The organism is Staphylococcus sp. EG-SA-18 (assembly GCF_017151825.1).
In the GTDB taxonomy this organism is placed as follows: domain Bacteria; phylum Bacillota; class Bacilli; order Staphylococcales; family Staphylococcaceae; genus Staphylococcus; species Staphylococcus aureus.
Genome location: NZ_JACYVY010000007.1, coordinates 1 through 57,671, shown reverse-complemented (window position 1 = coordinate 57,671; position 57,671 = coordinate 1). Strand labels below are relative to the sequence as shown.

Below are 57,671 nucleotides of genomic sequence, written 5' to 3'. Positions count from 1 at the left end.
TTACAACAAATTACAACGCCAATGTTAGATACTATTCGAATGGCTATCGTAAGTACAGTATTAGGTAGCATCGTTTCAATACCAATTGCGTTATTATGTGCTAGCAATATCGTTCATCAAAAGTGGATTTCAATACCCTCGCGTTTTATTTTAAATATAGTTCGTACTATACCGGATTTGCTATTAGCAGCAATCTTTGTGGCTGTATTTGGAATCGGTCAAATTCCAGGGATATTAGCACTGTTTATTTTAACTATCTGTATTATTGGAAAATTATTATATGAATCATTGGAAACGATAGATCCAGGTCCAATGGAAGCAATGACGGCTGTTGGCGCTAATAAAATAAAATGGATTGTTTTCGGTGTTGTACCACAAGCCATATCGTCATTTATGTCATACGTATTATATGCATTTGAAGTAAATATACGTGCTTCAGCTGTGCTTGGATTAGTCGGCGCTGGCGGTATTGGATTGTTTTATGATCAAACACTTGGTTTATTTCAATATCCAAAAACAGCAACGATTATTTTATTTACTTTAGTTATTGTCGTCGTCATTGATTACATCAGTACGAAAGTGAGGGCACATCTCGCATGACACAGGAAATAGCAAAATATAATGTTCACACAAAAGCACACAAACGAAAATTGATTAAAAGATGGCTTATTGCAATTGTTGTCTTAGCTATTATCATCTGGGCATTTGCAGGTGTACCAAGTTTAGAACTTAAAAGTAAATCATTAGAAATCTTAAAATCCATATTCAGCGGATTATTCCATCCTGACATCAGCTATATCTATATACCAGATGGCGAAGACTTATTACGTGGTTTACTTGAAACCTTTGCGATAGCCGTTGTAGGTACTTTCATCGCCGCAATTATCTGTATTCCATTAGCATTTCTAGGTGCAAATAATATGGTAAAGTTACGCCCGGTTTCAGGTGTTAGCAAATTTATTTTAAGTGTTATACGTGTCTTCCCAGAAATTGTAATGGCACTTATATTTATCAAAGCTGTTGGCCCAGGTTCATTTTCAGGTGTATTAGCTTTAGGTATCCATTCTGTAGGTATGCTTGGGAAACTTTTAGCTGAAGATATTGAAGGTCTAGATTTCAGTGCTATAGAATCATTAAAGGCCAGTGGTGCGAATAAGATTAAAACACTCGTATTTGCAGTCATACCACAAATTATGCCTGCCTTTCTATCTCTCATACTTTATCGCTTTGAACTAAACTTACGTTCAGCTTCTATACTGGGGCTAATTGGGGCTGGTGGTATCGGGACACCACTCATATTTGCCATTCAAACACGTTCTTGGGACCGTGTAGGTATTATATTAATCGGTTTAGTACTAATGGTCGCAATTGTAGATTTAATTTCCGGTTCAATCCGAAAACGTATTGTTTAACATTAAATCAGGATACTCCTAAATAAGAGGTCCTACCGTCTTACGTTTCTCTATTATAATAAAAACAGCAGTGAAGAAAACTATTGTTATAGTTAACTTCACTGCTGTTTTTATTATATCTAAATTTATTCTATTTCAATTCCTTTAAATAACTTTTACCGAACTCTGGTAATGTTACGTTGAAATTATCTGCTATAGTTGCACCGATAGAACTGAATGTAGTATCACTTTCTAGTGCATGACCACCTTTAAATTTCGGACTGTACATAATTACTGGGATATATTCTCTCGTATGGTCCGTACCTGGCGCTGTCGGGTCATTACCATGGTCTGCTGTAATAATTACTAAATCGTCTTCTTTTAAGTTGCTAAACAGTTCTGGCAAGCGATCATCGAAATCTTTAATTGCTTGTGCATAACCTGGTTTATCACGACGATGACCGTATAATGCATCAAAGTCTACTAAGTTTAAGAAGCTAATACCTGTGAAATCTTTCTTAACAATTTTCATCAATTGATCCATACCGTCCATGTTACTCTTCGTACGAACCGCTTCTGTTACACCTTCACCATCATAAATGTCATTAATTTTACCGATGGCAATAACATCATAACCACCGTCTTTCAAATGATCTAAGACAGTTTTACCAAAAGGTTTTAACGCATAGTCATGTCGATTAGATGTACGTGTAAAGTTTCCTGGTTCACCAACATATGGACGTGCGATAATACGACCAATTAAATATTTAGGGTCTTTTGTCAACTCACGAACCTTTTCACAAATATCATATAACTCTTCTAATGGGATAATGTCTTCATGTGCAGCAATTTGCAATACTGGGTCTGCACTTGTATAAACAATTAAGTCACCAGTTTTCATTTGGTGCTCGCCCCACTCATCGATAATTTGCGTACCCGATGCCGGTTTGTTAGCAACAACTTTACGACCTGTCATTTCTTCAATTTGTTGAATTAACTCTTCAGGGAATCCATTAGGGTATACTTTAAAAGGTTGCATAATATTTAAACCCATAATTTCCCAGTGACCAGTCATTGTATCTTTACCAACTGAAGCTTCACTCAATTTAGTATAGTATGCTTCTGGTTGTTCAACTGCATTTACTACTGGTAATTTATCGATGTTCCCTAGACCTAACTTTTCAAGGTTTGGTAAAGTTTGATCGAAACCTTCTAAGGTATGTCTTAAAGTATGTGAACCTTCATCTTTAAAATCAGCTGCGTCTGGCGCTTCACCAATACCTACTGAATCCATTACGATTAAATGTACACGATTAAATGGTCTTGTCATAGCTATCACTCCCAAAATTTATATATATTAGTAATCTGAATCTGCTTCTAAACCTTGCATAATTTGAACACCTGCGCTCGCACCAATACGTGTCGCACCTGCTTCAACCATTTTATTGAAATCTTCTAAATTACGTACGCCACCTGATGCTTTTACTTCTACATCAGCACCTACTGTATCTTTCATTAATTTAACGTCTTCTGCAGTCGCACCGCCACCTGCAAAACCTGTTGAAGTTTTAACGAAGTCCGCACCAGCCGCTTTTGTTAATTCACTCGCTTTTACAATTTCGTCATGGTCCAACAATACCGTCTCAATAATCACTTTTACTGTGTGACCTTTCGCAACTTTAACCACTGCTTCAATGTCTTGTTGTACATCATCAAAACGTCCATCTTTTAATGCGCCGATGTTGATGACCATGTCAATTTCATCTGCACCATTTTGAATTGCATCTTCTGTTTCAAATGCTTTCGTTGCAGTTGTCGACGCACCTAATGGGAATCCTATTACCGTACAAACGAGCACCTCTGAATCAGCTAGTCGCTCTGCTGCATATTTAACATGTGTTGGATTCACACATACAGATTTAAAATTGTATGCTTTCGCTTCATCGATGATTTGATCGATTTGCGTACGTGTTGACTCAGGCTTCAATAAAGTGTGATCTATATATTTCTCAAATTTCATACTTACTACTCCTCGTGTTATATAATCTCTTTATTTAATTTTACTATAAATACGAATATATCTCGCGAATTTATATCTATTTATTTTTCAGATTGTGTCCAACGATTTAAGCTGACGAATAAAACTAATCCGACAATACTCATTAAACCTAAAATAATTAAAATAATACCGAAATGTGAACTTAATGCATCATTGCCTGGGAAATTTAATGCTTTAAAATCGATTAGAGCCGCAGCAATCGCAATACCTACAGATACCGCCACATTAATAATTAAATTATAAAAACCAATAGCCACACCTGTCATATTAAGATCTATTGTTTTAATGGCTTCGTTAAGTAAAGGTGCATACATTAAAGCAAAGCTACCTGCAAAGAATATCATAGAAATGACGAAGATTGAAATGTGATTACCTACTGCAAATGCAGGTAAAATCAAGCTCAGTGCGATTAAAATAATTGCTGTGATAATCGCTTGTTTTGAATTCAGATATTCGCCGATTTTACCACTTAGTGCACCAACGATGACTGCTACTATATAACCCGGTACTAATAACAGTGATGTTGTGTCTAGTTGCAGATGATAAATTTGCTCCATTATGAATGGGAACGTAAAAATATAACCCAATTGGATAGCATACATTACAAATACTATAAATAAAAATGAAGCATAACGTTTATTTTGGAAAAATGATTTATTTACTAATGGACGTTGCGCATTTTTAATATATAGCGCAAAAACGATAATCGCAATTAAGGCACCAATCATATATAACCAATTAAAGTTCGTAATAAACAGCATGACTGTTGTAGCAATAGTTGCCACTAGAATTAAGCCAACAAAATCTAAATGAGCTTTATTCGTATTATTTTCTTTTGGTAATAATTTAAATAGGAATGGCAACGTAAATACTACGATTAATGCAATTAAAAACATATTTGTCCAGTGTAAATACGTAGAAATAAATCCACCTGATAATGTACCGATAACTAATGACAAGGAATAACTGCTCGTACTTAAGCCAAGGTAAGTCTTCTGGTCCTCTTTAGAAAGATACTTTGCAACATATATCACATATAATGTCTCTGCAGCGGCTAAACCGGCAGTTTGAATAATACGTCCAACTAAAAGTAATGCGAATTGATGTTGGAAAATGTAACCAATAATTGATCCGATAATGATTAATATCACGCCATAAATAAATAGTGTGCGTATACTAATGGCATCAGATAATGAAGCGTATACTACAGCGCCAATACCAATTACTAAACCGGCTAATGTCGCTTGCCAACTTACTGTCGTTACAGAAATGTTTAAGTCATCAGCAATGGCTACAGAAATCAATTTAAATGAGTTGTCTATAACCAAACTGAATACAAATAAGAATAATAAAATAGGTACTGCTTTCTTTATTTTAGAATATTCAACATTCATAATTATCTAAACCAATGACAGTGCAATTTCAATCATATCTGTAAATGCACGTTCCCTTTCCTCAGGTGTTGTTGACGTTTCATGAATTAAATGATCGCTCACTGTGAACACACCTAATGCTTCGACACCAGCGTAAATTGCATTCATGTATAATGCAGCTGATTCCATTTCTACACCTAAAATACCCATACGCATCCAACGTTCACTCGCTGTTGTATCCGCGTTATAGAAAATATCACTTGATAACACATTACCTACATGATGACGTACACCTTTGTCACGTGCTGTTCCAACTGCTTTTTCTAATAATTGATAAGAAGCAATTGGCGCAAAATGACCTGGTAATTGATATTGTTGAACGTAATTTGAATCAGTAGAGGCACCTTGTGCAATAATCACATCATATAAATCAATGTTTTCTTGCATCGCGCCACAAGAACCAACGCGAATTAATTTTTTACAACCAAATGTATGAATTAATTCATAAGAGTAAATGCCAATAGATGGCATACCCATACCTGAACCCATGACAGAAACTTTTTTACCTTTATATGTTCCGGTAAAACCAAACATGTTTCGCACTGTATTGAACTGTTCCACATCATCCAAATAAGTTTCTGCAATGAACTTAGCTCTTAACGGATCTCCTGGCAATAGAACCGTTTCTGCAATTTCGACGTCATTCATTGGTTTAATGTGTGGTGTTGATTTCATAAAATATTCCTCCCAATATTTGTATAGTGATTTGTCTATTTGTCTAACCATGTATATAATAATATTTTTTAAAAGCGCTTTCAAGCATTACATTTTGACAATATTAAGAACATTTTACAGTTACAGCTACTAACCTTGTATAAAACTAATTTTCAAAGCCTATCTATATTTAATTTTTATAATTTTTCCAATTCGAGTAAAAATTATTGTATGATGAGAGTGATTAAGTAACTTTATGGAGGTTGTCTACGTGACGCAAACACAACCAAAATTTTTAACGATTTATAATACGTTATATAAAGAAATTCAAATAGGAAAATATCCGAGTGGCCATGCATTACCTACTGAAAAGGAACTTTGTGCGCGCTTTGATGTCAGTCGTATGACTTTGCGCCAAGCTATAAAATTGTTAGCCGAAGATGGCATCGTAGAGAGTACAAGAGGGAAGGGACACTTTGTTATTCCACAAACAAATGCCCAACACGCTTCAAGTATGGATCAATTTAAGCATCCACTTGATCAAATATTGCTAGCTCGCGTATCTATGTCATCAATTAATTATCGTGTTGATTTAGAAAGTGAATATACAAATCATTTGTTTGCAAACCATCCTTCTGCCGTCATTGCAATGGAACGCTATTATCAAAAAAAGGACAATCATTCTAAGCAAGCTGATGCATTTTGCTTTACCTTTATACCGTTAAATGTCATTGACACATTTAAAGTGAATACACAAAACGAAGACGACATGAAGACATTCGTTGAGCAAACGATTTATAGCAATGCATATCAATCAGATTTAAAAATGTCTATTACCAAAGCGCCCCACTTCAAAAATCATAGTCACGTGTTTGATGGTGATACACATTGTTGGCTGATTATTGAAACATTGTACGCACAAACACCTTATCCAATTATGATTAATAAGTGGTATATTCCACAGGAAATCTCTGAATTAACACTGACACGTATAAGACAATCGGATTATTAAAATTATTAAAATATAAGAAATTTTTTGATGACTATTTAGGGAGTTGGTAAGAAATGGAAAAGCTTGTTACAAGCGCAATTTCATTCAGTCAACTACTGCCAATATAACATTAGCGAGCCTAGGACATTGATTTATGTCCTAGGCTCGCTCAGATAATCACACGATTTTTCTATTATTAATCGTATTATGTTTATTTATTTGTTGAACGTCGTCTAAATGCTAAGAATAACCCAGATACTAATAGTAGTGCGGCAATACTTGCAGTAAGAATACTTGATGTCATACTTTCACCAGCAGCTGGTAAAACTTTTTTGTTACTTTGGTTCATTTGATGATTTGATGAATGCATATTTGCTTTTGGACTCATCATTTGATGGTTTGATGATTGCATATGACCTTGTTGCATGTGTGGCTGTTGGTTCATGTGTGTGTTCTGATTCATATGGCCTTGTTGACTCATATGACCTGTTTTATTTTGCACCATTTCACTACCACCATGATTAATACCATTTGCATCTACATTCGTTTGATAAAAATTGCCATCTTTTGTTAAAGGTAACGCATGGCCATTCATATCTCTAACAGCATGTGGTTTAAATACCCCTACATTAGTTGTAATTATCACATTGTATTTATCAGCAATATTTTGCGTCGCATCATACAATTTCATATTATAGTCTTGCATATTACTGCCAGCGCTTAATTGGGATAAAGCTTTCTCTAATTCAGTATATTGTGCTTGCGTCATTCCTTGTGGTACTACTCCGCCATAAGGACGATGATTTTGTACATTTTGGCTTTGTTTATTCGACACATTCATTGAAGTTGTGTCGGCATGCGCATTTTGAAAAGGCATACTTGAGAATACTAAAGTGCTTGTTACAATTAAAGAACCTACTGTTGCTAATTTTTTCATTGTCTTGTCCCCTTATATTACAATTTGATTACATTTACATTATCATACGATTACAAAAGAAATGCAACAAAATTTTTGAATCATTACATTTTTTTATAAAAATTTCACTTTAGATTCACAATAATTACTTATTTTGTCAATTTATTTAATGTCAATATGTTGATTAATTAATAGTATTGTCTGATGTGTATAACATTTAGGTCATCATTATAGTCAACAATAATAAGGTATTTCGAGTTGAAATTTATCTTATTATTTTGCCACTTTTACGTGCTATCCCATTACACAAAAACAAATAAGTAAAGATATTAAGTACAAAAAAGTGGAACACCTTGTAGATGCTCCACCTCAATTATATTAAGTTATATTATTTTGCTGCTTGGTATAATTCATCAACTTTTTTCCAGTTAACAATATTCCAAAATGCAGTCATATAGTCTGGACGTTTATTTTGATATTTCAGATAGTAGGCATGCTCCCAAACATCAAATAGTAAGATTGGTGTTTTGCCTTCTGTTAATGGATTATCTTGGTTTGGCGTTGTCACAATTTCTAATTTGCCATCATTAACAACTAACCAAGTCCAACCTGATCCAAATAATGTTGTTGCTTTATTTGCAAATTCATTTTTAAATTCATCTAAAGTGCCCCACTGCGCTTTGATGTCATCTATTACGCCACCTTTTTCTTCAGAATTAGGTGATAGTATTTCCCAGAATAATGAATGGTTAAAATGACCACCGCCATTATTACGGACTGACATCCTCATCGCTTCCGGTACCTTGTCTAAGTTAGCAATCATATCCGCTAATGATTGATGCTCTAACTCTGTTCCTTCAACTGTTGCGTTTAATTTCGTCACGTACGTATTGTGATGTTTGTCGTGATGAAACTCCATTGTTCTTTGATCTATATATGGTTCCAATGCATCATATGCATATGGTAAATTTGGTAATTTAAATGCCATAAGTATATTCCTCCTTTTATGAATATACTTTTATAATAATTAATTTCGGGTGTGTTTTGCAATAATTATTATTTATTTGTTATATCCAATTATATAAAATTTAAATATTCGAAATTGATATAATATTTAATATTGAATGCAAAAAGGCATTTAACTGCTTTTGTTTCCCGCTTTTAAAGAGAATTAAAAAAGACAACTTCCATTTTTCAATAAGAAATTGCCTTTTCTTCTTAATCTTAAATTTCTAAAGTATAGCGTTACCGATACTTAAATTGTTTTATGTCGAAGAAGCCTCAATATTTGCCATACGTATTGATTTTTCATAGTCATCATTAATAAAAGATAAACTACTATACCAATCGCAATTAATAGCAGCGTAGCGTACATTGTAGGGGGCAAATAATGATTGACCACACCAAGCACAATAAACATCATAACGGCAGCAATGACACATTGAATCGTACTTACAATATTCAACTTCACATTGATTTTAGTAATATCAACAAATCGCCAAATAAGTAAGATAAACTCTGTAATTAAACGTGCAATAGCCGCACCGTAAATTCCATAAAAATATATCAAAACAAGACATAATACTAAATTCATTACCGCACCAATAGTAATTGACGCATTATATAACCTTATTTTATTCACTATTAATAAATATTGCCTGCTTATCAACATATTTAAAGGAATGATTAATACAAGTATCGCTAAAATGGTCATCAATGGGACAGTTGATGCGAATTCCTCACCAAAGAACCATAAATAAAATGATGGCATAATTGCAATTAAACCAAAGACCATAGGTATTGTTAATATCAATTGAATATTCATATTATTAGATAACGTTTTAGTTAAACTATGTGATTGCTGGATAGACATTTTGGTAATACGCGGAATCATTACAAGATCAAATGTATTAATCATTATGATTGCGACCGTTAAAATATTAAATGCGTTAGAAAAGATACCAACTTGTTGGTATGTGCCTACTAAACCAAGAACAACGCAAGAAATACTAGTATATAAGTTGAGCTGTCCATTTGGTAATAAGTATGCTAATGACGAACGAAACAATTGCCAGACGTGTATCCAATTAACCGAAACAAAGCTAATGTATCGTTTTAAATAGATAAACAAAGGTAATTGGTTTAATACCGTCACAATAGCAATAGTAAATACATACAATGATAAATCTGATTGATCTTTGACAAAGATAACAACTACACTTAATACAATACCAGACGCAACAATATTACTGAGGCTAGGAATTTTAAACTTTTCAGTTCCAGCATAAAACCATGAAATATCGAGTGCTGCACCTATAATATAGATTCCTTGTAGTAGGAAAATAAGATAGTAATCATCAATAAATATAGTAATTACGACCATATACATCGCAAAAACTGTTAACGCTAAAAATAATTTACTGACAAAGATATCCCAAAACTGCTGTGACAATTGCCGTTTGTCGTTAACGGACTTCGCGATAACTCTATTAAAATATAACTGAACGCCAACACTTGCAATCATCAAAAAGTATTGCACGATATTGAAAGAAAATGAAACAATACCCACACCACTGGGACCAAATGCACGTGAAATAATGGGTATTGTAATCAGTGGTGTCATCGTTCTAATCAATTGGTATAGCCCTTGATAAATAATATTTTCTTTTAGTGAATCACTCTTCATTACGATCCCTTTCCATCTTTTCATATTGAACAATAAAGACGATAATTCCTAAAATAAAAGCGACATATCTTGAGTTATTAAATGATACTGTTAAAAAGTAAATCAGCATCGTCAACATTACAACAATTGCTGTTACATTTTTCCCAGAAATGTTAAATCTAAATAATTCAAACAGTAAATAAAGCATAAATATGATAAATAACGCACCGAATAAAATGCCCCATTCCACAAAAATTTGCAAATATGTATTATGGGCAACAAGTAAAATACCATTAATTTGCGAGCCAATATGTACATAATCCACTAAGCCAACACCAAAACCTAATGTATATTTAATTACTGAAATGGCATTTATCCATACAACACTTCGCTCAGATCCACTATCATTTAATGATGCAAACCCCTCTTCAAAAATAGACGCCATTCGATCTAATGACGGTAAGGCATCAAGGTCGCTTAATTGGAATAAATAGTAGTTGATATTATAAAAAGTAAAACAAAGTAATATCAGCATAATCACTAACATACTCACAACACTTACCGCATTTCTGCTAAATAACTTTTTAATAAAGAAATAAATGGCTAAGACGATTAATATGATAAACGCAGTCTTAGACCCCGTTGTAGTTAAAGACCATAGTAAAATACCACATGCAAGGACCTTGAATATGTAATTATGAATATACTTGTAAGCAAGTACCAATGTAATAATCTGTGTCATCGCGAAATAGTTAGGGTCATTCATTAATCCTTTTGAACGTATTTCATCAAAATATAACAATTTCATTAGTAAAGGGGACTTGTTCAAACCAGCTATAATACAAAATAGACCTATAGTCACACTGCTTATAATATAAGAGGTAACGATCACTTTTTTGCTATTACCTAACTTAAAGATGATCATCCCTAAATAGAAATAAATGACTACAAATGCATATTTAACTGTAGATGCAAGAACTTCCTTAACCGTAATAAATATCAAATCATCAAAAAATAGCAAACAAAGCGTAATAATCATACGATATGTATACAAAATAATGAAAAACTGTAAAAAATGATTTGCCTTTAATAAATGGTTAGCGAAAAACAGTAAATAAACTAATATTAGTAATGTGATAAAGTCAGCTATAGAAACATTCACACCGGCAATAACCGAAGATTGCTGAATAAAAACCGCTAAACCGATAAGTAACAATGTTAGTAATTTACTATTGTGTTGATTTTCCATTATAAACGTCTTCCACTTCTTTAATCATTTTCTCCTCAGTAAAACATTCTAAATAACGTTTTCTAGATTGATTACTCATTTTGATGTAATCACTGTCTATTAAATATTTTTCCAAGACTTTGGCAATAGTTTCTGGTTGATTGTTCATCATACATATACCATTATCAGCTACTAATTCTGAAATACCGCCAACATGACTGGCTATAACAGGCAAACCTGTAGCCATAGCTTCTATAATGCTAATTGGCAAACCTTCATGCTTACTTATTAAAATAAACGTATCGTATTGTGATAATAAATGACTCGCATTAATGACATTGCCCAAAAATGTGACATCATTTTCTAACCCAGCTTGTGCAACTTGTTGCTGACAATCATTTAATGTAGGTCCATCGCCTATAAATGTAAAATGCGCATGATTACTGTTATGTAATTTCAATATCTCTATTGCCGCGATTAGATTTTGTGGCAATTTTGGATAAGCAAATCTTGCAATCATAACAAATTGATGCTTTGTCGGGGCATTAATCTGTAAATCTTGTTTATTAGGCAACATTCCAACTACTTTGCCAATATTGTTATGTGATTGGCTTTTTAGCGTTTGCTTAACAGCGGGAACATCTGCAATACCATTATGTATTGTGGTTAATTTCAATCGATTAAATCGATATTTTAACGCTAACTGTTTATCGAAATCTGAAACACAAATAATGCTATCTGTAATAAGTGACATTAATTTTTCGATAACTAAATATAGAAATTTTTTAGCTGGTTTAACACCCTCTGTAAAAGCCCATCCATGTGCAGTAAAAACTATACGTGTGTCTTTCGATTTCGAAATGAACTTCGCAATTCGTCCGACCGTTCCAGCTTTGGAAGAATGTAAATGGATAACATCAGGTTTAATTTTCGAGAATAACTGCGCTAACACTTTGACAGCTAAAATATCTTGTTTAAAGTCAATTGGACCTACTAAATGTTCGATAATAATTACATTAACTCTTGCATCTAGTTGTTCAATCATTGGTCCATGATTGCCTACAATGACATAAACATCATGGTGTACGCAAAAATGGTTGGCAAGTTGAATGAGATGTGTTTGTGCACCACCATTGTCTGCTTTAGTAATACAATATATAATTTTCAACTGTTACAAACCCCTTTAATGCTATACTTTCAATTTCTTAACATGGCTATCTCATCAGATGAATAGTATTTATAGCCATGCAAATCAATGATGGCACATATTTCTTAATGCCATTTGATACTGTCTCAAGGGATTCCTCGTTATACTGTAACAATTGGTCACAATCTTTAAAATATAACTTTTATTTGAACTTATTAAGTAAATTAAGACTACCTTGAGCCTTCCCCTGTAATAACAACCATCAATGTTCTAATTGATATATATAGTTCCATCATTAAACTACCTTTATGTATATATTTCATGTCATATTTCAGTTTTTGTTGCGGTGTTAAGTCATATCCACCTTGAATTTGCGCAAGTCCTGTTAACCCTGGTGTAACAAGACATCTTTGCTCGAAACCTATCACTTCTGAACTAAATAATTCTACAAATTCCGGACGTTCCGGGCGTGGTCCAATAAAACTCATTTCCCCTTTAACAACATTAATTAGTTGTGGTAATTCATCAATGCGTGTTTTACGAATAAACTTCCCGACATTTGTTATACGATCATCATCTTTATCAGCCCATTGCGCACCGTTTTTCTCTGCGTTTTTGCACATCGAACGTAATTTGTATATTTTAATTAATTTACCCATCTTCCCAACTCTAACCTGACTATAAATAGGGTTTCCTGGCGAATCTATGACGATAGCAATGGCGAATATAACCATAATCGGTAAAGTTAAAAATAATAAAACAATGCTTAAAATTAAGTCAATCGCACGTTTAATTGGGTAATAGCTTTTTCTCACTTCTTCTAGTTTGTCTAATTTTCTTTGATAGGCATAACCCTTATTATTATGGACAGCTTCAATGTCATTTTCACGACATTTCCACTTCTTTAGCTGTAACTTCTTCAATATTATCTACCTCAAAATTAAAGTAATCCTTTAAACCTGTTTCTACTGTATATTTAGGAACAAATCCTAATGCCTTTAAGTTAGAAATATCTGCATAAGAATGCTTAATATCTCCTTTTCGTGCTTCTTTAAATTCATGCTCGACTGATTTTCCATATAATTCACCAATAATACGATAAACCTCTAATAAATTAGTAAAAGTGCCTGTACCAATGTTATAACCGTGTCCAATTGCATCTTTGTGTTCCATAATTAAGCGTACAGATTGAACAACATCATATACATATACAAAATCTCTAGTTTGCAGTCCGTCACCAAAAAATGTAAATGGCTTGTTATGCTCAAATGAATCGAACATCTTTGAAATCACACCTGAATATTGTGACTTAGGATCCTGTCTTGGCCCAAATACATTAAAAAATTTAACAACCGCTGTTGGTATGTTATATAACGAACAATAATTTAATGTCGTCCGTTCGCCGTAATATTTATCTATTGCATATGGTGATAATGGTAAGATTAATGATTGATCACTTTTAGGCAAATCAGGAAGATCACCATAAACAGCTGCTGACGAAGCAAAGATAAAACGTTTTATATGACTATTATATTTTTTAATGATTTCTAACAATCTTAATGTTGCTACGACGTTTATTTCTTGAGATAAGATAGGTTTCTCAACCGACTCAGCAACACTAACTAATGCTGCTAAATGAATAACATAATCAAATTGATATGTCTTCATGATTTGTTCAACTGCATCATATTCACGAATATCTAATTCAAACACATGATCGTCAGCCAAACTTTTAATATTTTCTCGTTTACCTGTTCTATAGTTATCTAGAACATAAACATCATAATCTTGTTGTAAATCATCTACTAAATGCGACCCAATAAAACCAGCCCCACCAGTTATCAAAACTCTTTCCAAATCTTCCACCTCATTTATACATTAAAAATATATCATAAAAACATAAAGTATTGTAAGCTTTTTATCGATATTTTTTATTTATAAAAATAAAATGAGATAACTTTGTGAATTTTTATTGAGATAAATTAGATAGTGGTGTTTTTGTGATGTTTTATAATATCTTGGGTGTGTTAATACTAGTAATGCTTTCAACTGATGCATTAGACAGTGACATCATAACTCATTTAAGAACTTCGCTTATTAATTTTCTACCAATACACTCCCTTCTAAGTGCACTAAAAAATCCTTACTGCTAAGTGATTAAACTTAACAATAAGGATTTATTTATCGCTAATGCATGATTATTAACGGAATCTCATACCACCATCTACAATAATTGTTTGTCCAGTAATGTAATCAGAGTCTTTACCAGCTAAGAAGCTCACTACATTTGAAACATCTTCTGGTTGAGAAACTCTGCCCAAAGCAATCTGACTTGTAAATTGTTCCCAACCCCATGCTTCAGGTTTACCTGCTTCTTCGGCTGTTGCCACTGCGATACTTTCCATCATTGGTGTCTGAACGATACCAGGTGCGAATGCATTCACAGTAATACCTTCAGACGCTAAATCTTGTGCGGCTACTTGTGTTAAACCTCGCACTGCGAATTTTGTACTGCAATATAAAGACAAGCCTGGGTTACCCTCAACGCCTGCTTGAGATGTTGCATTGATAATTTTACCGCCATGATTGAATTTTTTAAATTGTTCATGTGCGGCTTGAATACCCCATAGCACACCTGCAACGTTCACGCCATATACTGTTTTAAACTGTTCTTCAGTAATTGTATCGATTGGTGTTGTTGGTCCAAGGCCGGCATTGTTAACCATGACATGGAAATCGCCAAATTGAGCTGCAGTTTGTCTTACTGCATTAAATACATCATCACGGTTTGATACATCTGCTTTGATAGCAATAGCTTTTGTACCATCACTTGATAACTTAAGTGCAGCTGCTTTTGCCCCTTCTTCATTGAAATCAACAACTGCTACTTTGAAACCATCTTCCACTAAACGTTCTGCAATTTTAAAACCAATCCCTTGTGCTCCGCCAGTTACTAACGCTACTTTGTTGTTTGTCATAAAGATCACTCCTCAAATTACTTTCCTTTAATTACATTTTACTCCTCTTCATTTGAATAGTACAACAAAGGTAGCTCCATTTAACAAAATATTCAGATATTTAAGGTATAGTTAAACGCACTACCATTAGTGATTGGCAATGTGTTTAAATGTCGTTTTAAAAGTTCTTATGTTGAATATTATTTTTTTAAGTCTCTCGATTAGTTTGTCATCAATCTTTTTTCGAGACATGGTCTTTTGATTCAATCGGCGGTTGCGTGTTATCACTGTCAACTTTAGTTGTAGCTTCATCTTTATGTATTTCTTCGTTTAATCCTTCTAGGTTTTTAGTCGTGGGATTTTTAAACTCAGGATGTTCCATCATGTCTTGACTATCAAGTTCCTTTTTACACGTGTCTTTATGTGATGCTTGATTTGCGTTCCCTTTACTTTTTTGAATAGTGGTAGTATCTGCTGTAGATACTAATTTTTTTCTACCTAAAATAGATATGGCTGAAACAAACCAGAGTATTGCAGATACAAAGTTGCATAATACTAAAGCGATAATAGCCAATACAATTAATATGACACCTTTTGAAATCCTTTCTTTAAATAAGTCAGATGCCAATACGATGACAGGTACGATTGAAAGTATAATTACAAATATAGAAATTATTGCCGATATAACTATTGTTACTATTGAATAATCAGCTGTGCTACCTGATAATAAATAGAAAAGGCCGAAAATTAGTCCATAGCAAATTACAAACCCACATAAAGTTATAGCCATGAGTACTATATAAGCTATTTGAAAATATAAACCTATCTTTATGAATGATTTTTCTACATTTTTTTCCATGTCTATTCCCCATTTATTTAATATTTATACTCCGCCTTAAATATTCTCTTTATTCTTTAGTGATTTTATCTTTAGATTCAAATTGATTCTCTGTACTTTCAATATCAACTTTTTCATTTTCGTCTGTCGATTCATCTTTTGAGTATTTATTCCAAATCAGCAAAATACCACCAATCAGCCATAAAATTGACGAAAAGAAATTATATAAACACAGTGCAATAATAGCATAAACAATAAAAAGTGCACCTCCGATTACAGAGTAACTTTCCATATAAATCGCAGTAAAGATGGTTGGTAAAACAGTGAAAAGAGCCAATATTAATCCTAATAAAAAAATTGTTTCGTAATCAGATCCTCCAGCAATATTAATAGATATCATCCTAACAAAAACGACACTAAAATATATTTGAGCTACGATGCCTATCCAAATTGCTATTTTTCCTATAATTGAGCTCATACTCATTCCCCATTTATTTAAAATTTATACTTTACCTTAATATACCTTATTTTATTTAATTTTTATATGCAAAATACAAAAATGGAGAACTTCAATATTTATAAAATATCAAAAGTTCTCCACACTATATTGTTTTATTATATTTTCGCTATCAATACGCTAAATCATCATATTTCCCTCAACATCACAGTAAAACTATTGCTCCACCAAGTATACTTTTTCAGTATAGCATCTCATATTGGCAAACTTATCTGCTAAAAACTGCTTCCAATTGCGCAGTTGTTCAACATCATCATCTTGTTTAAGTAATGCCAGTGGTACTTGAAGATTAAGACATCGTCCTGAAATATTAAAGCGTGTCACACCTGCTGGCACAGTTTCCCCTTTATGAACAACCGCTTCAATTTCCTTATAACTCAATGGCTGATACTTCATGAGTACATCTTGTTGAGAAAGACAAGGATATGTACCTTGTGCAATTCTCTCTACAGAACAACAACCACTATAACTTGCGACAACCTTTTCCCATACTTGAAAATGTGCTTCGCCTAAATCTTTCGTATACAAATATTGTTCTGTATCACCATGACACATCGTAATAAATGGCGCTTCTTGTCTTGTCTCAGTAGTCCATGGCAAGCGATGTTCTTGTTGTAACGTTTCCCACCACACACCAAATGGAACTTTATGTTGCCACGTACTAATTGAATATTGTGTTTCATGGATTTCTTGCACTGGAACTTTCTTACATCCTAACGCTTTCAAACTTGTATACCGATGCACACCATCTATAACCATATATCTACCATGTTGCATCGCTGTCACTAAAATAGGATGACGTATAAAATCATCTGCTTCAATACTACTTTTCGTCTTTTCCAATCTTAAAGGTTCGAATGTTTCGTGAAGATCAATCTTATCTACTGGTACCAATTTTAAATGTTCATGAATATGATTCAATAGTTATTCATCCTCCTTTGTTTGCGTTAAATAAATAAATTCAGGATGTGGATGGCTTAAGAAATCGTGATGTGAAATAGACCATCCGTATGCACCTGCATATTTGAAAACAATAACGTCGCCTGTACTGATTGCGTCTATCTGTACTTCTCTAGCAAAGACATCTTTCGGTGTACATAATTGACCGACTAACGTTGTGTCCTGTCTCGAAATTGAAACTTTTTCAAATGAATATGGATTGTCCTTATAGCGATAAATTTCAAAAGGATGGTTATGCTGCCAAGATACCGGCAGTCTAAATTGTTGCGTACCTCCTCTTAAAATGGCATACCAAGCACCATGCACTTTCTTAATATCTAGCACTTCTGTCACATAGTAACCAATATGTGCCACAATAAAGCGCCCACATTCAAAGTTCAATGTCACATCTTCCATTTCTTGCTCAACGATAAGTGTTTTAAAATTTTCTACAAAATTATCCCACTCAAATTGGCTAGTTAAATCTGCATAGTTAACCCCTATACCACCACCAAGATTGATATGTTTGAGTGGAAATCGATGTTTTTCAGACCATGATTTTGCTTTTTTAAAATAAAGTTTCACTACATCGACGTGTAAATTCGAGTCTAAATTGTTAGAAATAGAATGAAAATGAAAGCCATCTAGATGAATATTTGGCATTGCTAGCGCAGCTTCAATGACATCATCAACTTCGTCTTCAGAAATACCAAATTGTGTTGGGCGTCCTGCCATATGCAACGTTGCATTGGGAAATGGTCCTGCTAAATTAACACGCAATAAAATGTGTTGTGTCTTATCTTCATCTTCTAAGATGGCATTTAGCCGTTGTAATTCATGCATACTTTCAACATGAATACGCTGAACACCTTCACTTACTGCATATCTTAGTTCCTCGTCTGTCTTACCAGGGCCTCCAAAAATAATATGATTTGCTGGTTTAAAAGCAAGACCTTTTGCTATTTCACCTTGAGATGCAACTTCGAATCCTTCAACATACTGACTAATTGTATCTAGGATTGTTCGTTCACTATTTGCTTTCATTGCATAGTACATTTGACAATTACTCGGCAATGACAATGTAATATGTTGCAAATGATGTTCCAGTCCGACTAAATCATAGATATAATGACAAACTGGATGAGATTGTGCTTTTAATTGTTCAATAACAGGTTGAACTATACGCATTAGCCATCATCCCCTTTCTGTTTAGACGTCGCTAGAGATGCACTTAAATGGCGATATATTTTTCCGCGATCATCACCTAAAATAAATGTTTGTACACCTTGTGCCTGCCATTTTGCAATATCTTCATCTTCACGTGGTAATGCACAAAAATGTTTACCATGTGCATTCACAACCTCAAAAATATGTTGAACATGTGATGTTACTTGATCATCACGCGTTTGCCATGGTATGCCAAGTGACTGCGATAAATCTGCGGCACCTTCGACTATCATGTCTAAACCTTCGACTTGTGCTATATCGTCAATGGCCATAACCCCTTCAACATCTTCTATCATGGCAATCACCATAATATGCTCATTAGCCATCTCCATTGCATCAAGTAATGGTGTACGTCCAAATCTTGCCATGCGACCACCATTCAAACTTCTTAATCCTTGCGGGTAATAACGACTTAATTTCACAATATGCTCAACTGTCTCACGATCTTTAACGTGTGGCACAATAATACCTCTCGCACCCATATCTAACACTTTAATGATATCTCTATCTATCACTGCAGTGACACGTACAATTGGTATAATATGCGCTGCTTCAGCTGCACGAATTAAATGCGCTAGTGTCTCATCATTAATCGCCACGTGTTCTGTATCAATCACAACAAAGTCATACCCGCTTGCTGCGATAACCTCGATCATCAATGGGTCCGGTATAGAATTAAAAATGCCATAAACTGAATCACCATTGTTTAATCTATGTTTCAGAGATAGTTGTTGCATCATTGATACCTCCTACACCTAATGGATTTGTAACATGATGAATTCTTAACTCGGAGTCACTTAATAATCGACGTGTCGTTAACTTTTCAACTTGAATCGTAGGTTCAAACAAATCGAAATGTTGATAGTTATTCAACTCTGGAAATGCTTCTTGATACGCCTCGATAATGTCTTTAACCCATTGCCATTGTCGCTGCTCATCGATACCATATTGCTTTTCAATAAATAAGATGATTTCGGCGATATTAATAAAGAAAAATGCATCATGTAAAAAGTCGCGTACTAAACGTTCGTCATCTGTTTCAATAAATGAATTACTATTCACTTTTTTATGTGCTTCTGGCATTGGCTTTAATGTCAGGTGTGAAGCAGCTTCACTTAAATGCTCACGCTTAAAACGAACACCATCATGGAAATCTTTTAAGGCAATACGTGTAGGCCAACCATTTTCATGAATGAGCATCATATTTTGTGCATGCGATTCAAAGGCAATACCGTGATAATAAAGCATATGAATCATTGGACGAATCGCTACAGCTAAAAATTGCTTTGTCCAAGCTTCAGAACCATATTGTTTAATCCAATTTTCAATGAATGGTACACCATCCTTATCACTTGCATAAAGTGCATTAAATGGTATCGCATCCTCTTCATCGATTAACATGTGATATATATTTTCACGCCATATAACACCTAACGCACCATAAACTTGAGTTTGTTTATAAGGCGAAAGTTGTGTATTTAAATAAGACTGTCCTAAGACTTCCCCTAGAAAAGCTGTCTTTAATTCATCTTTTAAATACGTATCTTGTTGCTGTATCTGCTTTAACCAATCCGTAATTTGCGCTGCATTTTCAATTGTATGAGGCGCCAACACTCGTTTCGTTGAAGTGTTCGTTATACTTATTGGTACCTTTAAATAATATTTTGTCGTGTCTATTGGCGACATCGTACGAATCGATTGTTGAGGATGATATAGCTCATCACTTTCCCCTAACCATAGTACTGTGCCATTAAGCCTTTCTTCAGCCAAATCAACTTGGATGACATGTTCAAACTGCCATGGGTGTACAGGTATCATCTCAACATCATTTACATGTTTGCCAGACGCTTCAATTTGCTGTACAAAATGTTCATAAGTCTTATCGCCAACTTGTTGACGTAACATTTCGTTAACTACAACATTTCTTGATACCGTCGTTTCTACTTTATCTTTGTCGATAGCTAACCACTGCAGTTTAACGTTTGGTACAAAATCAGGACCAAATTTCAAATTATCACTCAACGTAAATCCTAAACGTGATTTGTAACTTGGATGATACTGATGCCCTTCCATCGCATAAAATTCATAGTCGTTAAATGTCTCAGGTGTTGCTGGTGGGTTTGATTCTCGATACTGCATACTTTGTGTATCTTTTAATTCTGTCTGTAATAACTCAACAATAAATTGTTCTAGCTTTTCATCATTTTTAGGAAATGTAAATACAACCTCTCTCAATAATTGTGTATAGTCTGTTGTTGTATCTGCCTCATCTCCTACGACACGCTCAATTGGTGATGTGATACGTATACGATCAAAGCTATGTGTCTTTTCAGCAGTAAAACGATACTCTGAATCATGTCCTTCTATTGTAAAATGACCGGCACCGTCTTGATATGACGCTTTATACACAACAATATTCTCATAAATAAGTGATGATACCAGTTGGTGCATCACTCTAGTCTTTACACGATTAAGAATTGTTTGATTCACAATACGATACCTCCTTGTTATGACAAATTGGATTTGGTATATGTGTATAAATAGGGTTTGCACCACAATCATTCAATTTACTCATCAAATTCGCTTTAGCCGCAATGGTCGGCGTTTGATATAAATCTTCTACACAGTCAACAAACACTGCGTTATTCGCGTATTCTTTTTTCCAAGTCATAAGACGATGCGCTACAAGTTGCCATAACACAACTTCATTTCTAGTCGCTTTACCAATAGTTGATACTAAATGTCCTAAGTGATTTACTACAACGTAATATTTAAGACGATGCCATGCTTCATCATGTGCATATACAACAGGGCTTGATGCTGCCACAACATTTGGCACAAGTTGTTTTTCAGTAGCAATCGTTCTAGATAGACAAATGCCTTCAAGATCTCTGACAAAGCATACGTCGGGTATGCCATCTTTTAATTCAATTAATGTATTTTGTACATGTGCTTCTAGACTAATGCCTGTGTTACTAAACAGCTTTAATATCGGCAATAATGTACGATTCAAATAACATTCAAGCCATGCTTCTGGTGCTAAACCACTTTGCTCAATCACTTGTGATAACTTAGACATCGGTGAATCAGGCATCGTTTCAAATAATGACGCCAATACATGAATATCTTTATCAGCATGGTAATTCGGTATCCCTTCACGAACAATCATGGCACTATTTGTTAATAAATCCATTTCAGGTTCAACTGTTTGCCCTAATGGATTCGGTAACAATGCACGATATCCTTCTTCAAACATCAATTTAAAATGGGGTGTTTCAACCTCATCTTTGACTGATGCGATAACTTGCGCGGCATCAATTGTCCGTTCAATCTGTTCAAGGTCATTCGTACGTATAAAATTAGTGATTTTAACGTGTATCGGTAATTTTAAATAAATGTTTAATGCTTTTGAAAATACAGTTCTAACCGAAGACGTCGGGTACACTGAATCACCGGAAACGCCAAGGTCTTTTATTAAACCTTGTTCACTATATTGCATATACTGTGGATGCTGTCGCAACACATTGATTTGATAAGGATGTGTTGGTAATAAAATAAAATCTTTGGGTATCTCTGATATATCTATGTCTGCTAATTGATACAACACTTTCTCAACCTGATCTTCTTTACCTTCTACATAGCGCGTGAGCAGAACATCTTGATGCACAGCTAAATAATGCAATTGGAATGATGTATGACATTCGGGTGCATATTTCTCTAAATCTGCTTCTGAAAACCCACTTGCACTCTTAGGAGTCGGATGAAATGGATGACCTAAGTATAAAGATTGTTCTGAAACGATATAACGATCCTCTACGTAGTCTATTGTGTTACTTTGCAAATAACGCGCCGTGCGATGAATGCTATTATCGATGTCAGACATAATTTGCGCCATATGTTGTTGCACTGCCGTTTGATTATCTGCACTTTGAGCCATATGTTGCAAAATACGCGCAATTGCTTCTTTATAAGTTGTTATTTTTTTACTTTTTCCATCGATAAGCCATACCTCTGGATGATACATATGATGCCCCATCGCAGACCAATAGCGAAATTCACCCGTTAAAGTTTCGAGCTCTGATAATTGTATAGACCATTGATGATTTTGAGGTGGTACTTGATATAAATTTTCTTCTCTAAAATATTCATTTAAAATGCGTTCGATAGCCGCATACGCTGCATGTTGTATTAATTCTTTATTTTGCACTTTTTTGTTTCAACTCCCATAATTTCATTAATGTGTGATCGTTGATTTGATTAGTGATGGTTGAACAAATTAAAAATAAACTACTTACTGCAAATACTACGCCCATAACGATAAACGTAGTAGCTGGTGTAGTATAACTTGTAATGGCAGCGCCACTAAGACTGCCAATAATTTGACCAACAACTAACATACTGTTCGTCGTTCCAACAAATGTGCCTTTAAGTTGTTGATGACACGCATTCACGACAACAAACATGACACTTTGAATCAATGCACTATATGTTAATCCTTGAAGTATTCTTGCAGCCATTAAAAACTCTATATTCGTCGCTAAACCTTGCAGTATCGCACTACAACCACATGCAATCGTGGCAAATATATATACTGATTTAACATATGATTTATCATTAAAGCGTCCCCATAAAGGCGCGCTTAATATCGAAGCCGTCCAAAATGCGGACTGTAAAAATCCAATCACACTACGGTCATCTATCGCTGTATGATTCACTGATGAAGCAAGTGGTGATAATGCAGTTAGCATGCCATACATAGCAAAGTTTGCTAAAACGCCAACGATAATAAATCGACATGTTTGTTGTGTGCATAATAGACATTGAAATGAACGGCGAATACCTTTATTAATATTTGGTGTTTGTGATTTTGGCATATGTGTCGTTTCAATCAATTTTAATGCACCGAAAATACAGACAATAAAAGTAATAACGGCAATACTCATCAGTAACGCACTAAAACCTAATATCGAAGCTGTAACACCGCCAATTAATGGCCCCACAAGAGACCCTGCGCTGACTGAACTTTGCAGTCTTCCTAATACCTTTCCACGATCTTCAGCTGGCGCCTCTGCACTCGCAAACGCACTTGATGCATCAACAACACCACCAAATAGTCCCTGCAATAACCTCACAAGTACAAACTGTAATGGTGTCGTACACAATGCCATTAAAAATAAGCATACCGCCAAACCAAGTAACGCTCTTAACACCATCCATTTCCGGCTAATCTTATCACCTAGCTTCCCCCATATCGGCGAAGCTATCATCGTCGTTACAGCTGGAGCAGCAATCGCTATACCACTCCACAACTGTATTTCTACGACTGATAGATTTTGTAGTGATGCCATATAAATTGGCAATAATGGCACAAGTACTGTCAGTCCAGCAATCGCTATAAACTGACTGAGCCATAAAATGCGAAAGTTACTGCGCCATATAGACTGATTAATCATATGTCACCATTGGATTTGGTACGGTAGTTAAACCTGAAGGCATACTACCTCCACCACTATCACGTTGATATAGCAATGGTAATAAAATTTGTTTGAATGGCCACGTCTGTTTATCAAATAAAATGTGTCTGACAGCTAGCTGATCAGTTGTAACCCAGGAAATAGTTGCCACTTCATTCTTTAAAATTTGTTTTAACAACGACATAAGTTCATGCTCACTTACACCAAATAAATCTTGAATTGCATCAATAATGGCATATAGATTTACCGATACAGCTAATGTTTGAAAATAAGCAAAGAATGTTTCCAAATCTTCATTAATTAGCGTATTAGGTGTATCTTCTCTGACGACATACTTCGGCAATGAAAGCTGATGTGCTGTTAGCCATGGTTTATAAATTCTGACAGTATCATGATCACGTAACACGCATTTTTGTACACGTCCATCTTCAAATGACAACAATATATTTTGACCATGCAACTCTGGTAATGCGCCGTATTGCATAAATGATAGTGTTACCTTTAAAAAGACTTGCGCGATATCTTCAAATAACGTCATGACATCATTTTTAGAAATATTATCTTTTCCACAAATCATTTGATATAAAGTGCGATCATTTGCCGCGAGTGCTGCCATTGACACTAGCTGTTGCGTATCATTTTTGGCTAGCACTTCGGGATATTTTCTTAGCTGAACAGTTAGATGACCTAATTGATCTTTGAAAATATCATTATCTTGACCCATATATGACCACCAAGCTGTTTCATCACAAACCATGACATACTTAGCTAGTGCTTCATCTTTTTCTATAAGCTGACGTAATAATTGTTCTGCTTGTTCTCCGTTTTTCATGTAACGCGTAGGCGTTAGCCTTAATGCCCCTAATGACTGCATTGCAAATGGTACTTTGACATGGTTATACGGTGCGCCAATATCAATTAATGAACGCATACTTGAAGACGACAGATAATCTCCAAATTTTAACGGTAATAGTACAACCAACTTTTCACTAATCTCTTTCGCAAAGACGTTCGGCAAAATATGCTGATATTGCCAAGGATGTACCGGAAATAGTACATAGTCATCTATTGATAACCCTTGATCATTTAACATGTCTGTCGCTTGTTCTTTTATAGGTGCTGTCAAATTTTCTAATTCATCGATATTTGCAGTATCGCCATGAATCATATGTGTCTTTTTAACTGCTGCAACCATTAAAGGAAATGATTGATTTAATTCAGCTTGATACACTTGATAATCCGCTTCTCTTAATCCTCTTTTTTCTTTAGCTAATGGATGAAATGGACGATCTTTTAAACTTGCAAACTGCTCTGACATCACAAAAGGATGTGACGCTAAATCTAATTCTGATAATTGTTTAGCAAGCTGTGTGGCAGCAGTAGTCAGTCCTTCTTCAACTCGAGCCACTTCCCATTCATGACTTAAATCACAATTCATATTAGCAATTGTTTGCCAAAATTCAGCTGCTGTTAAAGGTTGCTTAGACGCCCTTCCCTCTATCGTAATTGGTTGTGAGCTTTCATAACGAAACATATTTAAAGCACTAAAATAAACAGGTATCTTTATTTGTTGTGTTTCACGTTCGTATATCAAAAGCGTTTGTCCATTTTCTTTAGTAATATCACTATTCGATACAATACCGGCTATATCTTCAAATAATAATGCATCAACTAAATCTCTTAATATTATCGTTTGTGCTGTATTGACTGCTGTATGATTCTGCAATGTTCAGACACCTCGCATTCTTAATATAGGTTCAATGTTGTCCCAATATTTTGTTGTTGTGCCTGTTGATAAATAAAGTAAGCACTTGAAATATCTTCGATAGCCATACCCATCGGATTAAGTAATATGATTTCATCATCGTCTTCACGTCCTGGTATGTCACCTGTCACAAGTTGTCCTAGTTCAGCATGAAGTGCTTCTTTGCTGAATTTACCTTCTAACACCAATTGGTTAATAGTTTTCTTTTCTCGATTACATTGTGACCAGTCGTCTACTACGACTTTGTCAGCTTTAATAAAGACTTCTTTATGCACATCCATGATAGAAATGTTGCTAATAAATGCACCCTTTTGTAACCAATCATATTCAATGTATGGTTGATCCGTTACGGTACATGTAATGACTACTTCACCATTTGATACTGCTTCTTTAGCATTTTCTGTCGCAATAAAATTAATTTCCGGACGCTGTTGTTGCCATCTATCAACAAAGCGTGCACATGCTTCAGAGAATTGATCGTAAACAAACACGCGTTCAATATGATCGAATTGCTCTAACATACTTTGTAATTGCTTGTCTCCGATTAGCCCGCATCCAATGATTGTTAAGTCTTTAAATCCTTTTTTAGCCAAATGCTTAGCTGCAATCACTGAAACTGCTGCAGTACGCATACTACTAATTAAACTTGCTTCCATAACTGCAATTGGATAATTCGTTTCTGGATCATTCAAAATAATGACACCACTTGCACGCTCCATATTACGTTTCGATGGATTGTCGTGCTTACTACCTATCCACTTAATACCTGAAATTGCGTGTTCACCACCGATATGACTTGGCATTGCAATTATTCGATCTGCGATGTGTCCATTTTCAGGATCCTGTCTTAAATACGGCTTAAGCGGTTGTACAAAATCATTGTGCGCATGGGCTGTTAATGCTTCTGTTAATGCGTCCACATAAACTTGTGAATGATTACCTCCCGCTTGTTCAATATCTGATCTATTTAAATACAACATCTCTCTATTCATTCTGATTTAACTCCTTGTCTTGATTTCATTTTTTCTAACCATGTATCTGAATAAACTAAATCTAAGTAACGATCGCCTCGATCTGGTAAAATCGTGACAATTGTTGCACCTTCTTCAATTGACGTTATCAACTGCTCAATCGCTGCAATAATCGAACCTGTTGAACCTCCGGCAAATATGCCTTCATAATCAATCAGTTTTCGACAGCCCAAAGCAGATTGATAATCATCTACATGGATCACTTGATTAATTTCTGATCTATTCAATATTTCGGGTACACGACTAGCACCGATACCAGGTAATTCTCTATTAATAGGTTTGTCACCAAAAATGACTGACCCTTTCGCATCAACAGCAACAATTTGTGCGTTTGGATGCACTTCTTTTATTTTTCTACTCATACCCATAATGCTACCTGTCGTGCTGACTGGCGCGACAAAATAATCTATAGGTTGCTTAATTGTTTCAACAATCTCTGTGCCTGCACCATGATAATGGGATTGCCAATTTAACTCATTCGCATATTGATTAATCCAATATGCATCGTCAATAGTGGCTAACAGTTCTTGCACCTTTGCAATACGAGTCATTAAATAACCCCCATGTGCATCAGGTTCTTCAACCATTTCTACATTGGCACCATAACTTTTAATAATTTTCAAATTTGTTGGTGATATTTTAGGATCAACAACACACGTGAGTTTTAATCCCTTGATTTTAGCTATCATTGCCAACGCAATGCCTAAATTACCAGAAGTACTTTCAATTAAATGTGTATTCTCAGTGATTAAACCATGTTTAATACCATGTTCAATGATGTACTTGGCAGGTCGATCTTTCATGCTGCCTCCAGGATTCATATACTCTAACTTTGCAAACACTTCATGTTTCGGAAATAGTTGATGAAGTTGAACCATAGGTGTTTGCCCTACAGAATCTAACAATGAATCGTGACATGCTTGACTTTTTTCAATCAAAAGCGCTTCCTCCTCAAATTTAAAATTCTATAATATTGTGTGTTACCTAATTGATAATGATTCTCACTATCAAGTAATTAGGATTATATTTTTTATGCATTTATATGTCAAATAATTATAAGTTGCATGTAAATCATAAATATTTTATTGACTTAGGAAAAAATTTAATTCATACTAAATCGTGATAATGATTCTCATTGTCATACATCACGAAGGAGGCTAATTAGTCAATGAATAAAGTAATTAAAATGCTTGTTGTTACGCTTGCTTTCCTACTTGTTTTAGCAGGATGTAGTGGGAATTCAAATAAACAATCATCTGATAACAAAGATAAGGAAACAACTTCAATTAAACATGCAATGGGTACAACTGAAATTAAAGGGAAACCAAAGCGTGTTGTTACGCTATATCAAGGTGCCACTGACGTCGCTGTATCTTTAGGTGTTAAACCTGTAGGTGCTGTAGAATCATGGACACAAAAACCGAAATTCGAATACATAAAAAATTATTTAAAAGATACTAAGATTGTAGGTCAAGAACCTGCACCTAACTTAGAGGAAATCTCTAAATTAAAACCGGACTTAATTGTCGCGTCAAAAGTTAGAAATGAAAAAGTTTACGATCAATTATCTAAAATCGCACCAACAGTTTCTACTGATACAGTTTTCAAATTCAAAGATACAACTAAGTTAATGGGGAAAGCTTTAGGGAAAGAAAAAGAAGCTGAAGATTTACTTAAAAAGTACGATGATAAAGTAGCTGCATTCCAAAAAGATGCAAAAGCAAAGTATAAAGATGCATGGCCATTGAAAGCTTCAGTTGTTAACTTCCGTGCTGATCATACAAGAATTTATGCTGGTGGATATGCTGGTGAAATCTTAAATGATTTAGGATTCAAACGTAATAAAGACTTACAAAAACAAGTTGATAATGGTAAAGATATTATCCAACTTACATCCAAAGAAAGCATTCCATTAATGAACGCTGATCATATTTTTGTAGTAAAATCAGATCCAAATGCGAAAGATGCTGCATTAGTTAAAAAGACTGAAAGCGAATGGACTTCAAGTAAAGAATGGAAAAATTTAGACGCAGTTAAAAACAACCAAGTATCTGATGATTTAGATGAAATCACTTGGAACTTAGCTGGCGGATATAAATCATCATTAAAATTGATTGACGATTTATATGAAAAGTTAAATATTGAAAAACAATCAAAATAATTAAGGAGTTTTACGATGCTACTTAAACCAAAATACCAAATCGTTATTGCTGGTTTATGTCTTGCAATAGTAGCTATCTTAAGTTTAATGATTGGAAATACGCTTGTGTCACCAGGTACGGTGATACAGGCGTTATTCAACTTTGATAGTGAAAACGATTTACATGATGTTGTCACTGGTGCACGGGCGTCGAGAACAATCATTGCGTTATTGACTGGTGCTGCCCTTGCTGTCTCAGGTTTGTTGATGCAAGCACTTACACGAAACCCAATAGCATCACCAGGGCTTTTCGGTGTCAATGCAGGCGCAGTATTTTTTGTCATTTTTAGTATTACATTTATCCAAATTCAATCTTTTAAAATGATTGTAGTTATTGCATTTTTAGGTGCCATTGTTGTTACTGTATTAGTTGTTGCGCTAGGTATGTTTAGACAAACACTATTCTCACCTCACCGTGTCATTTTGGCAGGTGCTGCGATTGCGATGCTATTTACAGCCTTTACTCAAGGCATACTTATTATGAACGAAACAGACTTACAAGGCCTATTATTTTGGTTAAGTGGCTCCGTTTCATTACGTAATATTTGGGATATCCCATGGATTATTCCGCTTGTATTGATACTTATTTTAATTGCATTTAGCATGGCTGCACACATCAACATCTTGATGACAAGTGACGACATTGCAATCGGCCTCGGTCAAAACATAAAATTAATCAAATGGATGATTATTATGCTCATCAGTATGTTAGCCGGTATTTCGGTAGCCGTAGCTGGAGCAATCGTCTTTGTGGGTCTTATCGTACCGAATATTAGCAAACGATTATTACCACCAAACTATAAGTATTTAATTCCTTTTACTGCATTAGCTGGAGCAATCCTAATGATCATTTCAGACATTGTTGCTCGTATAATAATTAAGCCACTAGAGTTGCCTATCGGTGTCGTTACCGCTGTCATTGGCGCTATTGTCTTAATCTATATTATGAAGAAAGGACGTCAACGCTTATGACCGAAAAGATTAATAAAAAAGACAATTACCATCTCATCTTCGCGTTAATCTTTTTAGCCATCGTTTCAGTGGTAAGTATGATGAGTGGTTCAAGCTTTATACCATTACAACGCGTACTGATGTACTTTATAAATCCAAATGACAGTATGGATCAATTCACTTTAGAAGTATTACGCTTACCTCGCATTACACTTGCGATTTTAGCAGGTGCCGCACTAGGAATGAGTGGTTTAATGTTGCAAAATGTATTAAAAAATCCAATTGCCTCACCTGATATTATCGGTATCACAGGTGGTGCTAGCTTAAGTGCCGTTGTCTTTATTGCATTTTTCAGCCATTTAACGATACATTTACTTCCACTATTCGCTGTATTAGGTGGCGCAATTGCAATGATGATACTATTAGTGTTTCAAACGAAAGGACAAATACGCCCGACAACACTCATAATCATCGGTATTTCGATGCAAACGTTGTTTATTGCGCTTGTCCAAGGATTACTCATTACAACGAAGCAATTATCTGCTGCCAAAGCTTATACATGGCTAGTCGGAAGTCTTTACGGTGCTACGTTTAAAGATACAATCATCTTGGGTATGGTTATTTTAGCTGTTGTGCCGTTGTTATTTCTTGTTATACCAAAAATGAAAATATCTATACTTGATGACCCTGTAGCGATTGGCTTAGGCTTACATGTACAACGTATGAAACTAATCCAATTAATCACTTCTACTATACTCGTATCTATGGCAATCAGTTTAGTAGGTAACATTGGGTTTGTCGGTTTAATCGCACCACATATCGCGAAAACAATCGTTCGCGGAAGTTATGCTAAAAAGTTACTAATGTCAGCAATGATTGGTGCCATATCAATTGTTATTGCAGACTTAATTGGGCGTACCTTATTCTTGCCTAAAGAAGTGCCAGCAGGTGTATTTATTGCTGCTTTTGGTGCCCCATTCTTCATATACTTATTATTAACCGTGAAAAAGTTATAACGATATTATTAAAACAAAATGACCTCACAACGAAGTTAGCTAAATGATTCAGTTAACTAACAGTTGCGAGGTTTTTTTATACATATAGTTGTTGTTATTGTTAACAAGCGTCGACTTTCTTAATTACATATTAATACTTTATATACAAATAACACCGACTCATATTCTATAATATCAATCAATATTCTTCGATTTTTCAAATATCGATAACTATTTCTTATTTAAATATAGTGTTTGATAATGTCATTTATTCAAAAACACAAATTTTAATAAAAATATCATATTATTTTTAATTGTAAATTATGGATTATTTTTCTTATTATATTGTGTTATATTAAAATAAAGTGCATATACAAGGAGATAAAACAATGAAATATAATAACCATGACAAAATTAGAGATTTTATAATCATTGAAGCATATATGTTTCGTTTTAAGAAAAAAGTCAAGCCTGAAGTCGATATGACTATAAAAGAATTTATATTACTGACTTATTTATTTCATCAGCAAGAAAACACACTTCCATTTAAGAAGATTGTTTCAGATTTATGTTATAAACAATCGGATTTAGTACAGCATATAAAAGTACTTGTGAAACATTCATATATTAGTAAAGTTCGAAGTAAAATTGATGAGCGTAATACTTACATTTCAATATCTGAAGAACAACGAGAGAAAATTGCAGAACGTGTTACATTGTTTGATCAAATCATTAAACAATTTAACCTTGCAGATCAAAGTGAATCACAGATGATACCAAAAGATAGTAAAGAATTTCTAAACTTGATGATGTATACAATGTATTTCAAGAATATTATCAAAAAACATCTAACATTAAGTTTTGTAGAATTCACAATTCTAGCTATTATCACTTCTCAAAATAAAAACATCGTTCTTCTTAAAGATTTAATTGAAACAATCCACCATAAATACCCTCAAACTGTTAGAGCTCTCAATAATTTAAAAAAGCAAGGCTATCTAATAAAAGAACGCTCAACTGAAGATGAAAGAAAAATTTTAATTCATATGGATGACGCGCAGCAAGACCATGCTGAACAATTATTAGCTCAAGTGAATCAATTATTAGCAGATAAAGATCATTTACATCTTGTTTTTGAATAATATCTCTATTACGCAAGTGTGCTGTATTCTAAAGTGCACTTGTGTTTTCTATTTTTTAATAAAACCTCAGCACATAATGAACAACTTTCTATTTTCTATATCACTTAAAACCATTTCCGAAATTAAACCTCAGCACATTCAAAGCCCCACTTTATTCTTAAAAATATTTTTTAACTCATATGTATTAAACCGCTTTCATTATAAAAAATATCTCTATATTTTATCTGTTTTTATTAATCGAAATAGCGTGATTTTGCGGTTTTAAGCCTTTTACTTCCTGAATAAATCTTTCAGCAAAATATTTATTTTATAAGTTGTAAAACTTACATTTAAATTTAATTATAAATATAGATTTTAGTATTGCAATACATAATTCGTTATATTATGATGACTTTACAAATACATACAGGGGGTATTAATTTGAAAAAGAAAAACATTTATTCAATTCGTAAACTAGGTGTAGGTATTGCATCTGTAACTTTAGGTACATTACTTATATCTGGTGGCGTAACACCTGCTGCAAATGCTGCGCAACACGATGAAGCTCAACAAAATGCTTTTTATCAAGTGTTAAATATGCCTAACTTAAACGCTGATCAACGTAATGGTTTTATCCAAAGCCTTAAAGATGATCCAAGCCAAAGTGCTAACGTTTTAGGTGAAGCTAAAAAATTAAACGAATCTCAAGCACCGAAAGCTGACAACAATTTCAACAAAGAACAACAAAATGCTTTCTATGAAATCTTGAACATGCCTAACTTGAACGAAGAACAACGCAATGGTTTCATCCAAAGCTTAAAAGATGACCCAAGTCAAAGTGCTAACCTATTGTCAGAAGCTAAAAAGTTAAATGAATCTCAAGCACCGAAAGCGGATAACAAATTCAACAAAGAACAACAAAATGCTTTCTATGAAATCTTACATTTACCTAACTTAAACGAAGAACAACGCAATGGTTTCATCCAAAGCTTAAAAGATGACCCAAGCCAAAGCGCTAACCTTTTAGCAGAAGCTAAAAAGCTAAATGATGCACAAGCACCAAAAGCTGACAACAAATTCAACAAAGAACAACAAAATGCTTTCTATGAAATTTTACATTTACCTAACTTAACTGAAGAACAACGTAACGGCTTCATCCAAAGCCTTAAAGACGATCCTTCAGTGAGCAAAGAAATTTTAGCAGAAGCTAAAAAGCTAAACGATGCTCAAGCACCAAAAGAGGAAGACAACAACAAACCTGGTAAAGAAGACGGCAACAAACCTGGCAAAGAAGACAACAACAAGCCTGGCAAAGAAGACGGCAACAAACCTGGTAAAGAAGACAACAAAAAACCTGGTAAAGAAGATGGCAACAAGCCTGGCAAAGAAGACAACAACAAACCTGGTAAAGAAGACGGCAACGGAGTACATGTCGTTAAACCTGGTGATACAGTAAATGACATTGCAAAAGCAAACGGCACTACTGCTGACAAAATTGCTGCAGATAACAAATTAGCTGATAAAAACATGATCAAACCTGGTCAAGAACTTGTTGTTGATAAGAAGCAACCAGCAAACCATGCAGATGCTAACAAAGCTCAAGCATTACCAGAAACTGGTGAAGAAAATCCATTCATTGGTACAACTGTATTTGGTGGATTATCATTAGCGTTAGGTGCAGCGTTATTAGCTGGACGTCGTCGCGAACTATAAAAACAAACAATACACAACGATAGATATCATTTTATCCAAACCAATTTTAACTTATATACGTTGATTAACACATTCTTATTTGAAATGATAAGAATCATCTAAATGCACTAGCAACATCTTTTGTTGCTCAGTGCATTTTTTATTTTACTTACTTTTCTAAACAACTTCTGAAACGCCTCAACACTTTCTACTCTAATTACATATACGACATTTTTAGACATTAAAAAATCGAACTAGACAAGATGCTCAATGCATTTCGTACTAGTTCGATTCATGAATAATTAGATTTAAAATGTCATTTGAATCCAAGTGACAACATTATTTATATTTAGAATATTAACGTTAGTATAAACGTCCAAACACAAATAAAAGCAACAAATATAATACTGTATTTTAGCGTCATTTTTAATAATGCAGATTCTTCACCAACTTTTTTAACAGCTGCAGTCGCAATGGCAATTGATTGTGGTGAAATAAGTTTCGCTGCTACACCACCTGCAGTGTTAGCTGCCACAAGTAATGAACCGCTTGTTGAAATTTGTTGTGCTACTGTCGCTTGAATAGGTGCGAATAAAGTATTGTTATTTACAACTGAACCAGTCATAAACACACCAATCCAACCTAATACTGGAGAGAATAATGGGAAAATTGCTCCAGCTTTAGCAATACCTTGTCCAATTGCTACAGTCAAACCACCGTATGTCATAACTTTAGCAATAGCTAGGATAGCTGAAATTGTAAGGATCGGTAACCATAATTCTTTAATTGCTTCGACCAATAAAGCACCTGCACTTTTCCATTTTAGCTTCGTAATTAAAATTGTAATAATTACTGTTAATAAAATCGCTGTCCCAGTTGCACCAATTAAATCGAGACGCAACGCAATTCCTTTAGGCGATAAATCACTCACAGTATTTGGAATTGGCAATTTTATTACTAAACTTTCAAGTGCACCTCCAGGTTGGAATAATTTTTTGAAGAATGGTGCACTCCATACTAAAACAAAGGCAGTTAAAATGACGAACGGACTCCAAGCAAAGACAATTTCTTTAGGCGTTCGTTTTTGAATTTTATGTTCTGATTCTTTCAACCTGAAAATGTTTTTCGGTTTAAATTTACGACAAACAAATGCTAACACCACCATTGTTGCTAGTGATGGGATAATGTCTGCTAGTTCTGGACCATGGAATATTGTTAATAATAATTGTAATCCAGTATATGTACCACTCACTGTTAAAATGACAGGTAAAATTTCTTTAATACCTTTCATGCCATCTATAACGAATACTAAAACAAATGGGATAATAAAGTTTAAAATTGGAAGTGTTAATGCTGAATATCTCGCAACATCTAATGTTGTAACGCCTCCACTTAAGTTAAACGTATCAATAATACTAACTGGTAAACCAATTGCACCAAAGGCACCCGCCGCACCATTAGCAATTAAGCATAACATCGCTGCTTTTAATGGTTCAAATCCAAGTTGAATTAATAATACTGCACAAATCGCAATTGGCACACCAAATCCTGCTGCACCTTCTAAAAATGCGTTGAAACAAAATCCAATTAATAATAGTTGGATTCTTTGGTCCTCTGAAATACTTGCAATACTATCTTGAATAATAGAAAATTGTCCTGTTTTAATAGAAACTTTATATAACCAAACTGCCATTAAAACGATATATCCTATTGGGAAAATACCGGCAACAACGCCTTCTGTAATCGCACCTGCTGATACACGCACTGGTAATTCAAATACAAATAAAGCCACAATCAATGTAACAACCAAAGTTGTCAATGCTGCATAAATGCCTTTCATTTTAAAAACGGTTAAGCATAATAAAAATAAAATAATAGGTACTGCTGCAACTAAGGCTGATAATCCAACATTATCGAATGGATTTACAGTAAGTAGTGTCATAATGACTCCCTCTCTTTATATAAAATATTTATCATCCTGATTAATCTACAACCTATTTCAACTTATATTTTGCGATGATCACATATTTAAAATGTAACACTCCTATATGTGACAGGCAATCGAATTTTTACAAAAAGTTCACAAAATATACACAATATTTAACTATAATAAATAATATATCATTTTAATTATAAATACTAGATATTATTTATAATAATCTCAGGAATCCGCTTCAAAACTGCATCATGACAGTTTATATTTTTATTGAGAATCTCTCATTTTATGAATTGTAGGAAGTAAACAAAATATGACAAGCGTCAAACCAATGATAATGATAAATATCATATTAAACCATAGTAAATTGAATTGATGATGGTGTTGTATTTGCCAAATTTCTAATACTGTGAAGATAGACATATAGCTCATAATCTCTAAATTTAACGTACTTAAAAATAATTTAATCGCTCGAATTTCACGTGGTGTATGATTATAATGTGACCATTTGGCAAATCGTTCATAGTATCTACCTGCAATGAAAAATATAAGCCAAATCACTATAAATGCGCTATTAATCAAAAGCAGCACCCATTTATCAGCAAAGTTATCAGCATCCCCTGCTAAATTATAATGAATAGGTACTTTGGTTGGTAATTTTGAATAGGTCACTACTGTATAGCACATCATAGCTAAGTAAATAAGTAGACTTAATATTGTAAAAGACCTGATTTTAGACATTCTATCGCCTCTTTCTTTACATTTTATGTATAACACTCTGCCTATTTTACCTTTTAATTACATTACCCCAAACGATTAAACAATATGTAATGATACTATAATTGCGTCAGGAGTATCCGCTTGTTAAATGTGCATAGCTTATATTTACCTGTTTAACATGCCACATAATGATTCGAATTATTCCAAGTCCCGCACCTCAGAATCCAAAAACATTCGAGTGATAAAATTTTAAAAATCAAAAATATAAAAATGATCTAATTTCGTCAAATTTACCAATATAAATACTAATATTTGCAATTCACAAAGGGGTATAGTCTGAGTGTATTCTAATACGAAAGGACTTGGTGGATATGTATTACAGTTATGGAAATTATGAAGCATTTGCGCGCCCTAAAAAACCTGAAAATGTAGAAAACAAATCCGCTTACTTAATCGGATCTGGTCTAGCTTCACTTGCTGCAGCTTGTTTTTTAATAAGGGATGGTCAAATGGAAGGTTCGAAGATTCATATTTTAGAAGAGTTACCTAAAGCAGGTGGTAGTCTTGATGGTGAAAATATGCCTTTAAAAGGCTATGTTGTCCGAGGTGGTCGTGAAATGGAGAACCACTTTGAATGTTTGTGGGACTTATTCAGATCTATCCCTTCATTAGAAATCGATAACGCGTCTGTATTAGATGAGTTCTATTGGCTAAACAAAGAAGACCCTAACTATTCTCGCTGTCGAGTTATTGAAAAACAGGGTCAACGTTTAGTTACCGATGGAGACTTCACTTTGACCAAAAAAGCGATTAAAGAAATTTTAGATTTATGCTTAACGAATGAAGAAGATTTAGATGATGTCAAAATAACAGATGTATTTTCCGATGACTTCTTTAATTCAAACTTTTGGATTTACTGGAAAACGATGTTTGCATTTGAACCGTGGCATTCTGCTATGGAAATGCGTCGCTATCTAATGCGATTCGTTCATCATATTGGTGGTCTCGCAGACTTTTCAGCTTTAAAATTCACTAAATATAATCAATATGAATCTTTAGTATTACCTATGGTTGAATATTTAAAATCGCATGGGGTTCAATTTGAATACGGTGTAAAAGTAGAAGATATTAAAGTAGATGTTACGACAAGTCAAAAAATTGCCCGAGAAATATTAATTCACCGACATGGCAAAGCAGAGTCAATTAAACTGACTGTAGATGATCTTGTCTTTGTGACAAACGGTAGTATTACGGAAAGCTCTACGTATGGTGATAATGATACACCAGCACCACCAACTGACGAATTAGGTGGTAGTTGGACACTATGGAAAAATTTAGCGCGACAAAGTCCTGAATTTGGTAATCCTGATAAGTTTTGCCAAAATATTCCTCAAAAGAGTTGGTTTGTTTCTGCAACATCGACAACAAACAATAAAGATATTATCGATACAATAGAAAGCATTTGTAAACGTGACCCTCTTGCAGGCAAAACGGTTACTGGCGGAATTATTACAATCAATGATTCTGCATGGCAAATCAGTTTTACAATCAATCGTCAGCAACAGTTTAAAGACCAACCTAAAAATGAAATATCTACATGGATTTATGCCTTATATTCAGATGTAAACGGCGATTATATTAAAAAGCCAATCACAGAATGTAGTGGTAATGAAATATGTCAAGAATGGCTGTATCACTTAGGTGTACCAACTGACAAAATTGAAGACTTAGCAAAACATGCATCTAATACGATTCCTGTTTATATGCCATATATTACCTCTTATTTCATGACGCGTGCTATCGGCGACAGACCTTTAGTCGTCCCGCATCAATCACAAAATTTAGCATTTATTGGTAACTTTGCAGAAACAGAGCGAGATACTGTATTTACAACAGAATATTCGGTTCGTACTGCCATGGAAGCTGTTTATCAATTACTAAATATAGATCGTGGTATTCCAGAGGTCATCAATAGTACATTTGATCTTCGCGTCTTAATGGATGCCATATACGAACTGAATGACCATCAAGATTTGCGCGAGATTACTAAAGATTCGAAAATGCAAAAACTCGCATTAGCAGGATTCCTTAAAAAGATAAAAGGTACGTACATTGAGTCATTATTAAAAGAACACAAATTGTTATAACGAGGCACATTAAATCTGTCTATATGGTGATTTCAAATCATGGAGTGGGATAGAAGTGATATGATCACAAACTTTATTTCGTTATCCCACTCACATGATTTTTTTGATGAAACATAATTACATGATTGATTGCATCATTTTGTTAAACAAGTGATTGCAAACCTGCCATTTCACACTGAAAATTTACATAATAAGTGACGATATTTTACAAGTCATATACAAATAACATATATTGTTAAATAATTTTACCTAATCTTAACATTAAATTTACAATTATAAGCGATAATCTAAATATAAAGCTTATTTGAGGTGAAATAATGGAAATGTCGGTTACAGAAGTCATTTTCTCCTTTTTAGGTGGTTTAGGTATTTTCCTTTACGGCTTAAAAATCATGGGAGACGGGCTTCAAGCATCAGCAGGAGACAGGCTACGAGATATTTTAAACAAATTTACATCAAATCCAGTATTAGGTGTTATTGCAGGTATCGTTGTAACTATTTTAATACAAAGTAGTTCAGGTACGACAGTTATCACAATCGGACTGGTAACAGCTGGATTTATGACATTGAAACAAGCCATTGGAGTGATAATGGGTGCTAATATCGGAACAACGGTAACTGCATTTATTATCGGTATAGATTTAGGCGAATATGCAATGCCAATTTTAGCATTAGGTGCATTTTTAATCTTTTTCTTTAAACGCTCTAAAATTAATAACATTGGCCGCATACTATTCGGTTTCGGTTCTCTATTCTTCGGTCTAGAATTTATGGGTGATGCCGTTAAACCTTTAGCATCATTAGATGGATTTAAGCAATTAATGCTTGATATGTCATCAAATCCAATACTTGCTGTTATTGTCGGCGCAGGGTTAACAGCACTAGTTCAAAGTTCAAGTGCGACGATTGGTATTTTACAAGAATTTTATCAACAAGATTTAATTAGCTTAAACGCAGCAATCCCTGTGTTACTAGGCGATAATATTGGTACAACGATTACAGCTATCTTAGCTAGTTTAGCCGGCTCAATCGCTGCAAAACGTGCGGCGCTTGTACACGTCATCTTTAACTTAATCGGGGTAATTATCTTCACAATTTTCTTGCCAGTTGTGATTCATTTGATTAGTTTGTTACAAGATGTATGGCACTTAAAACCAGCGATGACGATTGCAGTATCACATGGTATCTTCAACATAACAAATACTTTGATTCAATTACCATTTGTAGCAGGTTTAGCATGGATTGTTACAAAGCTTGTCCCAGGTAAAGATATTGCTGATGACTATAAACCTCAGCACTTAAACAAAGATCTTGTTTATCACGCACCTGGTGTTGCATTACAAGAAACTCAAAAAGAATTACAAAATGTTGGTCAGATTGTCTTATCAATGTTTGAAGACATTCGCGAAATTACAAAAGACGATAAAAAATTGATCAAAAAGCTTGAACAAAAGCACCAAGCTGTTGAAACAATCAATGATAGCATTCGAAATTATTTAGTTAGAATTTCTACAAAAGCCATAACGAAGGCTGACGTTGAGCGTTTAGCAGTTATGTTTGATGTCAATCGCTCTATTTTAAAAGTAGCAGAGCTAACAGAAGAGTATGTCGCTCAATTAAAACGCCAACATGATGAAGATATTCGCATTACAGAAGATGCACAACGCGGTATGGATAAATTATTCAACCATGTTGCTGAGTCATTTGATAAAGCCATCGACATGTTAGATGTTTATGACAAAACGAAAAAAGATGAAATTGTAGAACGTAGTAGAGAATCATTTAATATTGAACATAAACTACGCAAAGGTCATATTAAACGCCTTAATCGTGGTGAATGTACAACAAAAGGCGGATTACTATATATCGATATGATTGGTGTTCTTGAACGTATCGGTTATCATTCACGAAATGTTTCTGAAGCACTTGTTGGCCTTAACGATGATGTACCTACAGATGAAGAAATTGCAACAACTGAAATTTAATTTTTACTGTCTTATTTATATTCATATTTTTTTAAAATTAGAGATTCAGATGCATGTAAAAAGCCAATCCAACATTCATGGGTTGGCTTTTTTGTTTAGCAAAATTTATTATCTTAAATCGGCTATAAACACTGATATAATAATGCTTCATTAGTATGCGGTAAGCATGACGGACACTGTTCTCGGAGTCTGACCCCGAAACGTTTAATATACACTTTTACACGTCGCCTTCATTGAAGCGAATAGCCATTATCTTCACATTAGATATAGTTCCTTCTATATAAATGTCCAAATTTTTAGAACAACACAATAAATAACCATCCACCTAACTTATCAAAAGTTTAAGTGGATGGTTTTTCATTTATATTTATATTAGTGTTAATCCAATCATAGATTTATCTATATGCACTGCTCTATACATTTCCTCATTTAATTTGCTTTACTTTCATTTATATCATTATCAAAACACTTGGCGTGTCATCGTTATTATTTCGCATCTTTGACACGTTTATCATCATTAGGAATCGCGAATAAAATTGCGATAAATGCCATGATTCCCATTAATACGTTAACCCAAAGTGCAATCATCGCACCTGTATGAATGCTAGTTGCAGCAACTGCACCGGCATATACTGCACCACTAATTGCGACACCGAATGCACCACCAAGTGATGAAGCCATTTTATAAATACCTGAAGCAACGCCAACTTTATCTAACGGTGCATTCGAAATAGCTGTATCTGTAGAAGGTGTTGCATAAATACCTAAGCCTAGTCCGAAACATAAATATCCTACGACACAACTAATAACATAAAATATGCCTGGTAAGAATACTAATGAAATAAGTGCAATACCAATGACCACAATGAATGTACCTAATAACATTGGTCGCTTAGAACCCATTTTTTGTAATAATTTTTCACCAACTCGAATCATCAATAACACCATGATTAAATAAGTAATTGATAAGTATCCTGCCTGCAATGCTGTATAACCTAAACCTTGTTGCACGAATGTATTCGCTACAATTAATGTACCTGCAACACCGTTTAATAAGAAGTTCGAAATCGTTGCACCTGTATATGGTTTATTTTCAAATAATTTAAAATCAATAAGCGGATTATCTACTTTTTTCTCAACTTTTAAGAAAATAAAGAATGCTACAATTACGATTGCAATTAAACCAAAGAACCATAATGATGTGTAACCAAGTGCTGCACCTTTAGTAATGACAACGTTTAAACTTAGCAACATAACTACTAGAACAATTAGCCCTGCAACGTCAAATTTATGTGTATTGGTAACTTCTGATTTCGTTTCAGGCGTCCCTTTGATGAGTAACATTGAAAGTACGGCAACGATAATTGAGAAGATGAAAATCCATCTCCAACCCATAGTTGTCGCAACTGCCCCACCGAAGAGTGAACAGATACCACTTCCACCCCAAGAACCGATAGACCAGTAGCTTAAGGCGCGCTGACGTTCAGCACCCTCATAATAAGTTTTCATAATGGCCAATGTGGAAGGCATAATACACGCTGCTGATACGCCTTGTATAATACGACCTAAAATTAATAATGCCGGTAAATTCGTAATAATAATTAATGCTGAACCAATAATACTTAACAATAAACCGATATTCGTCATTTTCACGCGCCCAATTTTATCTGCTAGGCCGCCTGCTCCAACAACAAACATGCCTGAAAATAGTGCGGTTAGACTTACCGCAATACTAATTGTTCCCATGTCTGCACCAAAACTTTGTTGTAAATTTGGTACAACATTTACAAGTGATTGTGCAAACAACCAAAATGTAATAACACCTAATACAATACCTAAGATTAACTTGTTGCCCCCGCGATACGTTTCATTCATGTTAGTTATCTCCTTTAAGGTAATCTAAAACAACTGTCCCTACAGCTTCTGCCGAAATAAGTAATGATTTTTCTGAAATGTTAAATTTAGGATGATGATGTGGGTAAATTTCACCATCTTCCACAGCTGCACCTGTATAAATAAAGGCACTTGGACGTTCTTTAGCATAGTATGCAAAGTCTTCTGAAGGTGGTTGTGGTTCACATATTTCGACACCAAAATCAAGGTTTGCTTCTTTTAACGTCTTAGCCACGTACTCAGTAAACTCTGGATCATTATATAATGCAGGATAATCATCGTTATATTCTAATGTGCAAGTTACACCATACAATGCTTCTAATCCTTTTGATAAACGTTTAATTTCTGTTTCAATTGTTGCTTTTGTAGCATCTGTTAATCCACGTACATCACCTTCAATTTCAACAACATCTTTAATGACATTGAATTGACCTTTACCGTCAAATGAACCGATTGTGACAACACCGGTTTCAAATGGACTTAGTCGTCTAGATACAACTGTTTGTAACGCTGTGACGAAGTAGCTACCTGCAACAATGGCATCATTGGCCATATGGGGTGATGAACCATGACCACCTTTACCTTGAACTTTCAATTTGAAAAATGCGCGTCCTGTTTGAACATAACCAGGTCTGTAATACACATTACCTGTTTTCATTGTGCTCATGACGTGTACACCTAATACATGATCAACACCGTCTAATACACCATTTTCAATCATTGCTTTAGCACCACCTGGTGGTACTTCTTCAGCTGGTTGATGTATCACAACGACTTTTCCTGTAAAACTATCTTTCATTTCAGCAAGCGTCTCTGCTAATACAAGCATGTATGCTGTATGTGCATCGTGACCACATGCGTGCATAACACCTTTATTTTGTGATGCAAAAGATAATCCTGTATCTTCAGTAATAGGTAATGCATCAAAGTCTGCACGGATTGCTAATGTTTTACCAGGTTTCCCTGAATCAATCGTTACTTTAATTCCACGTGGTCCGATATTCGTTTCTACTTCCACATCTTTACCTTTGTAAAATTCAGCGATGTATTTCGCCGTTTCATCTTCATGAAAAGATAATTCTGGATGCTGATGTAAATAACGTCTGATCTCAATCATTTTGCCTTCTTTAGATTTTAAAGTTTCAATTAATTGTTGATTCATATCCTTCATCTCCTTAGTTACATCATAAATGATTAATCATTATTTATATTGCCAACAACAGAGATGTTAACCATTAATTTTTTGCAATTTTAGCTTTGAATATAAAAAATCACAAATTATGTATATCAAAATTTGTGATTTGTGATCATTTTATGAACTTGGGTAACGTTTTACTTCAATTAAGTGAATCCCATTCGTAATCATTTTAATGTTTAATGCCAGTGTGTCCGTGATATCTATATCATATACTTCTAATTTCGGAAAACTCATTCGATTAACGTAATCTATAGAGTCCTTGTCCATGCCATGTATCGTATGATGTTTGCGCCAAAGATTAAATAACGCACCATTTTCTTTATCTAAGGTAAAATGTTTAATCTTATACATACCTTCTTCCAAGGCATTAATGTTCAAATGGATCATTTCCGTTGCACGCATATTCATTTGATTGTCCAACGCTAAGTACGGATTAAAATGCTTTGCATCATATAACAATATTTGAAAATTTGAATCAGTTCCCGTGACAATACATGTATCATCAGAATACAAAATATTGCTTGTTAATTTATTAAATAGCAATGCCGTGAAATAGACCGGACGTTTTCCATTATATTGATGAAACAGTTCAATAGAATTCATATAATCCCGTTCATTTTTACAATGACTAACGTGCAAATCATAATTCAACCAATACCCGATACCCTCTACTTTAGAGCTTAACTTTAATAACTGCTCAATGATGATACCACCTCTAAAATATTCGCCGTTGGTTATAAATGTATCACCCGTCAATGTATTCCAATTGAGTAAAATGAGTGGACGCTTTAGGTTATGACGATGTATTAAGTCGATAAAGTAATTCGTTTTATTAATAATCATTTGACTCGCGGTTTTAAATTCATCATCATTCATTTTATTAAAATCAACAGCATCATTTGAATTGGCATCAAATACAAAATGGTCGATGTGTGGCTCAAGTCGTTTCAACAATGGTAGATGTCTTTCCGTAGCTTGATCTAAGTGAATGTACAAGCCACCATTAGGGAATAACGCTTTAAAATAATCAATCATTTCAATCAAAGCATTGTGCAATGTCGTCACATACAAGTTGAACTTCAAATCTTTTCTATGACTGACATGCAGGGCAACGTGATGGATAAATACTTTGAATGCATCGATATAATCTCGTGAGTCATACTGATTCAAATGCATGGTTAGACTAAAATTATGATCTAATAAAAAGTCTAAACACAAATCGATATCATAAAATATATTCGAAATCTCTGCATCATACGTGAATGGCGCATTGAGCTTTTTCATAATATATGGCATCACATCATATGCTAATACTTCATTGACTTGAAAATCATGATGACATGTAAGCAACTGTGATTGATACTGTGTATTGAGCAAATTCCTCAAATAGCCCACTTGAATAATATGATTAAATTGATTTAGTTGTTGATTAGTTGGTTTAAAGGCAATCTCTTTATAGTTCATCTTTTCAATATCTTCAATGAAATGATTCATTTCTTCAATGTAGTCATTTAAAAGTAATATCAATTCACGGTCGTGATAATTATGTTGTGCCGATTGTTGATTTTCAGTGATTGCTGGACGATCACCTCGATATTGTTTAGGCGTTTGATGCGTAAAGTGTTTAAATGTTCTCGCAAAGCTCGCTGCACTTGAAAAGCCATTTTGCAATGCAATATCAGTAATCGTTTCATCTGTGTATGTTAAATCGAGTTTCGCATGCTCAATTCGCGTCGTATTTAAGAAATGTTGGAATCCTACACCTAGCGATTCTGTAAACTTTTTAGACAGATGGCTCTCTGACCACCCAACGTATTCGCTTAATTCTGAAAGGCTTAAATCTTCATGAAAATGTAACTCGATATAGTCGCATACTTGATTCACTTTATCATCATTTAAGATACTTTGGTTCGAATGATATGTACGCGGGACATAATGAATCATATGCATAAGCAACTGAATCACAAGTTGTTGCTCAGTCAATTTAGACAACTCATTATGTCGAATGTGTGTTGAAACCAGTCTTGCCATTATATTTCTCAGTTGATGTATATTCTTGGTTGTGGTCGCATCTGTTAAGTGAAAATATAGACAATGCGCATCATCAAACTTGTCTGCCAAATATTTCATTTGGAATTGGATATAACATATGATGCCATCTTGTTGAAGTTGAAATCGATACAAGTCACGGTGGTTAATGATGAAAATGTCGCCACTGTTGCATTGCGTCATGTTATTTTCATCATAAATATGTGCCTCACCTTTAATAACAAAACCAATCATTAAACCATTGAGCCTTTTGAAATCTGGCATGCTTTCAGTTTCTACTCGAATTAAATAATCACGTTGCATACTATCCCTCAATTCAGTAATATGAATACGTTTATTTTACATTATTTTACAGCAATATATTTGAAATTCGTGTTGAATCGTGTGGGAGGCAGGAGGTTATTTATCCTCACTTGGTTCAAGATGTAGGTTAGCAGCAATTTTGTTTACTATTAAAAATAACCATCCTTTACGAATGGTTATGACTTCTTTTAATCATATTTATATGGATTTTTTAGTTCGTTGTTGGTTTGAAAAAGTATGTGACAATTCAACTAATTCATTATTTTTTTAAGCTCATTGCCTAATTTATCTAAGTCTTGCATGGCTTTATTAACCCAATCACCTTTAGCTACATTTTTAAAATCACTCTTAAATGTATGGCCATGATTAATTAACTGATTGATCAATTGCTTTTCAGATTTTTTCATTTTACTTTTATTTTCACGATGCTTTTCATCATGTTCAGGTGCGATGACTGTTGTGATTAGTTTTTTTTCCTGTCTTTTTTTCAAATCACCTACCATCCAACTATCTCCTAGTAAAGGGTCAGACATAGGATTAGATAACGGATCAGGGATTCCCATAAGCTACTTCGCCTCCATTATTTTTTCAGATTGCTGTATATATTCTCTTCTTATTTCTTCTTTATAATCTTCTAACTTTAACTCTTTTTGTCTAATATAAGTATCTGCTTCATAATCAAATTCTTCAACTAGTCGTCTCACCTTAGCATTTGACTCTTCACTATAGTTCATTTTATTCTTTAAATACAAAAATGCATCATAACTTTGTTCATTTTCTCTTCTAAGGTGATATTTTAAATCACTAAGATTTTGTATCTCCCTTTCAATACGTTTCAACTCTATTTCATATGCATTTTCAAGATCATCTATTTTCTTGTATTCTTCAAACATCATATTAAATCACCTATTTGCCCTGCCAATTGTTGATCCTTAGCAACTATTTCATTAATACTTTTTTCGATTTGCTGTAAATACGAATTATATTTCTTAGATAAGTCCGTAATTTTATTTAGTTTGTCTTTTATTTCATTATGTGGTTCGGTAGCAAGTTTACTTTCATTGACACCACCGTTATCTAATGCACTTACCTTTTCTGGGTATGAAAGATGTTTACCTACAATATCACTAGCTTCTTGTGCGTCTTTCCAATTTGCTTCAAATTTCTCATCCATAAGATTGAACATATTTTTCAACTGCTGAAGTTCTTGGTCAACCATTTTACTTAGTCCTTCAGCTACCGAAAATGCCACTAAAGTTTCAAGCAATTTTTGTTGAGAAGACGAGAGGGCGCCACCGTTCGTTTGCAGTAACTTCGATTTGATTTCATCTATTTTACCGAGTTTTTTCTCAGTATTTTTTTTCAAAGCCTTAAATGCTTTGTCATTTGCATCGCGATATCCTTTTACTAACATTAGTTCTTCGATTATTTCACGTTGTTCTTTTTCTCCTAAAAAATTCTCCATCGCATGGCCCTGACCATTGTTTATACGTAACACATCACCACAAGTTAAATGATCTGTACGCTTCACTAAATAGTCTAATCCATCCTTTTGAGTTATAACCTTAGTAATATCTCCATCATAATTATCCATTAACTCTTTTAAATATTTTTCATCTGGAAATGTCGTATTTCTAAACAATTGACCACCAAATTTATTACGAATGCTTTTTACTTCTAACGGAGCAGGATTGTATGCCACAACATTTTTGATGTTATAACGAAGCCCAAGAAAGATAGCATCTCTCCCTCCTAAAGAATGACCAGTAACGGTATCAATTTCGTACTTTTTTTGTAAATTCTCAATAAACTGCTGTGTATTTGCAAAATGTTTTCCTTTATAATTGACCATTCCTACTCCAATGGCTAAATCCGCTACACCATCCTTCATAGTGCCTCGTACATCTTTCATATCTTGCTTAGAGGGTGGGAATAATAACGGAGACATCGAACTAAGTGCTACTCTTTTAAGTTGATCGCCGTGAAAGTTTGTACCAGCCATTCCAACAGTAACTTTACCTGTATCTTTATTTAAAAATGCCGTTGCCGTGGTCCCCGTACTGGGGTCTGTATAACTATCTATGTAGTCTAAGTTTTTAGGAAAATTCCCACCCTTTTTTAATTTAGTAATTTGCCCTCTAATTTTTTCATTATCTAAATTATTATCATTTGCATTTTCTATTTCATAACTAATATTAGATATTGCGCTAGTTTCTTCCGAATTACTTGTTATTTTTCCAGGATCAATTTCATATTCTGCTTTAGCCATAATTATACTTCTCCACTTTTTTTATAATCTAAGCTATCACTAAAGTATATATTTTTACCTTTTTCCTCTACAAAAGTAAATTCTATATTTTTATATCCAACTGATGAACCTTTTAAGTTCCCTGACCCTTTTAACAATAACTTTGGCGCTTTATTCGTCGGTATATCATATCTTTCACGTAATTGTTTTACATTATAATCATCATTAGTTAGTTGATATTTCGCTGAATAAATCGGGGCTTCTGGATTATATGAAATATCTCCGTCTTTATAATTTTTCAAATCTTTAAAGTTGCCATATTGAACAAAGAACTTAAAGTTTTTGATTTCTGTTTTTATGTTTTCATCTTTAATTTCTTTTGTTGGAATAACTTTATTATCAATCATTTTAACTGGGTACCTTTTTTCATTCTCTTGGGGTCTTCCGTCTTTATCATTCTTTATTGCATTTACATAATAATATCCTTTTGTTGTTTTTGTATTTCTATTCATGTATAAGACCATACCTTTAATTTTCAAAGCTTCTCCCTTATTTTGAGTCGCCATTTCAGAATTAATAATCCATGTGCCTTTATCTTTTTTATCAAATTGATCATCACGATATCCTTCTTTATCGTATAAATCTTCTAGATTTTTAATCGGATACATACTCAACGTTTTTTCAAAACTTTTTTTAATTTCCGCTTCTTTACCCATGCCACAACCCCCAATAAAAATTGTTAAAAATAGAAAACTAATACATAAAACTATTTTTTTTAAACGCTTCACCGTATCACAACTCTCTTCTTTTTATATGATTTGCTTTTGTGAATTACATATTTTCAACGTTTTATAACACATTTCACTTTAATATTATCAAAAATTATACAAGCAATCTATTAAATTTAAAATATTGTTATTTATTTAGGTTAATACCTATTTTGAAATAACATACGTTGTTAATTACTTATAATTTGACTATTCTCATATATTTGATGTTGCGCTAGTTTCTACAAAATTACTTGTTATTTTTCCGGGTTCGATTTCATACTCTTTATTGGTCACGTTTATTTATCCTCGCTCGGTTTAAGATGTAGACTATCAGTAAAGTAAATATTTTCATTTTTATTCTCTAAAAAAGTAAATTCAATTTTTTTATATCCAACTGATGAACCTTTTAAATTCCCTGTACCTTTCAACAACAGCTTCGGCGCTTTATTTGTTGGTATGTCATATCTTTTACGTAATTGTTTTACATTATAATCATCATTAGTTAATTGATATTGAGCTGAATAACTCGGCACCTCTGGATTATATGATATATCTCCATCTTTATAATTCATTAAATCTTTAAAATTGCTATATTGCGCAAAAAACTTAAAGTTTTCGATTTCTTTTTTTATGTTTTCTTCTTTAACTTCCTCAGTAGAAATGAATTTATTATTAATCATTTTAACTGGATATTTTTTTTGATTATCCTGAGCTACTTCGTATTTCTCCGTCTTTATTTCATTAGTATAGTAAAATCCTTTTGCACTTCTTGTATTTCTATCTATCTTCAAAAGCATGCCTTTTATTTTTAGAGCTTCTCCTTTATTTTGAATTGCCATTTGAGAATTTACAATCCATGTTCCCTTATCATTTTTATCAAATTGATCATCACGATATCCTTCTTTATCGTATAAATCCTCTAGATTTTTAATCGGATACATACTCAATGTTTTTTCAAAACTTTTCTTTATTTCCGCTTCTTTACCCATGCCACAACCAGCAGTGATACTAATGACTAAAAACAGAAGACTAATACCAAGCACTAATTTATTTACACGTTTTATCATTTCATCACTCTCTTTTTCCGGGATTGATTTCATATTCTGATTGAGCCATGATTATACATCTCCGCTTTTTTTATAATCTAAGCTATCACTAAAGTATATATTTTCTTCTTTTTTCTCTACAAACGTAAATTCAATATCTTTATATCCAACTGATGAGCCTTTTAAATTCCCTGAACCTTTTAACAATAACTTTGGAGCTTTACTCGTCGGTATATCATATCTTTTGCGTAATTGTTTTACATTATAATCATCATTAGTTAATTGATATTTAGCCGAATAACTCGGCACCTCTGGATTATATGAAATATCTCCGTCTTTATAATTTTTCAAATTTTTAAAGTCGCCATATTGAACAAAGAACTTAAAGTTTTCGATTTCTTTTTTTATTTTTTCATCTTTAATTTCTTTTGTTGGAATGATTTTATTATCGACCATTTTAACCGGATATCTTTTTTCATTGTCGTGCGGTTTTCCTTCATCCTCGTCCTTAGTCACATCGACATAGTAGTAACCATTTGTTGTTTTGGTATTTCTATTCATATATAGAACCATGCCTTTAGCTACCATATCTTCATTATTAGGTTGAATAACCATTTCAGAATTTATAATCCATGTACCTTTATCATTTTTATCAAACTGATCATCACGATAGCCTTCCTTATCGTATAAATCCTCTAGATTTTTAATAGGGTACATACTCAATGTTTTTTCAAAGCTTTTCTTAACTTCCGCTTCTTTACCTATGCCACAACCAGCAGTGATACTAATGACTAAAAACAGAAAAATAATGCCTAACACTAATTTGTTTAATCGTTTCATCATCTTACAACTCTCTTCTTTTTAAAATGATTTGTTTTTGTTAATTACATATATTTATCAATTTATAACACTTTTTCACTTTAATATTATCAAAAATTTCACAAACAATCTGTTCAATTTATAATATTGTTGAATTATTACTTATTTTCAAAATAAAAACGAGTAGTGAAAATAATTAGAATCTAACTATTTTCATACTCGTCTTAATATCATTATTGAATCCTTATTTATTACTATCTATAATTTCACTTACGATATCATCATATCCAGGCCACGTATATCCTGCATAGTCAACAATCAGCCAACCCGTTCTAGCTTTCCCATTTGCTTTAATCGTTTTTGCAATTTCAGGATTTATATGTGATGCATAGTTATAAGTACTATTAAATGCGCTGCCTCCAGACGCTACACTCAAGAAATTCAAATATACATTGTCTTTGTTACTATCCGTTTTAGCTTTAGCCAATAAATTTTTAACAGCTTCAACTTTTTTATCATAGTAATCTTTATACTCATCTTGTACTTTTAAATTTAAGCTACCATTATTAATTTTCGTTTCAAATGTCGCATTGTCTGCCCATTGAATACCTGACGTGTCAGCACCATAACCACTTTTTATGTACGTACCCCCCATTCTATTGAATAGGACAATTTTACCTTTCGTTTCTTTTAAAGTAGGATTCGCATTACTTCCTGTGTAAAAAAGATTCTGATATTGCGGGTTATTATAATAATATTCTCTAAAAATTTCTTCAAATGTCTTCGTAACTTTAGAATCGCTATCGTAGTCCTTTTTCATAGACATCACAATTGTTTCGTTTGGATAAGCACTCAAGTAATATTTAGCATCATCGAGAAATTTTCCTAATTCATGATGCAAATAAACCATGCCGTGATGAACTGAAATCATATTATCAGCACTTGCTCTACCTCTAATATCAAAAAACCTGACTCCCGACTTCATTTGGGTAAGGTAATCTTTATCTTGAGTCTTTGCCCAAACTGATTTTACTGGATCCTTTAAAGTGAATGAGCCACTATCATGTGAACCCGGTATATTAATCTCAGTTAAATGTTTTCCATCATCAAGTTTACTCATCCAATTTTCTGGACTTTTACTCAACGAATCTGACGCATGTGCTGAATGATACCAACCACTCATCACTACTAAAATGATACTTAAAAACAAAGTCTTAATACACTTTTTCATAATATCAACTTCTTTCTATATTTAATACATTAATTATACATCTTTTTTAAATAAAAATATGTGTAAAATTTTAAAACTTATTTAATTGATGTTTTAATAATGTATTATAGAAATTATTGACATATGATTAAAAACCCTTAGGATAGTTCTTTACATATATAAGTTAAAAAAGGAGCTAGCTTTATAATCGCCAGCTCCTTATCGTTATCTTTTATCTTCCATTGTGTAACATACGAGGCCAAATATAATACCACCTATGCTCCAAACGATTAAATCACTTCTAGTATTTCCTAAGTCAGTGAAACCGTATATATCAGCTACAGTACCTGCTGTCAGCGCCAATGATGTAAATAAAATTGCTACTAAAATTGATTTTAGTTTAACGAAATCCTTACTATTTTTCTTATTTTCTTTATCTTTGCCACGCTTAACATCGTACGCTTTCAAGAAACGCAGTCCAATTAGTGCTTCAATTAAAATCAAAACGATGATGATTTGAGTGGTGATTGATAGTTTAGGCTCCAAAATGTGAATGAATATGTTAGAAATTACTAACGCAAGCAAAACGAGCATTGAATATGCATATAAAATGATAAATTTTGCCCCTTTTAATTCTTCAGTTGTTTCATTCTTGTCTGTTTGAGATCCACTTATTGCATTTAATATCCAGTTGTTAAATTTCTCCATTATTCAATTTTGCTCCTTTTAAAATGTATAACTTCCTCTATATACTTTTTTGTATGTTATTTTACATTTCTTTCTTTAAAAATCGTCTCATAAAATGGTTTCATCTGTATTCTTTGCATGTCGCCAATTACATAAAACTCTTTCTTAGCTCTTGTCACTGCAACGTTTAACAAGTTTGGTTTTTCGCATGACCAGTTCACAGCACCATCTTGGGTATTATCAGTACCTATTACAAAATACACCTTCTGAGCCTCTTTACCTTGAAAAGTATGAACAGTACCAATGGATTTATCGACCCATTGATTAATTTTTGTACGTTCAATATCAATTCTAGTCGGTAGTTGTTGCTTTAACATACGTTTAATCTGTTGCTGTACTGCTGAAAAAGGCGATATTACAAATGAGCTCGGTTCATTTTTACCTTCCTTAATTGCTTCAATCCAATCATCAGCTAATAATCCCACTACTTTTTCACCATGCTCTTTCACAAATTGTTTTTGAACTGCGTTTCCTTTAACGTCATACCAACCTGTTTTACCTACTTTTGTAATATTACTTGGCAACACCATTTTATTATTATAAGCGATTTGGTTAGCTATCGTGAACATAGGTTTTAAACATCGTCTGTGCACCCATAAAGGTATGCCTATCCAGGTTTTTTGATTACTATCAGTAGCATCAGATTTCCAAAAACCATATTGATTGGCGTTGTCTGCAACAGACTGCACAGAAGCTTCTTTAGAAACTAGATATTCCGGAACATGATAATTTTTACGAATGTTATCAATTAAATGACTTTCTAAAGTCACAACCGGTTCTATTTGAATCGGATCACCTACAGCTACAACTTTTTTTGAACGATATAATGCTCCCACAGCTGCTTGAGGTATTGCTTGTCCTGCTTCATCAATAAATAAGTAGTCTATGAAATCTTTTGGTATGCCCCCATACATAGATTTAAAGCTTGCAAACGTCGTACTAACTACTGGAAATATTAAATGCATCACATTCCATGCGTTGTGTACTTTATCTGGATTTGCATCAATTAATTTCCTTCTATCTTTAAAATCATTAATCGCATAATAAATAGTTGTATTATTAGCAATCAATAATAATTTATGCAATATCATTGCTCTTAAAAAGAGCATGGCACGTCTGTATTGAAGTTCGTCACTCGTCCACAGATTAGTAACTTGGCGCTCATCATAATTGTTGTCACTCCAAAAATCTTTTTCTGGAATTGTAATTTTTGACTCAATACGATATGCTTCTAACTCTTGTAACTGTGAATTTAACTCGTCTAATTGCAACTGTACTTTAGTTAATTGTTTAATTAATTTCTCTTTTTCTTTTAGTTTGCTAACAAGGTCTTCATGTTTGTTTTTTTTACATTTCTCTAACTCTAACTGTTGTGTTAATAATTGTTGCTTCTCTTTATTATGATCTTTATAGCTTTCATCTTCTTCTGAATTAAACATCGCTTTCAGTTTGTTAATAAAACCTTTGTTGCTTTCTTTGATGGATTTAATTAACTCATTTAAAGTTTCTATTTGCTTAACAATATAATTAATTCGATTATCCAAATCTTCTATTTCTTTATTGTCTCGTAACGTTTCATTATCTAAATGATATACCTGTTCTTCAATACTTGTTTTTTCACTATTAATAACCTGTTCAATCTTAGAGAAAGACTCACAATTTTTATAAACATCATATGCTCTAATAGATTCTTCTTTTAACATTTCAACATGCCTCAACTCTTCTAAAAATGCACGTTGATGTGATTGCCATTCACTCATTAACTCGTTATAACTCATACGATTATTCTCATTTTGTAGTAATTTAGCAAAGCCAATATCATTCGCATCTTGTTTTAACATATGACTCAATACTTGGTTAATATTAGTACTTTTACCAAAAACTCCAGAAAATAAGCCCCAGGCACTTTCACCAATCAAATCTTCAGCTATTTCAGCAAAATCTTTTAATTCATGTGCTAAATTTGCATAATTCTGTTCATATTTAGGGAATTTACATTTTTCGGGATTTCTTATAATTTCTTCAATTTTCGGTAAATCTTTAGATATATTTTCAACAGCTCCATTATTACTAGATGCGACTACCATCTTATATTTGGCAATAGATTCCTTTAGTAAGTATACGTATTTATCATCCGTTTCATGAATTTTTGTTTTGACAAATGCATCTTTAGGATTATTTAGTTTAGCTAACTCTTTACCTCTTTCAACTACTAGATGAGCAAATATATCTTTTAATAAAGTAGTCTTACCTGTACCTGGTGGCCCATTAACTGAACTTATTCTTTCATTACCACTCGTAATTTGGTTTACAGCAAGTTGTTGCATTAAAGACAATCTAAACTCAGTCTGTGATGGCCATCGTCCATCAGGCAAACGTGAAGGATGTAAAAATTTGTCAAACATTTCTTTATTTTCATCTACTTCTATGCGCTGACTTTCTTCTACACCTTCAATGTAATCAATTAAAGTTTGGTTGGGAGATTTTCTTGCTTTCTCAATATCACTTATGAAGAAGCTGTTAAATTCCGGCTGTGGTAAATCACTATCTTTCACATATTCTATTGCTACATAATGTCCAAATAATCCATCTTTCTTTGAATTTAATACAGAAAAGTACTCATCATAAGCTTTGTCCATCTTCTTCAATTTAAATTCATTAATTGGTTCATCTGCTAAAATTTCTTTTACTTTTTGAACAAATTTTTCAACAGAATCATTAAATTTTTCTTCTATATTGGCATTTTTGTTCTTTTCAATTTCTTTTAATGCACTCATAATCATCGGAATATGTATAGAATCAACTATCACTTTGCCGTGTTTATCTGTGTTAAATGTGTAACCATAACAGTGTGTCCCATTTGGATTATGAATCTCAGAATAATCATCAAAAATATCCTGAATTTTCAAATTAATTTCATTATAGCGGAAGCAATGTCTATAAAATTTAAATATAAGTTCCCCAGTCTCTGATTTTTCTTCTGATATAATAAAGCGTTCAGCATTCCATATTTCAAAATATTCATCAAAACTTTGAAGTTGTGCTTGCTTTGCACCATTTTTAAAATGTTCAGCTGAGAGTATATCTTCCGCTGTAAAATTTACTTCTCCTGGACTTAAAGATTCAATTAACAACCAAGCCGATAACGTATCATTTAGCAATTGACTCATGAAATCCCACCTTGTTCCCTGTTTGTTTTTTACTTAATGCCATTTTAACAAATAATTTAATCATATTAGTGTTTTTTCAAAAATATTCATATATTATCATTACCATATTTATTCAACAAATGTTTGTAAAATCCTCACTAATAAAATTAATCGATATGACCATAATTCATTATCCAATAAATGACTATAAAAATTTCTTCTATGCCTTCATTTCCAACTAAATTTGAACATCAAAAAAGAGCACTCCTGAATGAGCACTCCCTTAATTATCTTTCCATTATATTTGTATTGTCGACGGTTTCGATTTCTTTATTTTTATTTGTAGCTTTTTTCGCAACAATTAACAACGTTGAAAGTACTGCTAAAGCTAAATAAGCATAACCGCCCGCTTGTTTCATTACAAAACTACCGTAATAGTATCTTACGCCACCTTCGTCCATATAAATTTTCGTAGTGTGAACCAAAACTAGAGATAAGCCTAGACAAATTGACAAACCAATCGTAGTGTAAACCATGTATTTTTTAAATGTCTGTTTTTTCTTTTTTTGCTTATAAAACGGTAGAAAACATAATCCATATGGCATTAAAAAAATGATACCTGCAATACCAAAGGTAAGTATGACAAGCCAAAAAAGTAACGCTGATACTATATAATATAGATAAAATTGAGAAATACCCGCCGTAGCCAAGATTAGAAATAAAAAAGTAGTAGCGAATTTATATGTCTCACTTACTTTATTAACTTGGTTAAAAAAGTTATCAATTGCTTTATTCTTTTTTGAAATATGTACTATACCTTCTATAATCATCCAAATAATACCACCAATAACTAACAAAGCAAAAACTGGGATTACAAGACTAATTAACATATCGTTCACCTGCTCACCTCTATTTTCAAACAATTATGATTGAATTGAATCATTCTAATTTTTGTAAAGTTACTTGTTTAATTTATTATATTTATTAACTCTATGATAACAAAAATACTGTTTGTGTATAACAATAAATTGAGATACTCAATAATTTGATAATGTGAAATTGATACTTTTCAAAATAGTTGAATATGACAATTAATGATTAGTTTTGCAATGGTGCTATAATCAATATTTAGCAGTTAGATAAAGTCCGTATAATTGTGTAAAAGTAAAAAGGCCATATAACAGTCCTTTTACGGTACAATGTTTTTAACGACAAAAACATACCCAGGAGGACTTTTACATGACCCAAGTACATTTTACA

The 57,671-nt window shown here is 33.5% G+C and carries 49 protein-coding genes and 1 pseudogene (1 of these 50 running past the window's edge); 10 read left to right on the top strand and 40 right to left on the bottom strand.

Annotation, left to right across the window (positions count from 1 at the left end):
* Both phnE (IDG66_RS02585) and phnE (IDG66_RS02580) read left to right on the top strand, forming a co-directional pair.
* On the top strand, positions 1–600 hold the 3' portion of the coding sequence (phnE, locus tag IDG66_RS02585) for a phosphonate ABC transporter, permease protein PhnE (RefSeq protein ID WP_001127863.1). 201 nt of this gene lie to the left of the window's left edge; only the last 600 of its 801 coding nucleotides appear in the window; the start codon falls outside the window, past its left edge; the stop codon is at positions 598–600.
* Positions 597–1,412, top strand: coding sequence for a phosphonate ABC transporter, permease protein PhnE (gene phnE / locus IDG66_RS02580; protein WP_000191089.1), 816 nt, complete (start codon positions 597–599; stop codon positions 1,410–1,412). Before phnE (IDG66_RS02585) ends, phnE (IDG66_RS02580) begins: the two co-directional genes overlap by 4 nt.
* A gap of 130 nt (positions 1,413–1,542) precedes the next feature.
* Here the strand turns inward: phnE (IDG66_RS02580) and deoB are convergent, their stop codons facing one another.
* From deoB to deoD, 4 genes are all read right to left on the bottom strand, one after another.
* A complete protein-coding gene (gene deoB, locus IDG66_RS02575; RefSeq protein ID WP_000197806.1) occupies positions 1,543–2,721 on the bottom strand; it encodes a phosphopentomutase in 1,179 nt (392 codons plus the stop codon).
* A gap of 27 nt (positions 2,722–2,748) precedes the next feature.
* The gene (gene deoC / locus IDG66_RS02570) at positions 2,749–3,411 is read right to left on the bottom strand and encodes a deoxyribose-phosphate aldolase (protein ID WP_000667279.1); all 663 of its coding nucleotides are present in this window, start codon (positions 3,409–3,411) and stop codon (positions 2,749–2,751) included.
* A gap of 80 nt (positions 3,412–3,491) precedes the next feature.
* Positions 3,492–4,844, bottom strand: a complete 1,353-nt coding sequence (gene tet(38), locus IDG66_RS02565; protein ID WP_001100294.1) for a tetracycline efflux MFS transporter Tet(38) — start codon at positions 4,842–4,844, stop codon at positions 3,492–3,494.
* Positions 4,845–4,850: 6 nt separating this feature from the next.
* Positions 4,851–5,558 (bottom strand): purine-nucleoside phosphorylase, encoded by a 708-nt coding sequence (deoD, locus tag IDG66_RS02560; RefSeq protein ID WP_000843294.1) that lies wholly within the window; start codon positions 5,556–5,558, stop codon positions 4,851–4,853.
* A 235-nt stretch (positions 5,559–5,793) separates the two neighbouring features.
* Here deoD and IDG66_RS02555 point away from each other — a divergent pair, with 235 nt between their 5' ends.
* The gene (locus IDG66_RS02555) at positions 5,794–6,549 is read left to right on the top strand and encodes a GntR family transcriptional regulator (RefSeq protein WP_001789411.1); all 756 of its coding nucleotides are present in this window, start codon (positions 5,794–5,796) and stop codon (positions 6,547–6,549) included.
* Positions 6,550–6,739: 190 nt separating this feature from the next.
* Here the strand turns inward: IDG66_RS02555 and IDG66_RS14120 are convergent, their stop codons facing one another.
* The 21 genes and pseudogenes from IDG66_RS14120 to sbnA form a co-directional block, all read right to left on the bottom strand.
* Positions 6,740–6,877, bottom strand: a complete 138-nt coding sequence (locus IDG66_RS14120) for an LPXTG cell wall anchor domain-containing protein (RefSeq protein ID WP_223181133.1) — start codon at positions 6,875–6,877, stop codon at positions 6,740–6,742.
* Positions 6,864–7,465: pseudogene (locus IDG66_RS02550) on the bottom strand (hypothetical protein). The gene IDG66_RS14120 and the pseudogene IDG66_RS02550 overlap by 14 nt, the downstream one beginning before the upstream one ends.
* Before the next feature lie 367 nt (positions 7,466–7,832).
* Complete coding sequence (locus IDG66_RS02545; protein WP_000874681.1) at positions 7,833–8,432, bottom strand: superoxide dismutase; 600 nt, start codon at positions 8,430–8,432, stop codon at positions 7,833–7,835.
* A gap of 267 nt (positions 8,433–8,699) precedes the next feature.
* Positions 8,700–10,130, bottom strand: coding sequence for an oligosaccharide flippase family protein (locus IDG66_RS02540; protein ID WP_000834091.1), 1,431 nt, complete (start codon positions 10,128–10,130; stop codon positions 8,700–8,702).
* Positions 10,120–11,358, bottom strand: a complete 1,239-nt coding sequence (locus IDG66_RS02535; protein ID WP_000431229.1) for an O-antigen ligase family protein — start codon at positions 11,356–11,358, stop codon at positions 10,120–10,122. The genes IDG66_RS02540 and IDG66_RS02535 overlap by 11 nt, the downstream gene beginning before the upstream one ends.
* Positions 11,339–12,505 (bottom strand): glycosyltransferase family 4 protein, encoded by a 1,167-nt coding sequence (locus IDG66_RS02530; RefSeq protein WP_000692489.1) that lies wholly within the window; start codon positions 12,503–12,505, stop codon positions 11,339–11,341. Before IDG66_RS02530 ends, IDG66_RS02535 begins: the two co-directional genes overlap by 20 nt.
* A gap of 209 nt (positions 12,506–12,714) precedes the next feature.
* Positions 12,715–13,407 carry a sugar transferase gene (locus IDG66_RS02525; protein WP_000736084.1) on the bottom strand — a complete coding sequence of 231 codons (693 nt, stop codon included), beginning with the start codon at positions 13,405–13,407 and terminating at the stop codon, positions 12,715–12,717.
* On the bottom strand, positions 13,370–14,350 hold the full coding sequence (locus IDG66_RS02520; RefSeq protein ID WP_001793242.1) for an NAD-dependent epimerase/dehydratase family protein: 981 nt from the start codon (positions 14,348–14,350) through the stop codon (positions 13,370–13,372). Before IDG66_RS02520 ends, IDG66_RS02525 begins: the two co-directional genes overlap by 38 nt.
* 69 nt (positions 14,351–14,419) lie before the next feature.
* Complete coding sequence (locus tag IDG66_RS02515; protein ID WP_001789407.1) at positions 14,420–14,542, bottom strand: hypothetical protein; 123 nt, start codon at positions 14,540–14,542, stop codon at positions 14,420–14,422.
* A 143-nt stretch (positions 14,543–14,685) separates the two neighbouring features.
* Complete coding sequence (locus IDG66_RS02510; RefSeq protein WP_000183771.1) at positions 14,686–15,462, bottom strand: (S)-acetoin forming diacetyl reductase; 777 nt, start codon at positions 15,460–15,462, stop codon at positions 14,686–14,688.
* A gap of 211 nt (positions 15,463–15,673) precedes the next feature.
* Entirely contained in the window at positions 15,674–16,300 is a 627-nt protein-coding gene (locus IDG66_RS02505; RefSeq protein WP_000414635.1) for an MFS transporter, read from the bottom strand.
* 49 nt (positions 16,301–16,349) lie between these two features.
* Positions 16,350–16,757, bottom strand: coding sequence for a hypothetical protein (locus IDG66_RS02500; protein WP_000094898.1), 408 nt, complete (start codon positions 16,755–16,757; stop codon positions 16,350–16,352).
* Positions 16,758–16,952: 195 nt separating this feature from the next.
* Entirely contained in the window at positions 16,953–17,717 is a 765-nt protein-coding gene (gene sbnI, locus IDG66_RS02495; protein WP_001015549.1) for a bifunctional transcriptional regulator/O-phospho-L-serine synthase SbnI, read from the bottom strand.
* 3 nt (positions 17,718–17,720) lie between these two features.
* Positions 17,721–18,923: a staphyloferrin B biosynthesis decarboxylase SbnH gene (gene sbnH, locus IDG66_RS02490; protein ID WP_001223697.1), complete on the bottom strand. Its 1,203-nt coding sequence runs from the start codon at positions 18,921–18,923 to the stop codon at positions 17,721–17,723.
* Positions 18,923–19,699 (bottom strand): staphyloferrin B biosynthesis citrate synthase SbnG, encoded by a 777-nt coding sequence (gene sbnG / locus IDG66_RS02485; RefSeq protein WP_001186804.1) that lies wholly within the window; start codon positions 19,697–19,699, stop codon positions 18,923–18,925. Before sbnG ends, sbnH begins: the two co-directional genes overlap by 1 nt.
* Complete coding sequence (sbnF, locus tag IDG66_RS02480; RefSeq protein WP_078055704.1) at positions 19,674–21,524, bottom strand: 3-(L-alanin-3-ylcarbamoyl)-2-[(2-aminoethylcarbamoyl)methyl]-2-hydroxypropanoate synthase SbnF; 1,851 nt, start codon at positions 21,522–21,524, stop codon at positions 19,674–19,676. The genes sbnG and sbnF overlap by 26 nt, the downstream gene beginning before the upstream one ends.
* Entirely contained in the window at positions 21,433–23,169 is a 1,737-nt protein-coding gene (sbnE, locus tag IDG66_RS02475) for an L-2,3-diaminopropanoate--citrate ligase SbnE (protein ID WP_001179888.1), read from the bottom strand. Before sbnE ends, sbnF begins: the two co-directional genes overlap by 92 nt.
* Complete coding sequence (gene sbnD, locus IDG66_RS02470; RefSeq protein WP_000610051.1) at positions 23,159–24,415, bottom strand: staphyloferrin B export MFS transporter; 1,257 nt, start codon at positions 24,413–24,415, stop codon at positions 23,159–23,161. Before sbnD ends, sbnE begins: the two co-directional genes overlap by 11 nt.
* On the bottom strand, positions 24,408–26,162 hold the full coding sequence (gene sbnC, locus IDG66_RS02465) for a staphyloferrin B biosynthesis protein SbnC (RefSeq protein WP_001179388.1): 1,755 nt from the start codon (positions 26,160–26,162) through the stop codon (positions 24,408–24,410). Before sbnC ends, sbnD begins: the two co-directional genes overlap by 8 nt.
* Positions 26,163–26,182: 20 nt before the next feature.
* Positions 26,183–27,193: an N-[(2S)-2-amino-2-carboxyethyl]-L-glutamate dehydrogenase SbnB gene (sbnB, locus tag IDG66_RS02460; RefSeq protein ID WP_001078456.1), complete on the bottom strand. Its 1,011-nt coding sequence runs from the start codon at positions 27,191–27,193 to the stop codon at positions 26,183–26,185.
* Positions 27,190–28,170, bottom strand: coding sequence for a 2,3-diaminopropionate biosynthesis protein SbnA (gene sbnA, locus IDG66_RS02455; protein WP_000570808.1), 981 nt, complete (start codon positions 28,168–28,170; stop codon positions 27,190–27,192). The genes sbnB and sbnA overlap by 4 nt, the downstream gene beginning before the upstream one ends.
* A 230-nt stretch (positions 28,171–28,400) precedes the next feature.
* Here sbnA and sirA point away from each other — a divergent pair, with 230 nt between their 5' ends.
* The 5 genes from sirA (at position 28,401) to spa (ending at position 34,212) form a co-directional block, all read left to right on the top strand.
* Entirely contained in the window at positions 28,401–29,393 is a 993-nt protein-coding gene (sirA, locus tag IDG66_RS02450) for a staphyloferrin B ABC transporter substrate-binding protein SirA (RefSeq protein WP_033104487.1), read from the top strand.
* Between the two features lie 15 nt (positions 29,394–29,408).
* Positions 29,409–30,404, top strand: coding sequence for a staphyloferrin B ABC transporter permease subunit SirB (sirB, locus tag IDG66_RS02445; RefSeq protein WP_000924993.1), 996 nt, complete (start codon positions 29,409–29,411; stop codon positions 30,402–30,404).
* On the top strand, positions 30,401–31,399 hold the full coding sequence (gene sirC / locus IDG66_RS02440) for a staphyloferrin B ABC transporter permease subunit SirC (RefSeq protein WP_000136643.1): 999 nt from the start codon (positions 30,401–30,403) through the stop codon (positions 31,397–31,399). Before sirB ends, sirC begins: the two co-directional genes overlap by 4 nt.
* A gap of 368 nt (positions 31,400–31,767) precedes the next feature.
* The gene (gene sarS / locus IDG66_RS02435) at positions 31,768–32,520 is read left to right on the top strand and encodes an HTH-type transcriptional regulator SarS (protein WP_000876756.1); all 753 of its coding nucleotides are present in this window, start codon (positions 31,768–31,770) and stop codon (positions 32,518–32,520) included.
* A gap of 420 nt (positions 32,521–32,940) precedes the next feature.
* Positions 32,941–34,212: a staphylococcal protein A gene (gene spa, locus IDG66_RS02430; protein ID WP_183139277.1), complete on the top strand. Its 1,272-nt coding sequence runs from the start codon at positions 32,941–32,943 to the stop codon at positions 34,210–34,212.
* A 328-nt stretch (positions 34,213–34,540) separates the two neighbouring features.
* Here spa and IDG66_RS02425 read toward each other — a convergent pair whose 3' ends face one another.
* Both IDG66_RS02425 and IDG66_RS02420 read right to left on the bottom strand, forming a co-directional pair.
* Positions 34,541–36,133: an L-lactate permease gene (locus IDG66_RS02425; protein WP_000173904.1), complete on the bottom strand. Its 1,593-nt coding sequence runs from the start codon at positions 36,131–36,133 to the stop codon at positions 34,541–34,543.
* Between the two features lie 261 nt (positions 36,134–36,394).
* Positions 36,395–36,868 (bottom strand): DUF1648 domain-containing protein, encoded by a 474-nt coding sequence (locus IDG66_RS02420; RefSeq protein WP_000036329.1) that lies wholly within the window; start codon positions 36,866–36,868, stop codon positions 36,395–36,397.
* A 350-nt stretch (positions 36,869–37,218) separates the two neighbouring features.
* On the opposite strand from IDG66_RS02420, the gene IDG66_RS02415 reads away from it, so the two are divergent.
* Both IDG66_RS02415 and IDG66_RS02410 read left to right on the top strand, forming a co-directional pair.
* Positions 37,219–38,994, top strand: a complete 1,776-nt coding sequence (locus IDG66_RS02415) for an oleate hydratase (RefSeq protein WP_000291838.1) — start codon at positions 37,219–37,221, stop codon at positions 38,992–38,994.
* 323 nt (positions 38,995–39,317) lie between these two features.
* Positions 39,318–40,979, top strand: a complete 1,662-nt coding sequence (locus IDG66_RS02410) for a Na/Pi cotransporter family protein (RefSeq protein ID WP_001800966.1) — start codon at positions 39,318–39,320, stop codon at positions 40,977–40,979.
* A 486-nt stretch (positions 40,980–41,465) separates the two neighbouring features.
* Here the strand turns inward: IDG66_RS02410 and norC are convergent, their stop codons facing one another.
* From norC to IDG66_RS02345, 13 genes are all read right to left on the bottom strand, one after another.
* The gene (gene norC, locus IDG66_RS02405) at positions 41,466–42,854 is read right to left on the bottom strand and encodes a multidrug efflux MFS transporter NorC (RefSeq protein WP_001006425.1); all 1,389 of its coding nucleotides are present in this window, start codon (positions 42,852–42,854) and stop codon (positions 41,466–41,468) included.
* Between the two features lies 1 nt (position 42,855).
* Positions 42,856–44,034, bottom strand: a complete 1,179-nt coding sequence (locus IDG66_RS02400; protein WP_001075820.1) for a M20 family metallopeptidase — start codon at positions 44,032–44,034, stop codon at positions 42,856–42,858.
* Positions 44,035–44,184: 150 nt separating this feature from the next.
* Positions 44,185–46,422, bottom strand: a complete 2,238-nt coding sequence (gene aryK / locus IDG66_RS02395) for a transcriptional regulator AryK (protein WP_001188468.1) — start codon at positions 46,420–46,422, stop codon at positions 44,185–44,187.
* 251 nt (positions 46,423–46,673) lie between these two features.
* Positions 46,674–46,985 (bottom strand): hypothetical protein, encoded by a 312-nt coding sequence (locus IDG66_RS02390; RefSeq protein ID WP_000512631.1) that lies wholly within the window; start codon positions 46,983–46,985, stop codon positions 46,674–46,676.
* A gap of 3 nt (positions 46,986–46,988) precedes the next feature.
* Entirely contained in the window at positions 46,989–47,315 is a 327-nt protein-coding gene (locus IDG66_RS02385) for a hypothetical protein (protein WP_001804823.1), read from the bottom strand.
* The gene (locus tag IDG66_RS02380) at positions 47,315–48,691 is read right to left on the bottom strand and encodes a hypothetical protein (protein WP_001029555.1); all 1,377 of its coding nucleotides are present in this window, start codon (positions 48,689–48,691) and stop codon (positions 47,315–47,317) included. Before IDG66_RS02380 ends, IDG66_RS02385 begins: the two co-directional genes overlap by 1 nt.
* A 2-nt stretch (positions 48,692–48,693) precedes the next feature.
* The gene (locus IDG66_RS02375; RefSeq protein ID WP_001793247.1) at positions 48,694–49,458 is read right to left on the bottom strand and encodes a tandem-type lipoprotein; all 765 of its coding nucleotides are present in this window, start codon (positions 49,456–49,458) and stop codon (positions 48,694–48,696) included.
* A gap of 278 nt (positions 49,459–49,736) precedes the next feature.
* Positions 49,737–50,507: a tandem-type lipoprotein gene (locus tag IDG66_RS02370; RefSeq protein ID WP_000597213.1), complete on the bottom strand. Its 771-nt coding sequence runs from the start codon at positions 50,505–50,507 to the stop codon at positions 49,737–49,739.
* A gap of 51 nt (positions 50,508–50,558) precedes the next feature.
* On the bottom strand, positions 50,559–51,329 hold the full coding sequence (locus IDG66_RS02365; protein WP_000977774.1) for a tandem-type lipoprotein: 771 nt from the start codon (positions 51,327–51,329) through the stop codon (positions 50,559–50,561).
* 220 nt (positions 51,330–51,549) lie between these two features.
* On the bottom strand, positions 51,550–52,536 hold the full coding sequence (locus IDG66_RS02360) for a phosphatidylinositol-specific phospholipase C (RefSeq protein WP_000710575.1): 987 nt from the start codon (positions 52,534–52,536) through the stop codon (positions 51,550–51,552).
* Between the two features lie 204 nt (positions 52,537–52,740).
* Positions 52,741–53,223, bottom strand: coding sequence for a hypothetical protein (locus tag IDG66_RS02355; protein ID WP_000410568.1), 483 nt, complete (start codon positions 53,221–53,223; stop codon positions 52,741–52,743).
* Positions 53,224–53,279: 56 nt separating this feature from the next.
* Positions 53,280–56,432, bottom strand: a complete 3,153-nt coding sequence (locus tag IDG66_RS02350; protein WP_000080559.1) for a DEAD/DEAH box helicase — start codon at positions 56,430–56,432, stop codon at positions 53,280–53,282.
* Between the two features lie 266 nt (positions 56,433–56,698).
* Positions 56,699–57,301, bottom strand: a complete 603-nt coding sequence (locus IDG66_RS02345; RefSeq protein WP_000908953.1) for a hypothetical protein — start codon at positions 57,299–57,301, stop codon at positions 56,699–56,701.
* Between the last annotated feature and the right edge of the window lie 370 nt (positions 57,302–57,671).

Bases quoted from the DNA above. Each gene is read 5' to 3' on its own strand.
- phnE (WP_000191089.1), top strand. From the start codon at position 597: ATGACACAGGAAATAGCAAAATATAATGTTCACACAAAAGCACACAAA.
- deoB (WP_000197806.1), bottom strand. From the start codon at position 2,721: ATGACAAGACCATTTAATCGTGTACATTTAATCGTAATGGATTCAGTA.
- deoC (WP_000667279.1), bottom strand. From the start codon at position 3,411: ATGAAATTTGAGAAATATATAGATCACACTTTATTGAAGCCTGAGTCA.
- deoD (WP_000843294.1), bottom strand. From the start codon at position 5,558: ATGAAATCAACACCACACATTAAACCAATGAATGACGTCGAAATTGCA.
- IDG66_RS02555 (WP_001789411.1), top strand. From the start codon at position 5,794: ATGGAGGTTGTCTACGTGACGCAAACACAACCAAAATTTTTAACGATT.
- IDG66_RS14120 (WP_223181133.1), bottom strand. From the start codon at position 6,877: ATGAACCAAAGTAACAAAAAAGTTTTACCAGCTGCTGGTGAAAGTATG.
- IDG66_RS02545 (WP_000874681.1), bottom strand. From the start codon at position 8,432: ATGGCATTTAAATTACCAAATTTACCATATGCATATGATGCATTGGAA.
- IDG66_RS02540 (WP_000834091.1), bottom strand. From the start codon at position 10,130: ATGAAGAGTGATTCACTAAAAGAAAATATTATTTATCAAGGGCTATAC.
- IDG66_RS02535 (WP_000431229.1), bottom strand. From the start codon at position 11,358: ATGGAAAATCAACACAATAGTAAATTACTAACATTGTTACTTATCGGT.
- IDG66_RS02515 (WP_001789407.1), bottom strand. From the start codon at position 14,542: ATGCATCAGTTGAAAGCATTACTAGTATTAACACACCCAAGATATTAT.
- IDG66_RS02510 (WP_000183771.1), bottom strand. From the start codon at position 15,462: ATGACAAACAACAAAGTAGCGTTAGTAACTGGCGGAGCACAAGGGATT.
- IDG66_RS02505 (WP_000414635.1), bottom strand. From the start codon at position 16,300: ATGGAAAAAAATGTAGAAAAATCATTCATAAAGATAGGTTTATATTTT.
- IDG66_RS02500 (WP_000094898.1), bottom strand. From the start codon at position 16,757: ATGAGCTCAATTATAGGAAAAATAGCAATTTGGATAGGCATCGTAGCT.
- sbnH (WP_001223697.1), bottom strand. From the start codon at position 18,923: ATGCGTATAGTTCAACCTGTTATTGAACAATTAAAAGCACAATCTCAT.
- sbnG (WP_001186804.1), bottom strand. From the start codon at position 19,699: ATGCAACAACTATCTCTGAAACATAGATTAAACAATGGTGATTCAGTT.
- sbnF (WP_078055704.1), bottom strand. From the start codon at position 21,524: ATGATTGTGGTGCAAACCCTATTTATACACATATACCAAATCCAATTT.
- sbnD (WP_000610051.1), bottom strand. From the start codon at position 24,415: ATGATTAATCAGTCTATATGGCGCAGTAACTTTCGCATTTTATGGCTC.
- sbnB (WP_001078456.1), bottom strand. From the start codon at position 27,193: ATGAATAGAGAGATGTTGTATTTAAATAGATCAGATATTGAACAAGCG.
- sirA (WP_033104487.1), top strand. From the start codon at position 28,401: ATGAATAAAGTAATTAAAATGCTTGTTGTTACGCTTGCTTTCCTACTT.
- sirB (WP_000924993.1), top strand. From the start codon at position 29,409: ATGCTACTTAAACCAAAATACCAAATCGTTATTGCTGGTTTATGTCTT.
- sirC (WP_000136643.1), top strand. From the start codon at position 30,401: ATGACCGAAAAGATTAATAAAAAAGACAATTACCATCTCATCTTCGCG.
- sarS (WP_000876756.1), top strand. From the start codon at position 31,768: ATGAAATATAATAACCATGACAAAATTAGAGATTTTATAATCATTGAA.
- IDG66_RS02425 (WP_000173904.1), bottom strand. From the start codon at position 36,133: ATGACACTACTTACTGTAAATCCATTCGATAATGTTGGATTATCAGCC.
- IDG66_RS02420 (WP_000036329.1), bottom strand. From the start codon at position 36,868: ATGTCTAAAATCAGGTCTTTTACAATATTAAGTCTACTTATTTACTTA.
- IDG66_RS02415 (WP_000291838.1), top strand. From the start codon at position 37,219: ATGTATTACAGTTATGGAAATTATGAAGCATTTGCGCGCCCTAAAAAA.
- IDG66_RS02410 (WP_001800966.1), top strand. From the start codon at position 39,318: ATGTCGGTTACAGAAGTCATTTTCTCCTTTTTAGGTGGTTTAGGTATT.
- norC (WP_001006425.1), bottom strand. From the start codon at position 42,854: ATGAATGAAACGTATCGCGGGGGCAACAAGTTAATCTTAGGTATTGTA.
- IDG66_RS02400 (WP_001075820.1), bottom strand. From the start codon at position 44,034: ATGAATCAACAATTAATTGAAACTTTAAAATCTAAAGAAGGCAAAATG.
- aryK (WP_001188468.1), bottom strand. From the start codon at position 46,422: ATGCAACGTGATTATTTAATTCGAGTAGAAACTGAAAGCATGCCAGAT.
- IDG66_RS02390 (WP_000512631.1), bottom strand. From the start codon at position 46,985: ATGGGAATCCCTGATCCGTTATCTAATCCTATGTCTGACCCTTTACTA.
- IDG66_RS02385 (WP_001804823.1), bottom strand. From the start codon at position 47,315: ATGTTTGAAGAATACAAGAAAATAGATGATCTTGAAAATGCATATGAA.
- IDG66_RS02380 (WP_001029555.1), bottom strand. From the start codon at position 48,691: ATGGCTAAAGCAGAATATGAAATTGATCCTGGAAAAATAACAAGTAAT.
- IDG66_RS02370 (WP_000597213.1), bottom strand. From the start codon at position 50,507: ATGATAAAACGTGTAAATAAATTAGTGCTTGGTATTAGTCTTCTGTTT.
- IDG66_RS02365 (WP_000977774.1), bottom strand. From the start codon at position 51,329: ATGATGAAACGATTAAACAAATTAGTGTTAGGCATTATTTTTCTGTTT.
- IDG66_RS02360 (WP_000710575.1), bottom strand. From the start codon at position 52,536: ATGAAAAAGTGTATTAAGACTTTGTTTTTAAGTATCATTTTAGTAGTG.
- IDG66_RS02355 (WP_000410568.1), bottom strand. From the start codon at position 53,223: ATGGAGAAATTTAACAACTGGATATTAAATGCAATAAGTGGATCTCAA.
- IDG66_RS02350 (WP_000080559.1), bottom strand. From the start codon at position 56,432: ATGAGTCAATTGCTAAATGATACGTTATCGGCTTGGTTGTTAATTGAA.
- IDG66_RS02345 (WP_000908953.1), bottom strand. From the start codon at position 57,301: ATGTTAATTAGTCTTGTAATCCCAGTTTTTGCTTTGTTAGTTATTGGT.